Raw genomic sequence first — 55,558 nt, forward strand, 5'->3', positions numbered from 1 at the left:
AGGCCGGCGACGCCGCAACCCACCACCACCAGTGGCGGCGCGCCGCTCACGGGCGTTCGCCCCGGCCCACGGCAAGCATCCGCGCCAGCGCGGCGCGCGCGCCGGCGGCCACCTGTTCCGGCACTTCCACCACGTGGCGCAGGTCGCGCAGGCAGGCATGGATGTTCGGCAGGGTGATCCGCTTCATGTGCGGGCACAGGTTGCAGGGCTTGATGAACTCGACATCGGGAAAGCGATAGCGCAGGTTGTCGGCCATCGAGCATTCGGTGATCAGGGCGACGCGGCGCGGACGCTCGCGTTCCAGCCACGCGCCCATCGCGGTGGTCGAACCGACGAAATCGGCCTCGCGCTGCACTTCCGGCGGGCACTCCGGATGCGCGACCAGGCGCGCGTCGAAGGTCTCGCGGGTATGCCGCGCCTGTTGCGCGGTGAACTGCTCGTGCACTTCGCAGCGGCCGTCCCACAGCACCAGTTCAACGCCGGTCTGGGCGGCGACGTGATGGCCGAGGAAGGCGTCGGGCAGGAAGATGACCTTGTCCGCGCCCATCGCCTCGACCACCTGCACCGCATTGGCGGAGGTGCAGCAGGCATCGGACTCTGCCTTCACCGCCGCACTGGTATTGACGTAGCTGACCACCGGCGCACCGGGATGGCGCGCGCGCAGGGCGCGCACGTCGTCGGCGGTGATGGAAGAGGCCAGCGAACAGCCCGCCTCGGGATCCGGAATCAGCACGGTGCGCCGCGGCGCCAGGATCTTCGCGGTCTCGGCCATGAAATGGACGCCGCACAGCACGATGATCTCCGCGTCGCAGTCGGCGGCCGCCTGCGCCAGCGCCAGCGAGTCGCCGGTGACGTCTGCCACGCCATGGAAGATCTCCGGCGACTGGTAGCTGTGCGCCATGATCACCGCGCCGCGTTCACGCTTGAGTTCGCGGATGGCATCGATCCAGGGCAGGTGCAGCGGCCACTCCAGGCACGGCACGGTATCGCCCACGCGCGCGGTCAGATCCGCGTAGCGATCTTCCAGGTCCGGCGTCCAGCGCGGCGCATGCGTGGCGTTCATGCGGCCCGCCCGGCGTGTGCGCGATGGGCCTGCCGCGCGTCGCGCGCCAGACGCGCGCCGCGTTGCAGGAGGATGCGCGAGGCGAGCGGAAAGGCTTCCCAAGGCAACCGATCCAGCAGGTTGCGCAGGAACAGCCCGAGTTCGGTGTCGCCGGTCAGCATCAGGCGGCGCTGGAAAAACAGGGTATCGGCGTCCTCCAGCCGGCTCGCCAGCAGCAGCAGATCGGTGGCGCTGCCGCTCACCGTGGCTTCCGCGTCGCCCTGCGCCAGATGCAGGCCGTCGGCGCGCAATTCGAACACCCAGCGCTGATCGAGATCGGTGATTTCGATGCCGAGTCGGCGGCCGGCGATCGGCTCCAGGACACGCCGTACCTGCGGAGACGCCAATGCAGGCGCGAGCAGGCGCAACGCCGCGCGTTGGCGCAACGGTCCCGGTATCCGCGCGAGCCAGGGCCGCAGGCGGCGTGGCGGTGGCAGCCAGCGAAGCAGGGGGGAAGGTGCGGAAGCGGAACGGGTCGATGACGGACCGGAATGGGCCATGGAAAGGGTCGGTTCGGAAAGGGGGGAAGAAGCCCGCGACTGGCGGCGATGGGCTTCTGCGATCAGCAGCCGCATCAGTCGTTCGGCGCTGGACGGAGAAATGCCGGCGCGGCTTGCGAGCCGGCGCGCGCGTTCCCGGACCCGGTGCTCGCGTCGCGCGTCGGTCTGCGCCAGGCCCGCGTCGCGCTTGATCCGGCCGGCCAGTCCGGCCAGCCGCTGGCGTCCGCCCAGCAGGATCACCATCGCGTCGTCGACCCGGTCGATCGCCGCGCGGGTGCCGCCCAGGGCCAGGCGGCTCAGCACGGCCCCGCCTCCACGATGGATAAGGGCGCGGAGACGACAACAGGGCGATGGCCCGAGGGGGCCGGCGCGGTATGCGATTCGAACGGCGGCATGGCGATCACCGGTACGGTGGGCACATCCTAGGCAGCGCCGGGCGGGCTGCCATTGACCCAGATCAAGCGGGCCGGAAGCGCAGCGCTCCGCGCCAGCAGCGCAGGATCACCCCTCCGCTGGCGCCCCACGCGAGCACCAGCGCGGCGCCGGCCGGCCGCGCCAGCGCGGGATCCACGGTCGCCGCCAGCAGCAGCCCGCCCGCCGCCAGGTGCGCGTACAGCAGCCACTGCTTGTGGGTGTCTTCGAGCAGCCGGTCCACACCCGGCACGCGCACGCCGCGCGGGTGGCGCCGCCGCAGTTCGATCCAGGCCAGGAAACCGACGATTTCCAGCAGCATGCCCAGCACCAGCAGCGGAAGGCCGACGGCGACCACCAGCGCGCCGATCGCCAGCATGGCGCGCGGGGACAGCTCCGGCGCCAGGGTGGCGAGGCAAGCCGTCGCCAGCGCGGTACAGCCGGCCAGCCAGAACCGGCGCAGCACCGGATTGCGCGGATGCGGCGCACGCCATTGCAGGACCGGAACCGCCAGGCAGAACACCAGCGCGGGCAGGGCGAGGACGCGCGCCGGATGAATGGGCACATCGGCCAGCGCGCGCCAACCCGCCGCGCCGAGGCCGGCGACCAGCACGCCCAGCCAGATCAGCAGCCAGCCGGCGGGAATGCGCCGCGTTCCCTGCAGCATCGGCAGGGTGATGCTGGCGACCGCGCCGAGCAGCGCTAGCGTCCAACCCGCGAGTCCGAACGCGGCGTGCAGGTTGGCGATTCGATCCAGCGGAAGCGCGATCCTGCCCGACAGGATCGCCAGCCCCGCCAGCCCGAGCGAAGCGGTGGCCAGCAGCGACGCCAGCGCGACGCCGATGCCGAACCGCGCCGCGCGCGCGCCGGTTCCGCGCGCCACCGCGATCAGGCCGCCGAGTGCGAACAGCAGCAGCGATGGCGCCAGCAACAGCGAGGCCGCGCCGGTGAGCAGCGGGTGCGGAAACATCAGCGCCGGCACCAGCAGGAGCAGTCCGCCATTGAATGCCGCATGCAACCATGGCGCGAGTCCGGGGCGGGGCAATGGACTGCCGGCGGCGACCGGCAGGAACTGGATCAGGCTGCCGAGCATCGCGTTGCCGAGCACGCCCAGGGTAAACAGGTGCACCAGCACCAGCGTGTGCGGCGCCCAGCGCGTCAGCAGCGCGAATTCACCGCTCCACAGCAGCCATGCGCCGGCGGCGACGCCCCAGGCCAAAGACGACAGCAGGAAGCGCAGCGGTTGCCCGGGCGGCGGTGCCTGGGCGAACGCCAGTCCGCTCATGCGATTCGCGGCGGCTCCAGCGCGGCGCGATCGTCGGCATGGCAGATTGCGATGCAGGCGTCACCGGCGGGCAGATCCTGCACGCGGTACGCGTAGCCCCAGGCGTCGAGCAGCGACATCGGCGGCAGCGGCCGGAACGGCGTGAACGCCACCAGTCGCCCGCCGCGCGGCAACGCTTCCAGGCTGGCGAGGATCCGCTGCATCGGTTCCGGCGGCGCGAGTTCGCGCAGATCCAGTCGCATCAGGGACACGGTGTTTCCCCCTCCCTCGCGGCATCATCCGATTCGGGACAGGCCAGCGTCGCGCCGGCCGCATCAAAGGATTCGCGTATCCAGCCGGCACAGGGCGAGCAGGGATCCGGCGGCAACAGCGCTTCGTTCATGGCGTTACCCCAGCAGGGCCAGCAGGCCCATCGGATGGTGGGTGCGCGCGATGCCGTAAACCTGCAGGAAACACAGCAACGCGACCGCATACAGCACGGTGCGGGACAGTCTTCCCCGCGCCGGCTGGAAGGCGAGAACGCCCAGCACCACGTACGCAAGGATGAGAGCGACCTTCACGACCAGCCAGCCGTTGGCGAACAGCCCGGCGGGCAGGATCGTCAGCAGCATCATCGCCGCGGTCAGCAGCACGGTGTCGATCGTGTAGCCGAGATAGCGCAGCGGCGCCACGCGCGGCCAGCGCATGCCCAGCGACAGACCCAATCCACGCAATGCGAACAGCGTGCCGCTGGTGAGCGCGGCGGCGACATGGACCTGCTTGATGTCGGGATAGAAGGTGATCATGGCGTCAGCCCGGCCGGCCGTCGGCGCGCGGACTCAGGTAGATGCGGCCGATGCGGACCACCCACGGCAGCAGCGCGAGCAGCCAGCCGATCGCCGAGGCGACCTGCCAGAACAGCGCGTCGGGGGCGACTTCGGCGACCACCCGCATCACCGCCACGATTTGCAGTGCGGCAAACGCGAACCAGGCCAGCGCCGGCATCTTCAACGGCCGCCCGGAATGCCCCTGGGTGACCCGGGTGACCATCGCCACCAATACGCTGCCGAAGAAACCGATGAACATCGCGTGCATCGGCGCGCGCCCCAGCACGAATTCACCCGTGAGCAGGTAGATGACGCTCTGCGCGGTGTACAGCGCGAAGGTGATCGGCAACCACGCGGTACCGACGAACAGCACCGCCAGCAGGCCCGGCATCCGTCCGCGTGGCCACCAGTGCCACAGCGCCACGCCGCTGGCGATCAGCAGCGCCGCATCCGGCAGCCACAGCCACGCGTAGGCGTGCCGCAGCTCCAGCAGCAGGTGAAGCAGCAGGAAGCCCCACATCGCGCCCAGCCACGCCATGGGCCGCCAGGGCTTGTAGCCCGGCACCGTATTGGCGGCGAAGAACGGGAACATGCGGTGGGCGACGGTCAGGTAGATCGGCAGCAGCATCGCCACCCCGCCGAGCTTGATGCTGGCGAAGGCATACCACCCATCCCCGGTCAGCACGAACACCAGGAAGCACGCCAGTCCCGCGCAGCCGAGCAGCAGCGCGGCGAAGCAGGAACGCGCGTGCCAGGTGCGCGCGGTGTCGCGCAGCAGCAGCCGGCCGAGCGTGGCCACGCCGGCCAGCCAGCCGGCCAGCGCCATCCACAGGCCGACCGTGAAACCGGCGTCCCAGCCCAGCGTGGAAAGCAGGATCGCCAGTTGTCCGCCCATCAGTCCGGCGCCCACCGGCACGTAGCGCCAGCGCGGCAGATCCGGCAAGCCCATCCAGCGCGGGAATACCGTCAGCAGGAAACCGAAGATGAAACTCGGCAGCACCAGGTACTGCATCAGGAAGGCATGCAGCCAACCGGGCGGTACCGCGATGTCCGGCATGCGCCAGGCGCCGGTGTACTGCGCGGCCAGCCAGGCCGTCCACCACAGCATCGCCAGCAGCACGTTGCCGGCGCCGATGAAGAACATCAGCCGGTGCGGTGCCTGCAGCAACTGGCGCGCGGACATGCCACGCGGGGTCGGGGGGCGGGTGGAAACGGGAATCGGTCGCATGGGCAAAGTCTGCGCCGCTCCGCCGGGGCCTTCCTTGACCTGGATCAGGCGGGATACGGATCGGTGCCGGGAGGATTCCCGCCCGCGTCGCATCTGCCGATGCCCCACCTCGTCATCCCAGCGAACGCGGGGACCCGTTTTGACTTCCGGCCAGCGTTCCTCGGCATCCAGGATCCCAAGTGATTCCAGCTTGCGCTGGAATGACGGTCGAAAGGGCTGGGTGATGAAGGGAACCCGCATCGTCATCCCAGCGAACGCTGGGACCCATTTTTACTTTCGGCCAGCGTTCCTCGGCGTCCAAGGATCCCAATGGATTCCAGCTCGCGCTGGAATGAGGGGGGAACTAGCGGCGCTTGGGATGGAGCCGGGCGTGTGGGGAATACGGTCGCGACTTACGTCGCTCCCACAAGGACCCGCCGAATCTCTTCCCTTGTGGGAGCGACGTCAGTCGCGATATCCGGACGACCACTTGATGCGGGTCAATGCCGGCGCCACCGGAGCTGCTTACCTTGCCCGGCACCGGGGCGATGGCCCCGGCCCACACTCAGCAAGGAAACCCGATGTCCGCTCCCGAACTCACCGACGAACCGCTCCAGCAACGCACTCGCGCCATGACCCATGCCCTGCGCGAATGGGATCCCGACGCGGAGGTCCAGTTCGAATCCGCCAATGGCCGGCTGTCCATCCTGACCACGCTGGCGCCGGCGCGGGTGCGCGAAATCCTCGCCACCGTCGGAGAGCACGTCGAGGAAGCGCCGGAGGAACCGCAGCGTGGCGGCGGTTGCGGCTGCGGGGGCTGCGGCTGTTCCACCTGACCGGAACGCGCCGCGCCGGCAACACGCGCGAAACCGACAGGTAAAAAAAGAGCCGCTTGCGCGGCTCTTTTTCATTGCGGTTAGACCATCGGAAGGGTCGCGTATCAGCCCTCCGCCGGCACCACCGCCGGCAGTGCTTCCCGGCGCGGCGCCACCCACAGGCGGAACACGAACCAGGCCAGGGCGAACGCGCCGACGCTGAACAGCGTGTCCGAGGGAACCCGCATCCACACCAGCATGTCGACGATCGGCTGCTGCATGAACTCGGCCGAGCGGGCGTACCAGTAGCCGTGCTTCAGCGCGGCGTTGAGCTGGAGGATGCCCAGCGGCAGCAGGGTGAACAGGGCCATGCCGGCCAGGCCAATGTTGAGCGACCAGAACGCGGTCTTCAGCAGCCTTTCGTTCCACTGCACGTCCGGCTTCAGGCCACGCAGGCAGAACAGCATCAGGCCGATGCCGAGCATGCCGTACACGCCGAACAGCGCGGTGTGGCCGTGGGTCGGGGTCAGGTTCAGGCCCTGCATGTAATACAGCGGCAGCGGCGGGTTGATCAGGAAGCCGAACAGGCCGGCACCCACCAGGTTCCAGAACGCGACCGCGATGAAGAACAGGATCGGCCAGCGGTAGCGTTGCATCCACGGCGTCGCCTTGCCCATCTTGTAGCTGTGGTAGGCCTCGAAGCCGACGTACGCCAGCGGCACCACTTCCAGCGCCGAGAAGCTCGCGCCGATGGCGATGACCGCGGTCGGGGTGCCGGTGAAGTACAGGTGGTGCAGGGTGCCCAGCACGCCGCCGGCCATGAACACGATGGTCGCGAACAGCACCGCCACCGTGGCCGACTTGACCTGCAGCATGCCCAGGCGGGTGAACAGGAAGGCGATGACCGCCACCGCGAAGACCTCGAAGAAGCCTTCCACCCACAGGTGCACCACCCACCAGCGCCAGTACTCGACCATCGACAGGTGCGTGTGCTCGCCCCACATCAGGCCGGCCGCGTAGAACAGGCCGATGGCCACGGTGGACAGGAACAGCAGGGAGACGATGGAACGCGAGTCGCCGCCGTTGCGCATCGCCGGCCACAGGGCGCGGCCGACCAGCACCAGCCACAGGGTCAGGCCGATGAACAGGAACCACTGCCAGAAGCGGCCGAGGTCGACGTATTCCCAGCCCTGGTGGCCGAACCAGAAGTTGTGCTTCAGGCCGAGCTTCTGCATCACCGCGAACCACTGCCCGGCGAACGCGCCGACCACGATGATCAGCAGGCAGACCCACAGCAGGTTCACGCCCAGGCGCTGGAACTTCGGCTCGTGCCCGGATATCGCCGGGCCGATGTAAAGGCCCATGCCCAGCCAGGCCGTGGCGATCCACAGTACCGCCAGTTGCGTGTGCCAGGTTCTGGTCAGCGCGTACGGCAACACGTCGGCCAGGGCGAAGCCGTAGGCTTCCTGGCCCTCCACCTGGTAGTGCGCCGTGATCGCGCCGAGCAGGATCTGCACCAGGAACAGCGCGATCACCACCCAGAAATACTTGGCGGTGGCGCGCATCGACGGGGTGACCTTGATATCGGCCAGCGGATCCCGCTTGGGCAGCACCGGCGCCAGTTCGTCACCGTGGTTGACCGCGTAGTGCCAGCCCAGCAGGCCGATGCCGGCGATCAGGAACAGCACGCTGAACACCGTCCACAGGAACGCGCTGGGAGGCGGCGTGTTGCCGACCAGTTCGTCGGCGGGCCAGTTGGCGGTGTAGCTGATCTCGGCGCCCGGGCGCTGGGTCACCGACGACCACGCGGCCCACCAGTAGAAGCCGGTGAGCTGGCGCCGGTGCTCGGCGTCGGGCACGGTGTCGTTGCGCATCGCATAGGCTTCGCGCAGCTTCACCATCGCCGGATCCTTGCCGAACAACTGCTCGTAGTGCGCGGCGACCGTGCGGATGGCGGCGGCGCGGTCGACGTCCACGGTCACCGTGCCGGTGGCGGCGTCGTAGCTGTTGGGACGCATCAGCGCCTGCACGCGCTTGGCGTACGCGGCCTGGGTCGGGGCGTCCAGATCCTTGTAGCTGGCGGCGCCGGCCTCGCGCCTGGCCCAGATGTCGAGGATGGCTTCGGCCTCGCGGTGCAGCCAGTCCGCGCCCCAGTCGGGAGCGACGTAGCCGCCGTGGCCCCAGATGGAGCCCAGTTGCTGGCCACCGATCGACTGCCAGACCTGGCGGCCGGTCTCGATGTCCTTGCGGGTGTAAAGCACCTGGCCATTGGCGTCGACCACCTGTTCGGGCAGGGGTGGCGCCTGTCGGTGGACCTCGCTGCCGACCCAGAGCAGGACGGCGAACGAGGCGATGAGCAGGGCGGCCAACCCTACCCACAGCTTGCGTGTCGAATTCATGATGCGGGACTCCGTGGGAACCGCAGGCATGTTCCGCCCGCGTCCGGATCCCCTCCATGACCTACGTCAAGTCGATGGCATTCGCGTGCGTGCAGGCGGGTTACGCCTGGCAGGCGTCAGTCGCGCAACACCGTGGATGCCAGTTCGTGCAGGCGATCCATGTCCAGGATCTCCACGTCGCGCTGCTTGATGTGGACCAGCCCATCGCGTTCGAACCGGCGCAGCACCCGGCTGACCGTTTCCGGCGCCTGGCGCAGGTAGTTGGCAATGTCGGTGCGCGACATGGTCAGCTGGAACCGGCGCGAGGAATAGCCGCGCGCGGCCAGCCGCCGCGACAGTCCGATCAGGAACGCCGCCATCCGCTCGTCGGCGCTGTTGTCACGGGCGAACAGCGAGGCCACGCCGATATCGTGGCTCATCAGCCGGAACAGGTGCTGCTGCAGGTTCGGCAGGCGCGCGGCCAGCAGGGCGATCTTGGGGAACGAGAACCGGCACAGCATCACCGTGTCCAGCGCGATCGCGTTGCAGGGGTAGCGGTCGCCATGGATCGCGTTGAGGCCGATCACCTCGCCGGGCAGGTGGAAGCCCAGCACCTGCTCGTGGCCGTCGCGATCGACCTGGTAGGTCTTGACCGTGCCGGCGCGCACCGCGGCGATGGCGCTGAAGGAATCCCCCTCGCGGAACACGTGCTCGCCCGGCTGCAGCGGGCCGACGTGTTCGACCAGCACGTGCAGGTCCATCAACGCCCGCTTGTCCATGCCCTCGCTGAGGCAGGCCTGGGAGAACGCGCAGGTCGAGCAGAACGTCAGCGAATCGCCGTCGTCCGAGAGAATGGTGGCGTCGGTACGCGGGAAAACGACCGGCGAGCTCATGCGGACGTCCCGGATGAGGTCAGATGGTTCGCGAGAACCGCGTGGTCGCGGCCTCCGCGGCGGCGGGCAGATATCGGTCGAAGCACATGGCGATGATACGCAACAGCAGGCGTCCACGCGAGGTGGCGCACACTTCCCGCGCCCCCAGCTGGACCAGGCCGTCGGCCTGCAGCGGCTCCAGCCGTGCCAGCGCGTCGGCGAAGTAGTCGCGGAAGTCGATCACGTGGCGGCGCTCGATCGCATCGAAGTCGATGCGGCCGTGGCACATCAGCTGCTGGATGACATCGGCGCGCAGCAGGTCGTCCTCGTCCAGGCGCATGCCGCGCCACACCGGCAGGCGGCCGCTGTCGATCATCTGTTCCCAACTGCCGATGTCGCGCGGGTTCTGGCTGAAGCTGGCGCCGACATGGCTGATCGCGCTGACGCCCAGGCCGATTAAATCGCTTTCGGCGTGGGTGGAATAGCCCATGAAGTTGCGGTGCAGGTCGCCGCGCTGCTGCGCCCGCGCCAGATCGTCCTCGGGCAGGGCGAAGTGATCCATGCCGATGTAGACGTAGCCGGCTTCGCCCAGCTTGTCGATGGCGCAGCGCAGCAAGTCGAGCTTCTGTTCGGGGGAGGGCAGTTCCTCGGCGTGGATGCGTTGCTGCGGGCGGAACAGGGCCGGCAGGTGCGCGTAACTGTAGATCGCCAGCCGGTCCGGGCGCGCCTTCAGGGTGATGTCGAGCGTGCGCGAGAAACCTGCGAGGGTCTGCCGGGGCAGGCCGTAGATCAGATCGACATTCACCGAGCGCATGCCGTGGGCGCGGCAGGCATCGATGATCGCCAGGGTGTCGTCGACCCCCTGCACCCGGTTGACCGCCTGCTGCACATCGGGATCGAAGTCCTGCACGCCCAGGCTGGCGCGGTTGAAGCCGGCGCGGGCCAGCTGGCCCACCTCGTCCGGGCTGATGAAGCGCGGATCCAGTTCAATCGAGCAGTCGAAACCGGCACCGGAGGCGAACGAGAAGTGCCGGCGCAGCACATCGACGACCTCGGCGATCTGGTCCGGCGACAGGAAGTTGGGCGTGCCACCGCCGAAGTGCACCTGGTTGACGTCGCGGTCGCGGTCGAACAGCGGCGAGACCAGCGCGATCTCGCGGTACAGGCGGGTCAAGTAGGCGTCGCCGCGGGCCTTCTCCCGGGTGATGATGCGGTTGCAGCCGCAATAGAAGCAGGGGCTGGTGCAGAACGGGATATGCAGGTACAGCGACAGCGGGCGCGGGATCGGGTCGCCGTTGGTGATCGCGGCCATCTCGCGCAGTTCCGCCTCCTGGAACTGCGCCGAGAACTGCGGCGCGGTCGGGTAGGAGGTGTAGCGCGGCCCCGGCTTGTCGTAACGCCGGAGCAGTTCGGGGTCGAAGAGGGCGGAAAGGGCGGCCATGGACAAAGGCTAGGCAATGCCGGCCCCGGGCGCCTTGACCTGAATCAACCCCGCGCGGGTTGGCCGGAAACCTTCAGCTATGTGAGGATGCCGGCCACTCCGGGCCGTCGCCGGGGACTGCTACGCTCGGGACACGCGCGGGTTCGCGTGGCCGCGTGCGGGAACGTTTTGAAGGAGTACGCGTGATCGGATACGAGGAAGCCCTGGCCCTGCTGCTGCGCGATGTCGTGCCGCTGGACACCGAATCGGTGGCGGCCTTCGATGGCGCCGGCCGGGTGCTGGCGGCGGACGTCCGCAGTCCCGGATTCCTGCCCCGCTTCGACAACGCCGCGATGGACGGCTTCGCGCTGGCGCTGGGCGATGCGACGGGCGAAGCCGGGACGGAATGGCCGGTGCTCGGATCGACGGCCGCCGGCGATGCCGCAGGCCAGCCAGCGGGGCCGGCGCGGCAGGGCGCGTGGGAAATCATGACCGGCGCGGTGATGCCGGATGGCCTGGACTCGGTGGTACCGGTCGAACGCGTCGATGCGTCCGGTGGCACGGACGGCACGCCACCCACGCGCATCCGCCTGCGCGAACCGGTGCGGACGGGCGCCAACGTGCGCCGCCGCGGCGAGGACATCGCCGAGGGCGCGCGGGTGCTGACGAAGTGCGAACGTTTGGGCCCCGCGCAGATCATGCTGCTGGCCGCGCTCGGCATCGAACGCGTGCCGCTGGTACGGCGGCCGCGGGTGGCGCTGATCGCCACCGGTCGCGAGTTGGCCGAAGCCGGCGAGGCGGACGAGGGCGCGTGGATCCACGACAGCAACACGCCGTTCCTGCGCCTGCGCCTGCATGCGGCCGGCGCCGAAGTGGTGGCGCGGGAACGGGTCGGCGACGATCCCGTAGGCTTCACCGCCGTGCTGGATCGCGTGCTGGCCCAGCGGCCGGATCTGGTGATCAGCACCGGCGCGGTGTCCAAGGGGCGTTTCGATTTCGTACCCGGCAGCCTGCGCGCGCGCGGTGCGGACGTGCGCTTCCACGGCGTGGCGATTCGCCCGGGCAAGCCCCTGCTGTGCGCGCGCCTGCGCGAAGGGCCGCTGCACGTCGGCCTGCCCGGCAATCCGGCCTCCTGCGCGGTGGGCCTGCGCTTTTTCGTGGAACCGCTGCTGCGCGCGATGCTGGGGTTGCCGCGCGAACGGCCCGCGCGCCTGCCGCTGGCCGCACCGGTGCATGCGCGCGCCAACCTGCGCACGCACCTGCACGCCATGCTGGAGGGCGACGGAGAGGGCCGGTTGGCGGTGCATCCGTTGCCCCGGCAGGAGTCCTTCCGGCTCGCGCCGTTCCTGTCATCGCAGGCATGGTTGGTGCTGCCCGAAGCCGGCGATGGCGACACCGTGATCAAACCGGGCCAGGCCGTCGATGTGTATCCGCCCGGCCATCTGGAATCGTTGGCGTGGCAACGGGAATCAGCGTGATGGTGGGGTCATGAACACCATGCTTCCCGCCTGGCAGGGCATCGTGCTCGCCGGCGGACGTTCCTCGCGCATGGGCCGCGACAAGGCGCTGCTCGAATGGCGGGGCCGGCCGCTGCTGGAACACATGCGGGACTTGCTGTCCGACGCCGGTGCCGCGCGGGTGGTGATCAGCGGTACGCGTCCCGGTTACGGCGCAATTCCTGATGCGATCCCCGACGACATCGGCGACGGCGGTCCGGCCGTGGCGCTCGCGCAACTGGTGCAACGGCTGCCCGATGGCGTCTGGCTGGCGGTGCCGGTGGACATGCCGCTGCTGGCAGCACCGGCGTTGCACGCGCTGGTGGCCGCCTCCGCGGACTGCGCGATGTTCGAGCGCCATCCATTGCCGATGCGCATCACCCTCGATTCGCGCACCCGCGCGCTCCTGGCCGGCATCGTCGAGCTGCCGCCGAGCCAGCGTTCGCTGCGCGCGATCCATCACGCGCTCGCGGGCGTGGTGCTGGTGCCGGGTGCGTGGGACGCAAGCCTGATCGGTTGCAACACGCCGGAGGAATGGGCCGCGCTGCGCGAACGCGAGTAAATCGCGATCACGTCCGCGCGGTTGGCTTCGACCGGGGCCATCACTGGCCGACCCGCGACACGTTCATGCTGGAAAGTTTGTGCTAGGCTCGCTCCGCGGTTCGCCCAGCCATTCAAATGCCAGGTGAGCATCATGGAGCATCCACCCCGCCAGGACGTCGCGAGCAAGGCCCAGGAGCGCCTCGCATTCCTGTTGCTGACCGTCGTCGTCTTTCCTTTGAGCGCGGTGCTGATCGTCGCCGGCTATGGTTTCCTGGTCTGGATCTACCAGATGTTCGCCGGTCCGCCGACGGGTTGAGCGATGAGCCAGGCACGCCCGATCTCGCGACGCGCATTGCTTTTCGGCCGCAGCGACGGCGAATCGCCGGTGTCGCCACCGCGTACCGGACGGGCCGGCTCCTCACAGGCCCGTTCCGCACAGACCTTGCGTCCTCCCTGGGCATTGCGCGGCGCCGCGTTTGCGAATGCCTGCACCGGTTGCGTCGCCTGCGTGGACGCCTGTCCCGAACAAGTGCTGGTGCTGCGCAAGGGCAAGGCCGTGTTCGAACCGGAGCGCGGTGAATGCACGTTCTGCCATGCCTGCGTCGATGCCTGCGCGCCGGGCGCGCTGCGCGACGATGGCGTGCAGCCGCCCTGGAGCTATCGCGCGAACGTGGACGAAGCCTGCCTGGGTGCGCACGGCGTGGTCTGCGCCAGTTGCCGCGAGATCTGCCCGCAGTCGGCCATCCGGATTCCGCCCGCCGGGCGCGGCGCCGCGCATATCGACAGCGATGGCTGCAACGGTTGCGGCGCCTGCGTGTCGGTCTGCCCGGCCACCGCCATCCACCTGCACGCATCCGTGGAGACCGCCGCATGAGCCAGCCCGGCGACGACGAACTGCACATCGCCAGCTTCGTGATACAGCACCGGATCGACGCGGCGGAGGGCCTGGCCACGGCCATCGCCGCCTCGCCCGAACTGGAACTGGCGATCCCCGGGGAAACCCGCAGCGTGGTCCTGTGCGAATCCGCCGACCGCTACGCGGTGATGGACCGGATCGAACAACTGCGCGCCGTGCCCGGCGTGCTCAACGTATTGCTGGTCTACCACCATGCCGAGCCACGCGACGCGCTGGAGGCGGAAGTGGAGGCGCGTCCCGAAACAAACCTTGCCGGAGTCCATCCATGAGCACACGCCGGGAATTCATCCGCAACAGCGCCGTCGCCACCGCGGCGGCGGCGGCCGGCCTGCCGCTGGCCGGCGACGGCAGCAACCTGGTGACCGAGGGCGATCTGACCACGCTCAAGTGGGACAAGGCGCCGTGCCGCTACTGCGGCACCGGCTGCGGGGTCAACGTGGCGGTCAAGAACGGCCGCGTGGTCGCCACCCACGGCGACGTGCACGCGGAGGTCAACCGCGGCATCAACTGCGTCAAGGGCTATTTCCTGTCCAAGATCCTGTACGGCACGGATCGCCTGACCATGCCGCTGTTGCGCAAGAAGAACGGCGCCTACGCCAAGGACGGCGAGTTCGAGCAGGTCGGTTGGGACGAGGCCTTCGACGTGATGGCCGCGCAGTTCAAGCGGGTGCTGAAGGAGAAGGGCAGCGACGCCATCGGCATGTTCGGCTCCGGGCAGTGGACCATCTTCGAGGGTTACGCCGCCAACAAGCTGATGAAGGCCGGTTTCCGCAGCAACCACATCGATCCCAACGCCCGCCATTGCATGGCCTCGGCGGTGATGGGCTTCATGCGCACCTTCGGCATGGACGAGCCGATGGGCTGCTATGACGACATCGAGGCGGCCGACGCGTTCGTGCTGTGGGGCTCGAACATGGCCGAGATGCATCCGATCCTGTGGACCCGGGTGACCGATCGACGGCTCTCGCATCCGCACGTGAAGGTGGCGGTGATGTCGACCTTCGAGCACCGCAGCTTCGAACTGGCCGACATCCCGATCGTGTTCAAGCCGCAGACCGATCTGGTCATCCTGAACTACATCGCCAACCACATCATCCGCACCGGCAAGGTCAACCAGGACTTCGTCAACAAGCACACCACCTTCAAGCGCGGCAACGACGACATCGGCTACGGCCTGCGTCCGGACAATCCGCTGGAGCTGAAGGCGAAGAACGCCAAGGATCCCAACGGCGGCGAGCCCATCGATTTCGAGGCCTTCGCCCGTTTCGTCGCTCCGTACACGCTGGACAAGGCGGTGGAGATGACCGGGGTGGAGCGCGGCTGGCTGGAGAAACTGGCCGAGCTGTACGCGGATCCGAAGATCAAGGTCACCTCGTTCTGGACCATGGGCTTCAACCAGCACACCCGCGGCGTGTGGGCCAACAACATGGTCTACAACCTGCACCTGCTGACCGGCAAGATCGCCACCCCGGGCAACAGCCCGTTCTCGCTGACCGGCCAGCCCTCGGCCTGCGGCACCGCGCGCGAGGTCGGCACCTTCAGCCACCGCCTGCCGGCGGACATGGTGGTGACCAACCCCGAGCATCGCAAGCACGCCGAGGAAATCTGGAAGGTCCCGCACGGCACCATCAAGCCCAAACCGGGCTATCACGCGGTGGAGCAGAACCGCGCCCTGAAGGACGGCAAGCTCAACGCCTACTGGGTGATGGTCAACAACAACATGCAGGCGGCGGCCAACCTGCGCGAGGAAACCTGGCCCGGTTACCGCAACCCGGACAACTTCATCGTCGTGTCCGACGCCTATCCCACCGTCACCGCGCAGGCCGCGGACCTGATCCTGCCGGCGGCGATGTGGGTGGAGAAGGAGGGCGCGTACGGCAACGCCGAGCGGCGCACGCAGTTCTGGCACCAATTGGTCAAGGCACCGGGACAGGCGCGCTCGGACCTGTGGCAGTTGATGGAATTCTCCAAGCGCTTCACCACCGACGAATGCTGGTCGGCCGAGCTGCTGGCGGCCAATCCCCAGTTCAAGGGCAAGACCCTGTTCGATGTGCTGTATCGCAACGGCAACGTCGATCGGTTCCCGGTCGGCGATATCGAAGCGGGCTACGCCAACGACGAGTCGGCGGCGTTCGGTTTCTACGTGCAGAAGGGCCTGTTCGAGGAATACGCCGCGTTCGGTCGCGGCCACGGCCACGATCTGGCGCCGTTCGACGCCTACCACAAGGCGCGCGGACTGCGCTGGCCGGTGGTCGACGGCAAGGAAACCCGCTGGCGCTATCGCGAAAGCGCGGATCCCTACGTCAAGGCCGGCACCGGCTTCCAGTTCTACGGCAATCCCGACGGCAGGGCGGTGATCTGGGCCTTGCCCTACGAACCGCCGGCCGAGTCGCCGGACGAGGATTACAACCTTTGGCTGGTCACCGGGCGCGTGCTGGAGCACTGGCATTCCGGTTCGATGACCATGCGCGTGCCCGAGCTTTACCGCAGCTTCCCGGCCGCGGTGGTGTTCATGAATCCCGACGACGCGCGCGAGCGCGGGCTCAAGCGCGGCGACGAGGTGAAGGTGGTGTCGCGACGCGGCGAGATGCTGTCGCGGGTGGAAACGCGCGGCCGCAACCGGATGCCGCCCGGGGTCATCTTCGTGCCGTGGTTCGATGCCGGCCAGTTGATCAACAAGGTCACCCTGGACGCGACCGATCCGATTTCCAAGCAGACCGACTACAAGAAGTGCGCCGTCAAGGTGCTGGCCGTCTAGGAGCTTCGCCATGCGCAACAAGCCATTGCTGATCGCCGTGGGCCTGACGGTGGTGCTGGGGATACTGGTGTTCGTCGCCGGCTGGATGTTCGGCAGCCACCGCTCGCCGGAGACGGCGGCGCCGGCCGAAGCCGCCGGCGTCGCGCCTCCCGCGGTCGACGCGCCGCCGCCCGGTGCGCAGATCGACGCCATCCGCCGCGGCGTGCCGATCGATCAGGAGGGCGCGCCACCGCCGATGGCGCGGGTCGAGAACACCGACATCAAGCGGGTACGCGCCTATCCGATGCAGCCGCCGACCATTCCGCACGCCATCGACGGCTACCAGGTCGACAAGAACAGCAACCGCTGCATGCTGTGCCATGCGCGCGCCAACGCCGCCACTTTCCAGGCGCCGCCGGTCAGCGTGACCCACTACATGGACCGGGACGATCAGTTCCTGGCCACGATTTCGCCGCGCCGCTACTTCTGCAACCAGTGCCACGTGGTGCAGACCGATGCCAAGCCGCTGGTGGCGAACAACTTCCAGGACATCGACAGCGTCATCGCGACCACGCCGGCCGCGCCGACGACGCCGGCCAAGCAGGGGAGCGAGTGAGCCATGTGGGAACGGATCAAGCAACGCGTGCTGCCCATCTGGCGCACCCTGCGCTCACCCAGCCGGCACTACAGCCTGGGGTTCCTGACGGTGGCCGGTTTCGTGGTCGGGGTGGTGTTCTGGGGCGGCTTCAACACCGCGCTGGAAGCGACCAACACAGAGACCTTCTGCACCGGCTGCCATGAAATGCGCGACAACGTCTTCCAGGAACTGAAGACGACCATCCACTACACCAATCGTTCCGGCGTGCGCGCGACCTGCCCGGACTGCCACGTGCCGCACAACTGGACCAACAAGATCGCCCGCAAGATGCAGGCGTCCAAGGAAGTCTGGGGCAAGGTGTTCGGCACGATTGATACCCGCGAGAAGTTCCTCGATCACCGGCTGGAACTGGCGATGCACGAGTGGGAGCGCTTGAAGGCCAACGACTCGCTGGAGTGTCGCAACTGCCACGACTATTCGTCGATGGATCTGACCCGGCAGGGATCGCGCGCGGCCCAGACCCACAAGCTGTGGCTGGGCACCCAGAAGAAGACCTGCATCGATTGCCACAAAGGCGTGGCCCACCACCTGCCGGACATGACCGGAGTGCCGCAGGGCTGAACTCCCCAGCCGCTGCGGCTTCCCCAAAAACGAATCCGGCCACGCCCGGCAGATACGAAGGCCGGTGGCCGGCGCCATGCGTTCCGGCGGCTACTTGCCGCCGCGGCGACGCTCCTCCTCGCGCATCTTCTTGCGCAGGAACAGGCTGACCCAGATGCCGATGCCGAACATCACCAGGCTGCCGCCGATGGCGAGCCAGCCAACCGGCTCCAGCAGGATTTCGCGAAGGATTGGATGCATGTGCGGCGGTTCCCCGGATGGACTGCGGGCAGGTTAGCGCGCTGGCGGTTGGCGGCATTGACCTGAATCAATGGCGGTTCGCGGGGGCGGGGCGCGAAGAGCGCGTGCAGGGATTCAACGGGCCGATATGCGATAAGGGGGCCGGAGGGTCGCATCCATGAGCGGAATCTATTCTTTGCTGATTTCCCCCGAGCACGCCGAACTGGTGCAGGGCGATGTCGGTGCGGATCTGGGGCAGGGATTCCGCCTGGTCCACGAACAGTCGCAGAAGCGTACCGGGGCGCGTTGGTACTTCTACGCCGAGCGCTCGTTGAGCAAGCCCGAGGCGCTGCGCCGCGCCCAGCAGTGGTACGACTCCAGCGGCCACCCCGACTGGCCGGGATTGGCCGAACGCGCCTGAACCCATCGTCCAGCGTCCTCGACATGGCCTTCACCGGACTTGTCACAGCTTGACCGGGATCATCCAGGGACCGGTCCCATGCTGGAAGTTCAGAGTCCCGAAACGGCCAGCCAGTCCGTCCTGCTGGCGCTGGAGGATGGCATCCGGCGGATCCGCGATCCCCGTGAGGTGATGGCGTTCGCCGCCGCGCATCTGGCCCGCCACCTGCGCGTCGATCGCGTCTGCTATGCCGAGATGGACGAGGCCGGGGAGCGATTCGCCCTGCAGGTCGAATCAGGCAACGGGCGTTTGCCGCCGCTGGCGGGACAGCAGCGGCTGGACGATTTCGGCGACTTCGTGGGCGAATCGATGCGCCGCGGCGAGGTGCTTTGCTGCGACGACACCGCGGCGATCCGGGGCCTGTCGGCGCTGCAACGGCGCGCCTACCGCGACAGCGGCATCCGCGCGCACATCAGCGTGTCGCTGGTGCGCGACGGCGATTCCCGGGCAATCCTCGCGGTGCATCACGCCGATCCACGTGTCTGGACTTCCGCCGAACGGGCGCTGGTGCGGAACGTCGGCGAGCGCACCTCGGCATCGGTGCTGCGCACGCGGGTGGCGGCGGAACTGCGCCGCAGCGAGGCGCGGTTCCGCCAGTTGTTCGAGTCCATCGATCAGGGTTTCTGCATCATCGACGTGCTGTTCGACGCCGATGGCCATGCCTGCGACTACCGCTTCGTCGAGGTCAACGGCGCGTTCGCGCGCCACACCGGCCTGGGCGAGGTGGTCGGGCGCACCGCGCGCGAGGTCGTCGCCGATCTGGAAGCCTCCTGGTACGAACTGTACGGCGAGGTCGCGCTCACCGGGCAGCCGCGACGGTTCGAAAAACAGACGGTGGGCATGGGGGGACGCTGGTTCGAGGTCTACGCGTTTCCACTGGAGGGAGGCAGCCACCAGGTCGGCATCCTCTTCAGCGACATCAGTGATCGCCGCCGGATCACCGACGCCATGCGCGAAAGCCAGTCGCAGCTGGCCGCGGTCATCGAGCACGTGCCGGTGGGCATCGGCCTGTTCGACACCGAGGGCCGCTACCTGATGGCCAACCCCCACCTGCAGGAACTGGTCGGCAACGTGCTGCCGTCGCGCGAGCCGCGCTCCCGCTGGCGCGCCTACGACGCAGAAGGCAACCTGCTGGCGCCGAGCGAGTATCCGAGTGCGCGGGCGCTGCGCGGCGAAACCGTGCCGCCGACCGTGGATTTCCATATCTACCTGGATGGCGTGGAGCGCTGGATCGTGTTCGGCGCGGTGCCGTTGTGGCGCGACGGCAAGGTGGCCGGCGGCATCTCGGTGGCCCAGGACATCACCGAGCGCCGGCGGGTGGAAAGCGCGCTGCGCGAGAGCGAATGGCGGCTTTCCACCCTGATCGAGGGCATCCCGTTGCTGGTGTGGCGGTCCTCCGATCGCGGCCACTGGACCTGGGCCAGCCCGCAATGGGAGCAGTTCACCGGCCAGTCCCAGCAGGACGCGGTCGGGCTGGGCTGGCTGGCGTCGATCCATCCTGAGGACCGCGATGCGACCTTGCAAGCGTGGGCACGCGCGGGCGAACGCGAGGAGATGAGGGTCGAACACCGCGTGCGCCAGGCCGGCACCGGCAGCTACGTCTGGCATTCCACCCGTTCGCGCGCATTGAAGGATCCGCGCGGACGCATCGTCGAGTGGCTGGGCACGACCGCCGATATCCAGCAGTTCAAGAACCTGCACGCGCGCCAGCGCGAGCTGTTGGAACTTCAGGCCGATCAGAGCCGGCGCAAGGATGAGTTCCTGGCAATCCTCGCCCACGAGCTGCGCAATCCGCTGGCGCCGCTGCGGACCACCCTGGAGTTGCTGGTGGAGGCGGGCGATGCGCCGTTCGCGCCCGCGCTCGCGCGGATGCAGCGACAGGTCGACCACATGGTAAGGCTGGTGGAGGATCTGCTGGAGGTTTCGCGGATAACCCACGGCACCATCGAGCTCCGCCGCGAGCAGCTGGACGTCAACGAGGTGCTGCAGGTCGCCATCGATACCAGCCGGCCATGGATAGAGCAGGCCGGACACCAACTGGAGGTGGCGCTGTCGCCGCGCGCCTGCATCGTCGACGGCGATCCGGTTCGGCTGGCGCAGGTGTTCTCCAACCTGCTGAACAACGCCGCCAAGTTCACCCATGCGCCGGGCCGCATCGCCCTGGGTTCGCGCCGGGAAGATGGCTGGCTGCGGGTCAGCGTCGCCGACAACGGCGTGGGCATGCCGCCCGAGCGGATTGGCGAGATATTCAACCTGTTCACCCAGATCCGGCAGGAAAAGCAGCAGATGCTGAGCGGACTGGGCATCGGCCTGACCCTGGTTCGCAGCATCGTCGAACTGCATGGCGGGCACGTGCGCGCGCACAGCGACGGCATCGGCCAGGGCAGCCACTTCGAAGTCGAACTGCCGCTGGTCAACACATCGAATCCGGGAGAAGACGACATGGCCACCGACTACACCACGCCTGGAAACCGCCATCGGGTGATGGTGGTGGACGACAACCGCGATGCGGCCGACGCCATCGCCGAGTACCTGGAGTTCGCCGGCCACGACGTCGCGGTGGCCTACGATGGCGAAGCGGCACTGGCGCGTTTCGCCGGTTTCGCGCCGGAGATGGTGCTGATGGATCTGGGCATGCCCGGCATCAGCGGCTACGACACCGCCACCCGCATGCGTGCCCTGAACAGCGGCGCGGCGCTGACCCTGGTGGCGCTCAGCGGCTGGACCCACGAGGAGGACAAGCGACGCTCGCGCGAAGCCGGATTCGACGCGCACCTGGCCAAGCCGGTGGAAGTGGCGACCCTGCGCCGGCTGATCGAGGAACATCTCGGCCGTGGATGAGCGCGCCGCCCCGCCATCGCGGCGGCTTTCACTTGGCGTGATCATCGCGCCCTGACAATGGAATTCCCGATCAGGAATCCGGTCATGGAATCGCACGCCCATCACGCCGAACCGCCACAGGGAGCGGGCAGGCGGCGCGGACAGATCCTGCGCTTCCTGTTCCGCTACCGGAACTCGGGCCTGTTTTCCGGGCTGGATACCAGCCTGGAGGATGCCGCGCTGCAGGTACCGGAAGGCACGCCCCAGGAGCTGGCCCAGGACTTGGAGGCGCTCGGCCCGGCGTTCGTGAAGATCGGGCAGATGCTCTCGACCCGGCCGGACATCGTGCCGCCGGCCTTCGCCAGTTCCTTCGAACGCATGCAGGAACGGGTGGAACCGGTGTCGTTCGAGGCCGTCCGCGAAGTGGTGGAAACCGAACTCGGCGTGCGCGTGAGCCATGCCTTCTCCGGGTTCGAACCGGAACCGCTGGGCTCGGCGTCGCTGGCTCAGGTGCATCGCGCCTGGTTGCGCGACGGCACGGCGGTGGCGGTCAAGGTGCAGAAGCCCGGCATCGCCCAGCAACTGCTCGGGGATCTGGAACTGCTGCGCGGCTTCGCCCGCAATGCCGATCGCTTCACCGAAATGGGGCGGCGGGTGCGCTTCGCCGACTGGCTGGAGGAATTCAGCCGTACCCTGTTGGCCGAGCTGGACTACCAGGCCGAGGCCGAGAACCTGCTGCGGTTCCGCCTGCACCTGGCGCCGTTTCCGGAACTATGGGTACCGGCACCCGTCGCCGATCTCAGCCGGCGCCGGGTACTGACCATGGAGCTGGCCGAGGGCATCCGGGTGGATCAGATTCCGGGCGTGCGCCGGACCGAGCAGCCGATGGATCTGCTGGCATCGGCGCTGCTGCGCGGCTATCTGGACCAGATCTTCGTGCATGGCGAAATCCATGCCGATCCGCATCCGGGCAACCTGCGGGTGACCCGTGACGGCCGGCTCGCGGTGTTCGATCTGGGCATGGTGGTGAACGTGCCGCCCAAGCGACGCGACTGCCTGCTCAAACTGCTGTTCGCCGCGGTCGACGGACGCGGTGAACAGGCCGCCGACGAGGCCATCGCCATGGGCACCCGGCTGGAGGATTACGACGAGGAGCGTTTCGTGCGCGAGGTCGGGCACCTGGTCAGTCACTACAACGCGCATTCGGCCTCGGCCTCGGCCGGCAGGGTCGTGCTGGAACTGGTACGGGTCGCCACCACCAGCGGGTTGCGTACGCCGCCGGAACTGAGCCTGCTGGGCAAGGCGCTGTTGAACCTGGATGCGGTCTGCCGCCAGTTGGCACCGAAGATGGATCCGAAAGCGGTCGTCGAACGACACCTGCAGCATGTGATGCGCGCGCGCCTGCGGCAATCGTTCTCCTCGTCCAACGTCGCCAGCGAACTGATCGAGATCCAGACCCTGCTGCGGGAAGGTCCGCGCAAGCTGTCCGACGCGCTGTCGCTGGTGGCGGAAAACAAGCTGCAACTGCGGGTGGCCGGGCTGGAGGAATCGCGGCTGATGGAAAACCTGCAGAAGATCGCCAACCGGATTGCCGCCGGGCTGGTGACCGCCGCGCTGATCGTCGCGTCCTCGCTGATGATGCGGGTGGAAACCCGCAGCACCCTGTGGGGCTATCCAACCGTCGCGCTGCTGCTGTTCCTGCTGGGCGCCGGCCTGGGCGTGGGCATCGTGATCAGCGCCCTGCGGCGCGATCGGACCGCGCGCTCGCGCGAGGAGCGGGCACCGCGCTGAGCCAGGCCATGAGCGCGTTCCTCTACCTGTTTCCCTGCGCCGGCGAGGATCTGGCCAAGCTCGGCATCTCGCGGGATCCGCTGGGCCGCATCCGCGGCCTGGCGCCGCGCTGGTTCGAATTCTTCGACCTCGACCACGCCCTGCTGTTGCAGGCCGACGCATTGGCCGAGGCGCAGGCGTGGGAAACCGCGCTGAAACGCTCGCTGCGTGACTACAACGCGCCCGCGCCGCTGTTGTCGGTGGCTGCCGCGGGTGGTCATACCGAGTGGTTCCGGGGCGCCCAGCGGGACATCCGCACCCACATGGACGCGATGGCGGAGCAAGGTTTCCACCTGCATCCGGCGCGGCCATGGCTGCGCGACGCATTGCTTCGCGGCAGCGATGACCCCTATGGCCGGGCCGAGGCGATCTGGCAGGCGATGCTCGACGCGGGCGTCGAACCGGAATCCTCCGCGCGTCATCCGTTCGCGCAGGCGTTGCGGGACCTATGCGACGAACAGATCGCACTGGACCTGGCGCTCGACGCGCGCGTCCCGTCGGCGATCGCGGCGTGGCATCGCCGGCATCGCGCCTGAGCGGTCAATCCGGCGCCTTGGCGGGGACGAAGGGCGAAACCGGATCGCTGGCGGGGAAGGTTTCCTCCAGCGATTCGTCCTGGTTCTCGCTTTCACGCTGCTTGCGTTTCTGCCGTTCGTGCGGTGTCTCGGGCGCGTCCCGATGCTCGTCCGGTGCGGGCGGATCCTTGCGGTCGCGGTTCATGGCGTGCTCCATTGGAAGGAACGGCTCCAGTCTGGAAGCGCGCCGGTGGTACCGGCGTGAACGATCCGCCGAATCCGGATGGGAGCGTGCGGGAATTCAGCGGCGGTTGCGATCGCCGGTGCCGAGCGGATCCGGATAGTCGCGCTCCGGATTGCGCCGGCCGGTTCCGCGTGGCACATCCGGCTGGTCGTGTTCCTTCCAGCGTGCCTTGTCGTTGCGAAGGCGATCGGCGGTATGCGCCTTTTGCTCGTCGCTGTCCGGGTTGTTGCGGGATGGGGCCTCGGGTTTGCTCTTCATGGCATGCGCTCCTCGTTGTCGGGGCAGGGATGCAGGGGAGGGTAACTAGGGAGGGAACGTCGCGCCGGCCACGCGCGCGGCAACCTGGCGAAGATCACGGCGCAGTTCGCGCAACGCCTGGTCACGCGCTTGGCCCTGCATGCGCAGGATGGCGGACGGATGCCAACTGGCGATGGCCTCGGTGCGTTCATCCAATGCACGCCAGCGACCGCGCTCGCGGGTCAGCCGGAACGCATTGCCGAACAGTGTCTGCGCGGCCATCGCGCCCAGCGCCACCACCCAGCGCGGCCGCAGCCGCAGCAGTTCGGCGGCCAGCCACGGCCGGCACGCGGCCTGTTCGCCGGCACTTGCGCGCTGGTGCAGGCGCACCTTGCCGCGCTGGCGGAACTTGAAGTGCTTGACGGTGTTGGTCAGGTACACCTCCTCCACCGCAAGTCCGCTTTGTTCCAGCAGTTCGCGCAGCAGGCGCCCGGCCGGTCCCACGAACGGCTCGCCCTGGCGATCCTCCTGATCGCCAGGCTGTTCGCCGATGAACATCACCGCCGCGCGTGCCGGACCGCGGCCGAAGACGGTCTGGGTGGCCTCGCGCCAGAGCGGACATGCCCTGCAGTCCGCCGCGCGCAGCCGCAACTGCCGTAGCGAACCGGCGGGAACGGTCTCGACCGGTTTGGCCAGCGGTACCTGCGTGGGCGGTACGCGCGGCATCGCGCTCAGGCGTCGGGGCGCGCGCGCGAATCAGGCATCGGCCAGTTCCTGGATCGAGGGCCTGCGCGGCGCGACGGTCGTGCTCGCCGGGATCGGCAGGGGCATCGGCGCGACCGCGACGGCATGCCGGCGCTCGCCGGCCGCGAGCACACGCAGGCGTGCGATGCGGCTGCGGGCCCAGCGCGCGGCCCAGCGCATGCCCGCCGCCACCGAACGCACGGCGACATTGGCCTGCGGGTTGAGCGGGTCGTGCAGTTGCACGCTCACCAGCCAGCCGTCGCGGCAGGGATGGATTTCCAGCACCCTGCGACCCTCGAGCATGAGTCTTGCCCCGGCCCATGTGTCGTCGGCGGTCGCTTCCACCCAGGTGAAGTCGGCGGGAAGCTTCATCGGCACGGCTTTGGTCATGGGATGCATCCTGATCTGTGGGGGATGCGGTTACTTAGCAGATTGCATGCCACTCGAAAATGACTGGAAACGGCAACGCGAATGCACATGCGCATTCGCATGGAGGCACTGGTTTCCGGACGCGCGAAAAAATTTCACTTCAAGTGCAGAGCACGTGAAGAGGGTGCGTTTGCATTGCGCTCACAGCACCGGTTCTAGCGTACTTGTTCAGTTGCAAAGCCAAAATCGTTCCTGTTTTTCCGTAACCGGGAGTGAACATGAAACGCAGCGAAAAGAAGACGACTAAGAAGGCGGCGAAGAAGGCTTCGCCTGGCAGCGCCGCCAGGAAGACATCATCGGCCGCCAGCGCGGACACCGCGGCGAAGACGGCGCAGAGACAGCGGCGCCTGCAGGAAGAAGCCATGGACAGGAATGCGCGGGCACCTTCGACGAAAAAGCAGCCGGTGCAGGCCGGAAGTCGTAGGCAACCCGAACCGCCGTTAAGCCGGCAGCATCTGCGCAAGCCGGGCAATGAAGCCGAACTCGAGCTCCCGCCACGCTTCCTGGCCCCTGACTATCGCGGCAGCGGCAAGCTCCAGGGCCTGCGGGCGCTCATCACCGGCGGAGACTCGGGCATCGGACGCGCGGTCGCGGTGCTGTTCGCGCGCGAAGGAGCCGACGTGGCGATCGTGTACCTGGACGAGCACGAGGATGCACGCGAAACTGCGCGCCATGTGCAAGCCGAAGGACGCCAGTGCCTGCTGATCAGCGGGGATGTGCGCGATGGCCGGTTCTGCGAGCGCGCGGTGGCGGATGTGGTGGCGTCCTTCGGCGGGCTGGACGTCCTGGTCAACAACGCCGCGTTCCAGCAACACGCCAAACGGCTCGAGGACATCAGCGACGCACAGTTGGCCGAGACCCTGCAGACCAACATCGGCGGCTACTTCAACATGACCCGCGCGGCGCTGCCGCACCTGGGGGAGGGGGCGAGCATCATCAACAGCGGATCGGAAACAGGACTCTTCGGCAGCAAGGAACTGCTCGACTATGCGGCGACCAAGGGCGCCATCCACGCATTCACCAAATCGCTGGCGAGCAACCTGCTGCCACGCGGCATCCGGGTCAACGCGGTGGCGCCGGGACCGGTGTGGACGCCGCTGAACCCGGCGGACCGCGAGGCGGAGAAGGTGGCCACGTTCGGCAAGGACAGCGACATGGGCCGTCCCGCGCAACCGGAGGAGCTTTCGCCGGCCTACGTGTTCCTGGCCTCGCCGATCACCGCCTCCTATATCAGCGGCGCGGTGCTGCCGGTGATGGGCGGACCCTACGGCTAGCGGGACAGGCCTGGCGGGGCGCGACCGCCGTCAGGTGCGGTCGCGCAGCCCGGTTTCGCCGGACTGCTTGGCGCAGTGCGCGCAGCAGTAGATGGTGCCGTCACTCTCCACGCCATGGCCGATGATCGCGCAGCCGCAATGCGCGCAGCGCGGCGCGAAGGCGTGGATCGCGCACTCGAAGGCATCGAAGGTGCCGGTACGTCCCTGCTGGGTCAGGGTGAAGCTCTTGTCGTAATCGTTGCCGCACACATCGCATCGGGCCATGGGATGGTTCCTTTCGTGGAGTGATGGAGACGCGCGCCTGGCGGACGGACGCCACTAGTAGACGCCTTCGGGACTGGGCTGGGGCCGGCCGGGAACATCCGGCGCGATGCGTTCCAGGATTGGCGCGAGGACCTGTTCGGATTCCTCCAGCCACGCCAGCATGCGCAGCGCCCAGTCACGCAGGTCATCGCGGGTGCACCGCTGCGAGGCCTGGTCGAACAGCGGCCAGGCTTCATCCAGCATGGACTGCAGCGCAAGCGCGGCGTGATGTTCGTACTCCGCGGGCCGGAATCCGGGCAGGCGGGTCGCGCCGTCCTCGCCCGCGGTCGAGGTGTCGAAGCCCGCCCATACCCCGTCCTCGGCCTGGTGCTGGGCCAGGATCATGCGGGCGAGGGTGCGCAGCGATTCATCCTCGGCATGTTCCAGGATGCCGTTGGCCAGGCGGCGTTCGCGCAGTCCCAGCGCGAGTGCCGAGGTGACGAAGGCGTCGTCGTCGAAATCCGCGCCGGCGGTGCCCTCGCGCGGCCGCGCGGCCAGATGGCGGAACAGCACGACCGCGCCGGTGGCCAGGGCCAGCCACGCGATCAGGGATGTCCGATGCTTCATGCGGATTCGCCTCCTCACGGCCGCCCGTGCAGGCGGCCGTGGTCATGGTTGGCGTGGACACGCATCAGTGGGTGCTGCCCCCGGTGGGCGTGGTGCCGGTGGTGGTGGTGGCAGGACGGCTTGTCGCGCCGCGATTGCGACCGCCGGCTTCGGAGGTCGTCGGGGTTTCGAGCCCGGCGTCTCCGGTCCGTCCCATGCTCGGCGTCACCCGGATCTCGTTGTGGACCTCGCGCACGCCGCCGCATGCATCGGCGATGTCCTCGGCGCGGTGCTTCATCCAGCGTTGTTCCACCGTGCCGCTCAGGGTGGCGACGCCGCCACTCACGCTGATCTGCAGATCGTCCGCGTCCAGGTAAGGGTCGTCGGTAAAGCGTTCATTGAGATCCTCGGTGATGCGCTCGTCGGAACGGGTGTAGCCGCGCGGCCCGCGTCCGCGGAAATTCCGCTGGCCGGATTCCTGGCCATACCCGGAGGCCCCGGCGCGGGTGTCGTCGCGCCAGTCGGACGGGCTGCGACCCATCCCGCCGGAGGACTGGCCGTAACCGTAGCCGGAACTGCTGCCGTAGCCGACGCCGGGTTCGCGTGGATAGCGCCCGCTGCGTCCATAGCCGCTTCCGGCGAACACGTCGCCCTGCGCGTAGCGCTGGCTGAAATCCTCGGGCCCGTAGATCCGGCCCGGATCGCGCTCGCGTCCCCAGGCCTGGCTGTATTCGCCCGGCGGGTCGTAATAGCCGCTTTCGCGGTCGCCCGTGCGCCCGGCCGGACGATAACCGCCGGCGAAGTCGCTGTCGTCGAAGCCCCGTCCGTATTCGCGCTGGCCGGCGTCGCCGCGGCCGCTGAATCCGGAGCGTCCGCTTCCACCGCTATATTGCCCGCGCACATCCTCGTCGGACTCGCGGCCGCGTCCCCAGCGCTCGTACTCGTCCGCGCCAAACCGGCCTTCTTCCCGGGCCTGTGCGCGCGTTCGCGATGGCTGGATACCGGCGGTGCCATAGCCTTCGCCATAGCCACGCGAGGAACGCTCGTCGTCGGGATGCCTGTCTTCCGGACGCATGCCTTGGTGTTGCCTGCCGTATTGCCGGTTGTACTGGTTCATGTCCTGTCTCCGGTTCTGCCACCATTCGCGGCTGGCGTCTGCCAGCTGCGTTGCCAGTTGCCGCAGTTCGCCTATCGCGGCCTTCAGTTCGACGCCCACGTGCCTGCCGTCGTCGTGTCTGCTCTCGTCGTGTCTGTTCTCGTCCATTGCCTGCTCCTGGAAGAAAGGAGTGGAAAGGAGCGTGGTGCGCCACTCCGTCCGTGGACGGCACGCAAACGGCATGCCATCGCCACGGGCCGGCAGGCGCGGGCGCCGACGGCGCCGGTCGGCCTCGGCAGGCAGCTTTTGCGCCGAAAGGAAGTTTGTGCGCGGAGCGGATCGGCACGCGGTTTGCGTGGGTAAGCGGCAGACGAATGAAGCGCGACGGCGCGGAGGTGGAACATGAAACGCTGGATGATCGCCGGCCTTGTCTGGGCCATGGCCGTGGCCGTGATGCCGGCCTGCGACCGCCGGGACGATCCTTCGGTTCCCCCGGCCAGCACGGGCAGCAGCAGTCCGCCCGGTGAAAGGGTCGATGCGGGTGCCGACGACAAGGCCGCGGTGAAAGACGAGCCGGTCCACCTGACCCAGCCGCCGCCCACCGCGACCGAGTGCGACGGCAAGGTCGGCGACGAACTCGCGTCGTGCCTGCAGGGCCATGCGGCGCGCAAACGTGCGACGCCGCCTTCACCCTGACGCAGAAATTTCACGGGATGCAGCATGTGCCGCCCGCGCAGCCGCTTGGACGCGCCTGCGCGAGCTCCACCGTTGGCATGGACATTGCGGAGTACGCCACGGCGCCGGTTATCTCCAGTCGCCGCATTTCTCCCAACAGAAGGCGTTCCCATGTCCCGTACCCCACTGTCATTGAATCCTTCCTCGACGAACACCCACGGCACTGCGACCTCCGCCCCGCGCGGACAGGACCAGGGCAGGCGCCGGGAGCCACGCGGATTCGCCGCGATGGATCCGGAAAGGCAACGCGAAATCGCACGCAAGGGCGGGCGCGCCGCGCACCGCAGCGGCAACGCGCATCAGTTCGATTCCGAAGAAGCCCGCGAAGCGGGACGCAAGGGCGGCGAGGTGGTCAGCCAGGATCGCACGCACATGGCCCGGATCGGCGCGCGCGGTGGCGAAGCGCGTGGCGCGAATCGCCGGCAGCAGACGCGCGAGCGTGGCATCGAGGGCGGCGAGGGAAGTACGGAGCCGGAGGATGGCGGGAGCCTGCTATCCGGGAGCACGCCGTCCACGCGTCATCACTGAGGTGAGGAAAACGGCAAACCGCGAACTGCGGAATCAATCACCCGCGCGGGGCGGTGCCGGTCTCGCCCTGCCGCGGGGAACCGCCGATGGCCATGCGATCCAGCAACGCGCCGCACTGGACGACGGCCATGTCGATCCGGTCCAGGCCGGAGCGGACGTCATCGATCTGGCCCTGCGCGAGCGCTTCCCGCGCGATGGAATTGGCATACAGGATCAGGTTCAACTCGTTGCGCAGATCGTGCTGCCAATCAGACATCGTCGCGCTTCCTGGCCAGGTGGTTGTGCACGGTGCGCACGCTGATGCCCAGGGCCCGGGCGGTCGCGGTCTTGTCGCCGGCGTGGAAGGCCAGGGTCTTGCGCAGCATTTCCGCCTCCACCTGGGCGAAGGTCATGCCCACCTGGAAACGCACGCTCGCCGGGTCGTCGTCGCCCGGCAATCCGCGCCGGTCCAGTTGCAGCGGAACCGCGCGCACGCTGTCGTCCTGGCTGCGCAGGTAAGCCAGTTCGATCGCGCTGGACAGTTCGCGCACGTTGCCCGGCCAGGCGTGCGCCATCAGGCCCGGCAGGCAGCGTTCCTCCAGCCGCCGGGCGTGCCCGGTGCGCCGGTTGAGCCGATCGACGAAGGCGGTGGCCAGCAGCGGGATGTCCTGCTTGCGCGCACGCAGCGGCGGCACCTCGATGGGATAGCGGACCAGGCGGAAATACAGATCCTGGCGCAGATCGCCGCAGCCGTCCGCCGACAGGCGATGGGTGGCCGCGATGACGCGCACGTCGATCGGAACCTCGCCCTGGCCGCCGATTCGCTGGACCACGCCGGTTTCCAGTGCGCGCAGCAGGTAGACCTGCAGCGCCGGCGGCATGTCGCCTATCTCGTCCAGGAAGAGCGTGCCGCCCTGGGCCTGCTCGAAGAAACCCAGGTGGCGCGCGGCGGCGCCGGTGAAACTGCCACGCTCGTGGCCGAAAAGCTCGCTGGCGAGCAGTTCGCCCGGAAGCGCGCCGCAGTTGACCGCGACGAAACGGCCGCCACGACCGCTCTGCGCATGGATGGCACGCGCCGCCAGTTCCTTGCCGCTGCCGGTCTCGCCGAACAGCAGCACGCTCACGTCGTGGGGCGCCGCGCGGGCGATCTCCTGGCGCAATGCCTGCATCGGCGGGCTCTCGCCGAGCAGTCCATCGCCGTCGTCGCGCAGCGCGGCCTCGCGCGCATGGTGAGACTGGCGCACATCGTCGAGCAGGCCCATCAGACGGGTGGGCGGCAGCGGCTTGGGCAGGTAGGCCGACGCGGCGGAGGCCACCGCCCGCCGCGCATGCTCGATATCGCTGCTGCCGCTGACGAACACGATCTGTCCCTGGTGCTGCACCGGGATGCGCTCGAGCACGTCGAAGCCGGTGCCATCCGGCAGGTGCATGTCCAGCAGGGTCAGCTCGGGGTCGTGGCGCGCCAGCCAGGGCGCGGCATCGGCGACGCGATGGAAGGCATGTGCCGTGAAGCCGCGGCGCCGGGCCATGTCCAGGGTCATCGACGCGAACTCGGTGTCGTCGTCGACGATGGCAAAGCATGGATTCGGCATGTTCACTCTCGTGGATCACCAGCATGTGAGCATCACCCAACGGCTGTTAGGGCAACGCGAAGCGGACACGGCCACATCAGGATGCGATGTGCATGCCGTGTTGATGTTCATGAAGGTGATCGCGCGACCCATGCGCGAATCCTGTCCCGCGCGGGTGCGAGGCCGATTCAGCCCAGCCGCTGATCCATCCGGAAACGGTGCGCGGCCAGGTAGCTGATCCGCGTGAACAGCGGATGGCGCGGATTGAGCAGCAGGTTGTGCTCGCACGGACACAATGCGCTGGGCACCTGCGCCGCCAGGGTATTGCCGGTGGCGAGCCAGGCGTCGCCCAGCGCCTGCACTTCGGTCCGGTAGGGACGCTCCCGCCAGAGCAGATCCTCGGCGACCTCGATGACATGCAGCGAACCGGACGGAACGCGCGCCTCGATCAACTTCAGTTGATTGACCGGCGTGCTTTCCAGATGCGCACGATGTTCGAGCATCGCCGCGGCCGCGCTGCAGGCGGCGTAGATCACCGGCAACTGCCCGCTGGTCCAGCGGCCAGGGCGGTCGGAGACGGGGAATACGTGGGTGACGGCGGTGTCCTCGACCATCACGAAAGCGGGCATCGTTTCGTTCGGCATGGCGCTGCTCCCTCGAAGGGATGATCGATGATGGGTTCGGAGACGCGAAGACCGTGTGCAACCGTGGCCTTCACATGACGGGTCCGCGTGCTCGGGTAGGGTCGGATTCCTCCGTTTCCGCTTCGACATGCGCGCAATTTCCGGTTTTTTCCATCGCCAGCGACACCCCCGCGCCACGCGCTGGCCGGCGCGGGTGCTGGCGATGATCGCCGTAGCCTGCATGGCTGGGGCGTTCGCCACGGCTCCGGCCTCCGCACCGCCTTCCTCATCCTCCGTCGGCACGCCGTCGGAATCGGCGCAGACCACCGCGCGCGAAGTGCTGGAGGAAGTGGGCGAGCGCGACAACGCGCCGCCCTACAGCCGGCGGCTGTGGCAGGGCGCCGCGCTGGAATGGACACGTGCCATGCCCGCGATCGAGCGCGATCTCGCCGGCGCATGGCAGGAGCTGCGGCGGCAGGTGGCGGAACGGTTCTGGGGATTGGCGGCGCTGCTGTTGGCCTGGGCCGGGACGCTGTGGCTGGTTCCCTGGTCGATCTCGAAACTGGTTCCGCGCCTGCCCGAAGGGCGCATCCGGCGGTCGCTGCCCGCGTTGCTGCGGGTCGCCGGCACCACCCTGTGCAGCGCGGTCCTGCTGATCGCGATTGGCCAGGTGCTCGGATGGGGCGCGCCAGCCGGTTCGCCGCTGTCGGCATTGCTGGGGCCGCTGATCGGCGTTCTGGCCTTCGCGGTGTTCATGGCCAGCCTGGGCCGCAATGTGCTGTCCTGCGGCGATGCGGGCCTGCGCCTGCCCGACATTCCGGACGAGGTGGCCGCGCGGATGCGCCACGTTCCGTGGTTGCTGGCGGGGTCCGTCGCCGCCGCGACCTGGCTGGAGATCCTGCTGGTGCGCTGGTTGCCTGGACAGGGCTATGCGTCGCGCCTGGCGACCGCGGGACTGGCGGTGTTCCTGGCCGCGGTGCTGGCGAGCGTGTGGTCGCGGCTGGGGCTGGCCCTGCGCACGAACCCCGCCGACGCGCCGACGGGACGCCATCGCGTCCTGCTGCGTGGCGTGGTGGTGGTGGGTTGGGCGCTGATCCTGGGCAGCCTGTTCGCCACGCTGCTGGGTTACTACGCCGCCGGCGGCTTCCTGATCAAACAGACCTTGTGGGGCGGCGTGGTGCTGGTGTTCACCTATCTGCTGGCGGCGGCCAGCGGCGACACCATCGATGCCTACCTGGGCGGCGGTGGCCGCGCCGGGCGGGTGCTGGCGTGGCGACTGGGACTGGAGCCGCGCAAGGTCGATCAGGTCGGCGCGCTGGTCTATGGCGTAGTCCGCCTGCTTCTGTTGCTGTGCGCGCTGGTGCTGCTGGCCGCGCCCTACGGGCTGGGGCCTTCCGAACTGTTCGCGCGCCTGCATCCGCGCACGGCGGTGATCGCGATCGGCCAGCTCCGGCTGGGCGCGGGCGATCTGCTGCGGGCGCTGCTGGTGTTCGCGGCGGTGATGCTGGCCACCCGCTTGTTCGGACACTGGTTCAGCAGCCGCTATCTGCCGACCACGCGGCTGGATCCGGGCATGCGCAGTTCGCTGGTGTCGGTGGCGACCTATGCCGGCGTGGTCGTGGCGATATCGATGGCGCTGGCGGCGATGGGCGTGGGCCTGGACAAGATCACCTGGATTGCCAGCGCGCTGACCGTGGGCATCGGCTTTGGCCTGCAGGCGATCGTGCAGAACTTCATTTCCGGCCTGATCCTGCTGGCCGAGCGCCCGGTGCGGGTCGGCGACTGGGTGGTGGTGGGCGACGCCGAGGGCGACGTGCGCCGGATCAACGTGCGCGCCACCGAGATCACCATGGCCGATCGCACCACCGTGCTGGTGCCCAACTCCGAACTGATCACCAAGGTGGTGCGCAACCGCACGCTGACCCGCTCCGAGGGACTGGTGAAGATCCTGCTGCCGCTGCCGGCGGCGACGACCGACGTGGAGAAGGCGGTGACGGTGGCGCGCGAGGTGATCGCCGCCAACCCCGACGTGCTGCCGCGACCGGAACCGGTGGTGCTGGTCGAGGAGGTCAAGGACAACAAGATCTTCTTCAACCTGTCGGTGTATGTCGAAGGCGCGCGCCGGGTCGCGACGGTGCGCGGCGCGCTGCTGTACGAACTGCTGCGGCGCCTGCCGGAAGCCGGCGTGCCGCTGGCCTGAGCGTGATACCTGTGAGCGCGCCCTACTGGCGGATGCAGACCGCCAGCCCGGGCGCGCCTTCGCCCTCGGCGAACACGCTGATGCGTTCGCCGACCTTGCGGAAGGCCAGATCGAACCGGCGCGCGCCCAGCCGCAGGTCGCTGATGGTGACATCCTCGATGCCCGGTGGCAGTTCGGGCTGGTTGATCTCCACCATCTCGCCGCGGCCGTCGATGTCGATGCCCAGGCAAGCTTGCAGCAGCATCAGCGCCGATCCGGCCGCCCATGCCTGTGGCAGGCAGGCTACCGGATAGGCGACCGGCGGCGCGCCCTGGGTGCGCGAGAAACCGCAGAACAGCTCGGGCAGGCGCATGTCGAAGTGCACGGCCGCCTCGAACGCGCCGCGCAGCAGCCTTGGCGCGCCACCACGAAAACCGGTGCGCGCGATGCCGCTGGCGCACAACGCGTTGTCGTGCGGCCACACCGAACCGTTGTGGTAGGAAATCGGGTTGTAGCGCGCCTCGCCGCGCGCGACCGTGCGCACGCCCCAGCCGGTGAAGAACGGCGAGGACAGCAATTGCGCGGCGACCCCGGCGGCGCGCTCGGGCGCGGCCAGGCCGGTATAGAGCAGGTGGCCTGGATTGCTGGTACGCACCCGGCACAATTGGCCTTCGCCATCGATCGCCAGCCCGTAGAACTTCAGTTCCTCGTCCCAGAAATGCGTTTCCACCGCCTGGCGGAGCCGAGCGGCGCGCGCCTCCCAGGCGGCGGCGCGCCGGGTGGCGCTTTCCTCGTCCGGGGAAAGCGTCGCCAGCGCCGCCATGCCGCGCAACGCCGCGTAGACATACCCCTGCACCTCGACGAGCGCGATCGGGCCCGGCGCGAGCCGGCCATCGGCATGGAACACCGAATCGCCGCTGTCCTTCCAGCCCTGGTTGCTCAGGCCGCTCCGCTCGCCACGGGCGTAGTCGAGGAAGCCCAGCGGGTTCGCGTCGCAGACGCGCTCCACCCAGCCGATGGCCGCTTCCAGCGATGGCCAGAGTCCGCGGATGAATGCATCGTCGCCAGTGCGACGCCAGTACGCATGCGCGAGCATCACGAACAGTGGCGTGGTGTCGACGCCGCCGTAGTACAGGCCGAACGGCAGTTCGCGCAGGCTGGACATCTCGCCCTTGCGGGTCTCGTGCATGATCTTGCCCGGCGACGCGTCCAGGAACGGCGCGTCCTCCTTGGCCTGGTGTTCGGCGAGGAAGCGCAGCACGCCGCGCGCCAGCCCCGGATCGAGCCAGAGCGTCTGCAGCGCGGTGATCACGGCGTCGCGGCCGAACGGGGTCGAAAACCAGGGAATGCCGGCGTAGGGGTAGGGTCCGGTTTCCAGATCGCTGGTCAGCAGCGCCAGGTCCGAACGCGACTGGCGCATCCACTGATCGAACAGCGGACCGCTGCTGACGATGCGCGCGCCACGCCGCTGGCGCGAACGCATGCGCCGGCGCGCCAGTGCGGCCTGGTAGCGGTAGCGTTCACGCGAGGGCGGTTCGCCGGGGTCGGCGCCGGCCTCGATGTAGAACTCGCGGACCTCGTCCGGTTCCAGCACCAGCGGGAATTCCAGCTCGCCGGCGCCGGCGAACACCGGCGCCATCGAGAAGCGGATGTAGGAGGCGCGTTCGACGTTGTCCAGGCCGACATAGCGGAAGCCGTAGCCGATCTCGCCGGGCTCCGGTTCCATCAATCGTCCGCGCGCGGAACGGCGGCTGCCGCGCACCTCGAACATGTCCCAGAAGTCCGCCGCCAGGGTGAAGCGCAGCGGCAGGGTGACCCGCTGTTCGCCGTAGTTGACGCAACTGATGCGCTCGTACATCCGCTCCTGGCACAGGAAGCGGTTGCGGCTGATGTGGATCAGCCCCTGCGGCGTACCGGCTTCGTCCAGCGGCGAAAGCGCGCGGTTGGTGAGATGGGCGACGAACAGCACGTTGTCCTGGGTCACCGCGGCGCTGAGCAGGGTCGCCGCCTCGTCGCCCAGCCGCAGCCTGTAACCCGACAGCACGCGGGTGTCGCTGATGAAGAAACCCTCGGCGGGACCGGCGATGTCGCCGTAGCTGTTGGCGACCAGGAAACTGTCGCCGTCCTTCAACACATAGCGGGTGTACAGGGCGGCGTCGGCGGCTGATTCCATCGTTCAACCCTTGGCCATGCGCAGGTCCGGACGCGTCAGCAGGGTCTGGTAGAGCCCCACATATTCGCGCGCCATCGCGGTGACGGAGAAACGCTGCTCGAACACTTCGCGGATGCGGGCGCGGTCGAGCCGTTCCACCTGTTCGACCGCCGCGCTGGCCGCCGCGATCGAATCCACGATATGGCCGGTGACGCCTTCGTCCACCACTTCAGGCACCGAACCGCAGCGCCAGCCAATCACCGGGGTGCCGCAGGCCATCGCCTCGATCATCACCAGCCCGAACGGCTCGGGCCAGTCGATGGGAAACAGCAGGGCGCGGGCGTTGCCGAGGAAGGCCGGCTTCTCCTCGTCGTTGATCTCGCCGATGAACTCCACGCCGTCCTGCTCCAGCAGCGGGCGGATGGTTTCGCGGAAGTAGACGCGGTCGTGGGTGTCGACCTTGGCCGCGATGCGCAGCGGCAGGCCGACCCGGCGCGCGATCGCGATCGCCCGATCCAGTCGCTTGTCGCGCGATACCCGGCCCAGGAACGCCAGGTAGTCACCGGCCGGGTTTTCCGCCGGCTGGTAGAGATCCTCCGGCAGCCCGTGGTAGACCGTGCCCAGCCAGTTGGCCCAGGGAATCGGCCGGCGCTGGCTTTCGGAGATGGAGACCAGCGGGAATTCCGGCCAGCGCCGGTAGAAGGCCGGCAGATCCTTCTTGTCCTGGCGCCCGTGCAGGGTGCTGATCGTGTGCGCGGCGACCGGCTCGAACAGCGGGAACGGCAGCAGGTCGATGTGGAAGTGGATGATGTCGAATTCGTTGGCACGCCGGGCCACGTCCGACAGCATCGCCAGGTGCGCGGCCACCGGCGACTTCAGTGGCGACTCGTCCAGCCGGATCGCGCAGTCGCGGCCCGGCACCAGGGTGGCCGAGGTGCGCGAGTCGCCAGAGGCGAACAGGGTCACGTCGTGGCCGGCGGCGACCAGCGCCTCGGTAAGGTAGGAAACCACCCGTTCGGTGCCGCCGTACAGCCGGGGCGGCACCGCTTCCAGCAGCGGGGAGATCTGGGCAATCTTCATCGCGCGGGCACTCCCGCCAATACACCGGGCCGCGTGTCGGGCAGCGCCTTCACCGTGCCTTCGGAGCCACCGCCATCGCGCAGCGTCTCGAGGAATCCACGCGCCCAATGGCCGACGTCGTTGCCGCGCAGCTTCGCGATCAACGCGTGCCAGCGATCCTGGCGTTCGCGCAGGGGCATGCGCGCGGCGGCGTCGATGGCGTCGGCCACCGCATCGGCGTCATGCGGATTGACCAGCAATGCCTCGGTCAGCTCCTCGGCCGCGCCAGCGAAGCGCGACAGCACCAGCACCCCCGGATCCAGCGGCGACTGCGCGGCGAGGTATTCCTTGGCGACCAGGTTCATGCCGTCGCGCAGCGGCGTGATCAGGCCGATCGCGGCGGCACGATGGAAGCCGGCCAGCACGCTCTGCGGGAAACTGTCGTTGACATAGCGGATCGGCGTCCACTCGGGCTTGGCGTGGCGACCGTTGATGTGGCCGGCCAACCCTTCCAGTTCGCGCCGCACTTCCTGGTACTCGGGCACCTGGATGCGGCTGGGCGGGGCGATCTGCAGGTAGGTGAGCTGTCCGGCGGAGGGCGCGCCGCTTTCCAGATGCCGCTCGAACGCGCGGAAGCGTTCCGGCAGGCCCTTGGAGTAGTCGAGCCGATCCACGCCGATCGCCAGCCGCCGGCCCGACAGGCTGGCGCGCAGATCGCGTTCGGCGATGCGGGCTTCGTCGCTCTGCGCGCACGCCACGATCGCCTCGACATCGATGCCGATCGGGAACGCGCCGCTGCGGCCCTGCGTGCGGATGTCCTGCTGGCGCAACGCATGCCGGTAGTTGTCCAGATCCGTGCGGGTCTGGAAACCGGCCAGGTCGTAACAGGCCAGCGCGGCGAGCAGGCGACGGTGCACGGGCAGGGCGGACAGCACGTCCGGCGGCGGCATCGGGATGTGCAGGAAGAAACCGATACGGTTGTCGATGCCCAGTTCGCGCAGGCATTGGCCGAGTGGAATCAGGTGATAGTCGTGCACCCACACGGTGTCATCCGGGCGCAGTTGGCCGGCGAGGGCTTCGGCGAACCTGCGATTGACCCGCCACCAGGCCTCGTGATGCTCGCGGTGGTAGTCGACCAGATCGATGCGGTAGTGGAACAGCGGCCACAGCACGCGATTGGCGAAGCCGTGGTAGTAGGCGTCGAATTCGTCCGCGGGCAGATCCAGCAATGCATACTCCAGCCGGCCGGCGCGGGTGCGCGCCAGCGGCAGGCGCGCGTCGCTGGCCATGCGACCGCTCCAGCCCAGCCACAGGCCGGGGCCGTCTTCCATGGCCGCGGCAAGCGCCACCGCCAGGCCCCCGGTCTGGGTTTCGCCGGGCAGGGCAACCCGGTTGGAGACCAGCACCGTGCGTCCCGCGTCCCCCCCGCCGCGAGCCACCGGCCGGTGCCGTGATTCGATGTTCATGCCAATACCTCGTCGTGTAGGGAATCCAGCAGCCAGCGGCGCACCGCGCCGGGATTGGCCAGTCGATGGCGCGCCGCGCTGGTGCGCGCCGCGCCAATCAGCACACTGACGCCGTCCAGCGCATTGACCTGGGCGAAACCCGGCTCGTCGGCGGGATCGTCGCCAATGAAGGCCGGTCGCCGGCCCTGGAACGGCGGCGCCTGCATGAAGGCCGCGATCGCCGCGCCCTTGTCCATTCCGACCGGGCGGATCTCGATGCCGTGCGCGCCGGGATGCAGGCGATGGTGCGGCAGCCGCGTCCGCGCGGACTCGGCGAATGCGCCCAGTTCCGGCGCTGCATCAGGCGCGGCGCGCCAGTGCAGGAACAGGCAGCCACCGCGGCATTCGATCAACGCGCCGGGAAAACGCGCGGCGATCGCCTCGGCTTCCGCCGCCAGCGCGAGAAAACCGGCATCCATCGCCGGCGCCGGATTCCATCCGGCGTGCCAGCGTCGTTCCAGTCCGTGCAGGCCGGCGACCGCCGCGATATGCACGGGATCGAACAGGGCGTCCAGCGCTTCCACCGATCGACCGCTCACCAGCGCCAGCGCGCCGCCGCATTTGCGGGACAGCGCGGGCAGGGCCTGTTTGATCGCGGGATCAATCCGCACCGCATCCGGCGTGGGCGCATGTTCGGCGAGTGAACCGTCGACATCCAGGAACAGCGCCCAGTCATCCTCTATCAGCGGTGGTTCCGCTGCCAGGGTACTTTCGCTTTCCATGGTTTCATCCTAGGTAGCGCGGCGTGAGCGCGATGTGGATGGGTCTTCATCCCGCGCCAACATTTCGCGCACGGCGCGTTGACTGCCGCCGCGCGAGGCTGCGATCTCCCGGGCTGCGAGACGACGGCATGGTTTCCGGATTCGCGGATCAATGGAACGTGCTGCTGGAAGTGGTGTACGCGATGGCGCTGGCGGGCAGCATCGGCGTGGAGCGCGAAATCAAGAACCGGCCGGCGGGTTTCCGCACCCACATGCTGGTCGGTGGCGCGGCCGCCTTCCTGGTTGGCATCGGTGGCCTGGTGATGGCCGAGAGCATGCGCGAGCCAAGCCCCATCCTCACGGTGGACCCCTTCCGGCTGGTGGAGGCGGTGATCGCCGGCGTGTCCTTCATCGGCGCGGGCACCATCTTCGCCCAGCGCGGCGCCGGTACGGTGACGGGCATCACCACCGCGGCTTCGCTGCTGATGGTGGCGGTGATCGGCGTGGCGGTGGGATTCGACTACGACCTGCTGGCGTTCCTGATCACCGCGGCCACGCTGTCCGTGCTGGTCGTGCTGGCCTGGATCGAGCGCCTGATCGCCCGTCGCCGACCGCCGGGCGGCCCCCCAAGGCCACCGGCTTCCGCTTGAGCGCCTACAGGGGTATGGTGGCGCCCGGGGGACATCGACCATTCCGCTACCTGGCTGCTCAGCGTCGCCATGACGGATACGCACAAGGAATTGCCCATAGTTCGCTCCACCCGGACGGTCGCCTGGTCGGGCATCGCGCTGGCGCTCGTGCTCGCGTATCTGCTGGGCTATTTCGTCTACCGCGACCATCAACTGAGGCTGGACGCGGCGCGGCGCCAGAGCATGGCGCTGGCCGAAGGCACGGCCAGGCTGCTGCGGCTGGAACTGCGGAACCTGGAACGGGCCATGGCCGGTATCGCCGGCGATGCCCAGCAAGCGTTCCGCACCGTCCCCGAATCGGCGTCGGCGCTGCTCGGCGAAGCGGTGGCCGGCGTCGTGGGCCGCCACCAGGAACTGCACAGCATCGTCATCGTGGATGCGGCCGGGCGCGCGATCACCCCCGGCCATGGCCTGCGGATTCCGCCGCCGCCGCGCGGGTCGCCGACGCATGCCCTGCGCTTCGGCGCGCTCCAGCAACTGGATGGCGAATGGCTGTTGCCGCTGCTGACGTCGATGGACGACGGCCGCTGGATCGTGGCGCGCCTGCGGGTGGCGGAAATCCAGCGCCTGGTCGCCGGCCTGGACACCGGGCGGGACGGCGTGGTGACGGTGATGGATCACGGTGGCACGGTGCTGGCGCGCAGCCGCGACGCGGCGCACTACGTGGGACGCCGTTACCCCGAGATCCTGCCGTCCGGACCGCCATACGCGAGCAGCGCGATGATTCGCCGCAGCGGCGTGGACGGGGTGGTGCGGATCACCTCGCGCCTGCACCTGGACGACTATGGCGTGTTCGTCAGCGCGGGGCTGGGACGCAAGGAAATCCTGCACCCCTGGTATCTCCTGCTGTTCGGATCCCTGGCCGTCTACGTGCTGTACTGGGCCAGCCTGCTGTATCTCATGCGCCACACCCGCCAGGCGGCGCGCGCGCAGAAGCGCCTGATCTCGGAAGTGCGCCGCGCCGGCGAAGGCCTGCGGCTGGCGCAGCGCATCGGCAAGACCGGCAGTTGGGTCGTGCGCCAGTCGCCGCCGCGGGTGGAATGGTCCGAACAGGTATCGGAGATCTTCGGATTCGGACCCGAACGCAACAGCGCCGACCGGGAGGAGTTCTACGCGCTCGTGCATCCCGATGATCGCGATGCGCTGCGCGCGCGTTTCGCCCAGGCCTGGCAGAGCCGCGAACCCTTCACCGCCGAGTACCGGATCGTGCGCCCGGACGGGCAGGTACGCTGGCTGCTGACCCGCGGCGGCGCGGTCGAGGGTCAGGAAGGCGGCGCCGCGATGACCGGCACCCTGGTGGACATCACCAACGAACGCAGCGCACAGGCGCGCCTGCTGGAGACCGAACGCCAGTACCGCCTGCTGTTCGAGCGCAATCCGATGCCGTTCTGGGTCTTCGACCTGGAAACCCTGCGCTTCCTGGAGGTCAATGCGGCGGCCGAGCGCCACTACGGCTACAGCCGCGAGGAATTCCTCTCGATGTCCATCATGGACATCCGCCCGCCGCGCAGTTCGGTGGACATGCTGCAGTCGCTGACCGAGCCGGCGCCCTCGCACGAAGGCGAGGTCTGGAAGCACCTGAAGCGTGACGGCAGCGTGATCGACGTGCACGTGCGCACCGACACCATCAGCTACGACGGCCGGCCCGCGCGGCTGGTGCTGGCCGAGGACATCAGCGAAACGCTCGCCTACGAGCGCGAACTGAACTATCGCGCCAGCCATGACACCGCCACCGGCCTGCTCAACCTTCCCGGCCTGAAGGCGGCGCTGGCGGCCGAGGGCAAGGGCAGCTATGCGCTGGCGTACGTGCAACTGCGCGGGCTCGAGTTGGTGATCGACAGCCTGGGCCAGGCGGTCGCGACGCGGCTGCTGGATACCCTGACCAGCCGCCTGGAGACGCTGGCCGATTCTTGGGGGGAGACCGCGTTCGTGCCATCCGAGGCATTCGTGGTCGCGCTGCGCCCCGGCGTGGATGTCGACGAAGCGGTTGGCGCGCTGCATCGCGCGATGACCTTGCCGGTGGAGCAGGGCGGCTCGCGGCGCAGCCTGGAGGCGTGGGTGGGCGTGGCCCGGTTCGACGGCGAATCGTTCGAGAACGCGGTCAGCCATGCCGCGCTGGCCGCGCACGTGGCGCGTACGCAGGACGTGCCCATCCGCATCTTCGACGCGCCGATGGCGCAGGCCGCCAGCGAACGGCTGCGCATGATCGGGCGCATCCACGTGGCGCTGGAACAGCGCGATTTCATGCTCCATTTCCAGCCCATCTACCGGCTCGAGGATCGCCGGCCGGTCTGCCTGGAAGCATTGCTGCGCTGGCCGCAGGCCGATGGCGGATTCGTGCCGCCGTCGCAATTCGTGCCGCTGTCCGAGGATGCCGGGCTGATCACGACGCTGGGCGACTGGGTGATCGAGGAGGCGGCGCTATGCCATCGCAAGCTGGTCGCGGCCGGCTGGTCGGATCTGCCGATCGCGGTGAACGTGTCGCCGGCGCAGCTGCGCCGCCCCGATTTCGCCGAACGCCTGATCCGCCTGCACGAGCGCCAGGGACTGCCGCGCGGCGCGCTGCACATCGAGGTCACCGAAAGCATGCTGCTGGACAGCCCGGAAGGCACCATGCGAACCCTGCGCACGTTGCAGAAACACGGCATCTGCACTTCGCTGGATGATTTCGGCACCGGCTTCTCCAGCATGTCCTACCTGCACCAGTTGCCGCTGGACGCGCTGAAGATCGACCAGACCTTCGTCCGCAACGTCGCCGATGACGACCGCAGCGCGGCGATCTGCCACGCCATGATCACGCTGGGGCACAGCCTGGGCCTGACCCTGGTCGCCGAAGGCGTGGAAACCCGCGCGCAGCTGGACTGGCTGCATCGTCACCATTGCGATCAGGTGCAGGGATATCTGCTGGCCCGGCCGATGGATCTGGCCGGGACCCTGGAACACCTAGGCCCGGCGCCGCCGCCAGAACTTCCGGCCAGGCCGTGAGCGATCCGGCCATGCGACGGATCATGGTCGACGGACACCTCGCCAGCCGGATCAATGCAGGGTCCAGATATCCGGGATCAGCGCCTCGGCCGATTCGCGGAAGCCATCCTCGAACTGGGGCGGCAGGCCGAGCGGGAAATTCTCGGCCGCGACCTGCAGGCAGGCGATCAGCCGTGTCTGCACGGGTTCGTCCACGGACTGCATGACGGTGGACGCCACGTAGCCCATGACCGCGAGCTGGCCCTGGAGCCTGCCGAAGTGCTCCAGTACGCTTTCGACCACTTGTTCCTGATGTTGCATGCGCCGCTCCACCGCCGGCTCCAGGCGGCGGCAGAGGGCTTCCAGTTCGGCGAGGCGGGTTTCGATCGACGTCTTGCCCATGCGCATCTCCTGCTTGGCTTGCAGGACTGCACCTTTCCCGCGACCGCATCAAGAGAACGTGTGCGGGAAGCGGAGAACCGGTTGGCGATCCAGACGAGGTTGACCCGCCGTTCCCGGCGACCGTGGTGGCCTCGGGCCGGTTCTCCTGTGGGGCTGCGGGTCAAGGCGAGGCTCCGCGAGGGAGTGCGTCCACTGAATATGCAGCCGGCCGGGATGTTCTCCGGCATCCACGCCCGCGAGTTTCCGCCACGCGGGGGAAATCGCGGGTGCAGGGCGGATCCACGCTTCGTTAAGAAGCGGGCGCCGCAAAGCGCGGGTTCATCCGCCGCGGGCCGGCGACGCCTAGTGGGGCGGGGCGGTGCGCAGCAACGGCGGCTCATGTCCCAGCGGATGGGTCGGCAATCCCCCGCAGGCGACGCAGGCATCGTCGAGGGGCGCATGCGGTTGGCGCCAACCCAGCACGTACCATCCTTCCTCATCGTCCGATGCCAGTTCCGCGTGCCATGCGCGGCCATCGTAGCGGCCGCTGAACCAGCCGGTCACGTCGTCGATCGAGCACGCATAGATCGCCAGCGGCACGTTGACCGGGGGCGCGCGTTCGGGCAGGTAGCAGCAGGCGGAATCGGCTGGCGGACTCATCTGGAATTCCGCGTGCCGCGCACGCCGGAAGGAGGACGATCCGGTTGTACTCCCGAGTCCGGCAAGAGCGTGTGTGCATCGCCGCGTTAAAGGCGGATGCACGCGAAGGCGTCGCGCTGTCACGGCGCGTTTGCACGGCCGAGGCTAGAACATCGGCAAGTTGGCGAGTCGCCACGAATCTTTTGTTTCTCCCACCCGACGGCAAGGAGTATCCCGATGGCACGCTCATCCATGACCGACCAGACCCAAGTGAACGAACTGCTGCTGCAGGCGCTGGAAACCGAGCGCGGCGGCATCCAGGTCTACACCGCCGCCCTGGAGGCGGTGCAGAACGAGGACCTGAAGGAAGAGTGGCAAAAGTATCTGGAGGAAACCCGCCAGCACGAACAGATCCTGCTGGACGTGTTCGAACAGCTCGGCAAGGATCCCGAGGCGGCCAGTCCCGGCCGTGAGGTGGTCGCCCATCAGGGTCGTTCGCTGGTGAAGGCCATCCGGATGGCGATGGCCGAAGCGGGGGCCGCCGCCGCCGAACTGGTCGCCGCCGAATGCGTGGTCCTGGCCGAAACCAAGGATCACCAGAACTGGGAGCTGATCGGCCGGGTCGCGGAAAAGGCGGGCAAGCAGGAAGGCAAGATCCTCAAGGCCGCGCACGACCAGGTGGAGAAACAGGAAGATCACCACCTCTACCACACGCGTGGCTGGGCCCGCGAATTGTGGATCCAGTCGCTGGGCCTGCCGGCCGTGTTGCCGCCGCCGGAAGAGGAACGCAATGTCGAAACCGCCATCGGTGCCGCGCGCGCCGAGCAGGCGCGCGACAAGATGATGTAGGCACGCCGCGGCAGCAGGCGCCGTCTCAGATGCAGTGGAAACCTGCCGCGCCCAAGGGCGCGGCAGGCCCGTTCAGAACTCGTCGACGAATTCCACCGCCATTCCCAGGCTTTCAGCGCTGCGGATGATCAGTACGCGCACCTCGTCGCCGGTATGCGGTCCCGGCACTTCGATCTCGATGGCATGCACGTCACCGGCGCCCTGATCGTCGACCAGCCCGGCCGAGCTGGAATCCTCGTCGTCCATGTGCGGCATCAAATCCGCCACTTCCTCGACCCGTTCGACACCGTCCACGCCATGCACCACGCTCATCACGGTGGCGACATCGGCCTCGCTTCCGGTCAGTCGGATTTTCAGCAGGGGCATGGGTGGGCTCTCTGTGATGGGCAGGGATGGAGATTCGTCGCCCCGGCGGATGCCGGGGCCCATTTGGATTTCCATTCTTGGCGAGATGCCCCGCACGGACCGCAATGGATTCCAACTGGACCGATGTATGGAAAACCCGGCATGCCGTTCATCTGCCCGCATCCTGCATAGAACGAAAACGCTGACGAGCATGTGAAGAGCGTGCGCATACACGCTCGACACGGCCGCGCTGGCAGGCTGCACCGCATGAACATGATGGCGTCGCGATGTACCAGGTATTGATCGTATGTGTCGGCAACATCTGCCGCAGCCCGATGGCCGAGGCGGTGCTGCGTTCGCACGGGCACGCGGCCGGCCTGCGGGTGCGTTCGGCCGGGCTGGCGGCGCGGGTGGGTGATGGCCTGCATCCGATCGCGGCCGAATTGCTTGCCGAAAATGGTCTTCGATTGGATCACCATGTCGCCCGCCAGATCGATCTGCGCATGCTGGTCGAGGCGGATCTGGTGCTGGCGATGGAGCAGAGGCAATTGCGTGCGCTCGAGGCGATCGCGCCACCGCTGCGCAATCGCATGCACCTGCTGGGCAGATGGAAAGGTCGGCAGGAAATACGCGATCCCTGCGGAAAACCGCGCGACGCCTTCGTTCGCACCTTCGATCTGATCGGAGAGTCGGCGCGCGCCTGGTGCGAGCGGATGCCGATCGGCTCCGATTCACGATTGTTCGCGCTGCCTGCACACAGCTGAGCCGATGCCCTTACGCAGTTCACGCTTTCATGCGCTCATCAAGATGCTGTCCGTAGATTGGAAACGGAACGATCCACTAACGCACACATCACGCGGGACAGTGGTTTTGCCAGGGATGACCGGTTGGACAGGATGGCCATCACGGACTAGTGAGTAGCGAGGATTTCTGGATGGAGCATCCGAGGATCATCGCCGCCAGCGCGATTGCGTTGGCGGTGACATTGTTCGCCATCTTCTCGATGCGCCCGTGGGCGCGCCGGGTCGGTCTGGTGGACAGGCCCGACACCCGCAAGCAGCACAACGGGCGGGTGCCGCTGATCGGCGGCATCTGCTTCTTCATCGGGCTGCTGGTGGGACTGGCCTACCTGGGCTTCATCGACCGCTTCGTCATGAGCGTGATGATGGGCGCCGCCCTGATCGTGGCGATGGGCGTGGCCGACGACGTGGTCCATCTGACTGTGCAATCCCGCCTGCTGATCGAATCGGCGATCGTCGCCCTGGTGATCCTCAGTACCGGTTACTACGTCGATCACATGGGAGGGCTGTTGCCGGGCGACATCCGGCTGGGCATCTGGGGCATCCCGCTGACCATTTTCGCGGTCATCGGGCTGATCAACGCATTCAACATGCTGGACGGCATCGACGGCCTGGCCGCCTCGATCGCGCTGGTCTGCATCGGCTCGGTGCTGCTGTACGACCGCGCGGGCTGGACCGCGGTGGGTGCCATGCTGATGCTGCAGGTGCTTTTCGCGGCGTTGATTCCCTACATCTTCGCCAACCTGGGCTGGCCGGATGGACGCAAGATCTTCATGGGCGACGCCGGCAGCACCGCGATCGGATTCCTGCTTGGTTGGAGCCTGATCTACCTGAGCCACTCGCGGGTCGGCCGGCTGGCGCCGGTGGACGTGCTGTGGTGCGTCGCCTTGCCGGTGATGGACACGCTGGCGGTGATGTACCGGCGCATCCGCGCGGGACGTTCGCCGTTCGGCGCCGACCGCCAGCATCTGCACCATCTGTTGATGGACAGCGGCTTCTCGCCGCGCGTGACCCTGGCGCTGATGGTGTCGATCGGCATCGTCCTGGCCCTGCTGGGTTACGTCCTGCGGGCGGTACCGGACATCGTCAACCTGTTGTCGTTCATCGCCGCCACCGTGATCTACCTGCTCGGGCTGCCGCGCCTGCTCGAACTGCGCACGCGCGGTTTCAGCTGGCCGTCGCGCGGGCTGGCCCGGTTCGTGCCGACCCCGCACGCCGGGCGACGCTTCGTGCCGCCTGGCGCCGTCAGCAGCGAGGACCACGAACCCTATCCGGTCGTCCGCGGCGCCGATGGCGATGGCCCGGTGCGCGCCCTGTGCGTGGTCGCGGCCACGCCGGACGCGATGGGCGTGGCGCCGATCGCGCAGCGGCTCGCCGATGACGCCCGTTTCCAGACCAGCGTGTGCCTGTCCGAAGTGCCTGGCACCGACGGCGAGGCGGCGCTGCGCCTGTTCGGCCTGAAGGCCCAGGATCGCCTGTCCGGCGACGACGGCGCCGACGCGCTGGTCACCGGCGCGCGCGAGCTGCTCGACCAGATACGCCCCGACGTGGTCCTGGTGCCCGGCAACGCACCGGCCACGTTCGCGCTCAGCCTGGCCGCGCATGCCGATGACGTCCCGGTGGTGTGCGTGGACGGCGACGCGAGCGCGGCGACCCCTTCGCATTGGCCCAACGAAGCGAGCCGGCGCATCGTCCAGTCGCTGGCGGCGCTGCACGTGGCCGCCAGCGAGGACGCGGGCCGGCGCCTGCGCCTGGAGGGCGTGCCGGAGGAGCGGTTGCTGGTGCAGGAGGGCATCGTCGCCGAGACCCTGCGCACGGGACTGGATGTGCTGCGCGCCGAACCCAGGCTGGCCAGTGCGATCGCATGGCGTTTCCCGTTCCTGCGCGATGAGAACCCGTTGCTGATGGTCGCCTGCGCGCCGGACCAGGACGCCGCCGTGCAACTGGCCGAGGCGCTGGAAATGATCGCGCGCCGGCGCCCGGACGTGGACATCGTGTGGCCGCAGGAATCCTCCGGCAATGGCGCCACTGGCGATGTTTCCGCCGCGCTGCATGCCTTCGCCAACGTGCACATCCTGGAATTGACCGATTACCTGGCCTGGCTGCACCTGCTCGAACGTGCGCAATTGGTACTTGCCGGGCAGGGCGGCGGTTTCCCCGGCCAGTTGCAGGGCAAGCCGGTGCTGCGCGTCTGCGACACGCCCGATGGCGAGGGCAACGGCATCGCCATCGGCACCACCGCGCTGGCCATCGCCGGCCGCGTGCTGACCCTGCTCAGCGAACCCGCCGTATACCAGTCGCTGGCCACGGCGACCACGGGCGACGCCCGTGCGGGGCTCCCCGGCGACGAGGTGCCCGACGCGCTGCTGCGCCTTCACACCGGCGGACATCCGCCCCATCCCCCCGAAGCCCAGGACATCCGCTACGCCTATGGCGTGCGCGAAGCGTCCTGACCGGCTTGCGTGAATCCCATCTGGCAACGAGGTGACTCCCCCATGGCCACTCAACTCATCACGCGGACGTTTCCGCCCGGTCCGGATCTGACCCCGGGCCCCGCGCCCCGCGAGGGCGATGTCGATCTGCCGACCCTGGTGGCGACGCTCAACCAGAACAAGCGCATGATCCTGCTGGGCACGGCGGCGTTCTTCCTCGCCAGCCTGCTGTACGTGCTGGTGGTGACGCCGACGTACGAGGCCAACGCGGTGGTGCAGGTGGAAAACCGGCCGGCGATCCCGCCGGGCGTCAGCACCAACGCCGCCATGCAGGGCCCGCCGCCGATTTCCACCTCGCCGGGCGCGACCGAAGTGCAGTTGCTGACCTCGCGCCGGGTGATCGGCGAGGCGATGACGCGACTGGATCTGGACGTGGACGTGCAGCCCGCGCGTCTGCCACTGCTGGGTGAATTCATCGCCCGCCGTTACCAGAAGTCCCACCCCGGGGCGCTGTCGTCGCCATGGCTGGGCCTGAGCGGCTATGGCTGGGGCGGCGATGTGCTGGAAGTGGCACACCTTGAAGTCCCGCGCGAACTGACCGGCGCGCAGTTGCGGATTACCGCCGGCGAAGGCGGGCAGTACGTGCTGTCCACCCCGGATGGCCGCGTGCTGTTGCGCGGCAAGGCCGGCGTGCCCGCCCGCGCGGGCGGCACCGAACTGCTGGTGCGCCGTCTGGTCGCCAACCCGGGCATGCGCTTCGACGTGACCCGGCGGGATCCGACCACGGTGATGGCGGCGCTCAAGCAGGACATCACCGCGACCGAGCAGGGCCGCAATTCCGGCGTCATCGCGTTGACCTACGCCAACGCCGATCCCGAGCGCGCCCGTCGCGTGCTGGACGAGGTGACCCGCGAGTACGTGCACCAGAACGTGGCCCGCACGTCCGCCGAAGCGGCCAGCCGGCTGAAGTTCGTGACCGAGCAGTTGCCCAACGTGCGCGAGGAACTGGCCAAGGCGCAGGCGGCGCTCAACCAGTTCCAGACTCGCACCCAGACCCTGGACGTGGCGGTGCAGAACCGGGCGTTGCTGGATCGGACCATCGCCCTGGATGCCGGCATCCAGCAATTGCGCATCCAGATGACCGAGGTGGCCAACCGCTTCACCCCCTCGCATCCGACCTACCAGACCCTGCAGCGGCAGATCGAACAGTTCCAGGGCGAACGCGCCGCCCTGCAGGGCCAGATCCGCGACCTGCCGGATACGCAGCAGGGCCTGTTCCGCCTCAACCGCGACGTCGAGGTGACCAACCAGACCTACGCCAACCTGCTGGACCAGGCGCAGCAGCTGAACATCGCCCGCGCCAGCGCGGTCGGCAACGCCCGCGTGATCGATCCGGCCGCGGTCAACCTCAATAGCCCGGCCTGGCCCAAGCCGCTGCCGGTGCTGGCCGCCGGCACCGCGCTCGGCGCCGTGCTGATGATCGCCTTCGTGCTGATGCGCCAGCTGTTCCGCCGCGGGGTGGAGGATCCGGTCGACATCGAGCTGCTGGGCCTGCCGGTATACGCCTCGATTCCCTTCAGCGAGAAGGGCCGCGAGCTCACCCAGCGCACCGGCGGCCGCCGCCGCGAGCGGCGCCAGCGCCTGCTGGCGCTGAGCGCGCCGTCGGACCTGGCGATGGAGGCGCTGCGCACGCTGCGCACCAGCCTGCACTTCGCGCGGATGAAGACCCGCAACAACCTGCTGATGATCTCCGCGCCGAGCCCCGGCGTGGGCAAGACCTTCGTCTGCGCCAACCTGGCGGTGACCATCGCCCAGACCGGCCAGCGGGTCCTGCTGATCGACGCCGACATGCGCCGCGGCACCCTGCACGACGCCGTCGGCGTGCGCTGGGAAGGCGGACTGTCGGATCTGATCCTCGGCCGGATCGAACTGGAGGATGCCATCCGCCGGGTCGCCGGGGCCGACAACCTGTCGTTCATTTCGCGCGGCGCGGTGCCGTCCAATCCGTCCGAACTGCTGATGCACGAGAACTTCACCGCGCTGCTCAAGAACGTGGCGCATGACTACGACATCGTGCTGATCGACACCCCGCCGGTACTGGCGGTGACCGATGCGGCCGTGATCGGGCAGCACGCCGGCACCTGCCTGCTGGTGGTGCGCTGGGGTCTCAACCAGCAGCGCGAGATCGCCCTGGCCAAGCAGCGCCTGGAGCAGAACGGCGTGGAGGTGAAGGGTGCCATCTTCAACGGCGTGGAGAAGCGCGGGGCAGGGCAGTACGCCTACACGTACTACGAGTACCTGCCGGCGCCGCGCACCGCCGGGTCGCGCTGAGCACGCGGATCGCAACGACAAGGAGGAACCATGCAGATCACCATGTCCCCGTACTACGGGAAGCCCGACTTTTCCCCGTTGTCGGAGCCCAATGCGCAGCGCATCGACCCGGTGTCGGTGGCGGACCTGCTGCGCAATGCCTTCGTGTATCCGCCGCATTCCATCTACGAGGGCATCAAGCTGGTCACGTTCGGCTTCTCGCCGGACCAGGACATGCACACCGCGCCACGGTTCCGTTTCAAGTTCCGCAATGCCGGCGAAGTGCCGGAGGTGGCGCGCCATCCGCAGGACTGGATCGCGGTCTATCACCGCAAGCTGTGCGAGGCGATCGAGCGGTCCTGCGCCGGAATGTCCTCTCCGTGGCTGTTGCAGAGCGGCGGCAAGGATTCGACCACGCTGGCGATCGCGCTGGCGGACGCGCGTCCCGACGCGACCTGCATCACCTACCTGGGCGGACGCGAAGAGAACGAGGTCGAATCGGCGCAGCAGGTCGCGCGGCGACTCGGCCTGCGCCACGAATCGCTGGTCTGCGATCCGGGCCGCGCCTATGACCGCTATCTGGCACTGGTCGGGCGGATGCCGCTACTGACCGCCGACTTCGCGCTGCTGTCCTATGCGGACCTGGGCACGGAAGTGCGTGCGCGTGGCGGTGACGGCGTGATCGACGGCCTGGGCGCGGACAGCTATTTCGGCACCCCGGTCGATCGCCAGCACCACTTGCTGGGCAAGCTGGCGCGCGGCATGCGCCTGCCGGTGGACGTCACCGCCTTGCCCGGCGTGGATCGCAGCTTCGAGGCGTGCTTCCTGCTGGGCACCCTGCAGATGACCCCGATCGAGCGGGTGTTCCCGGGTTCGCGCTTCAGCGACGCCGAGGTGGACGCGCTGTTCGGGCACCCCATATCGCGGCGCTCGCGGGCGCGGGTGACCCTGTTCCAGGAGGAAATCGCCACCGCCACCAGCGCCTGGGAATGGCGCGACATGTCGATGTCGATCGCCGGTTCAGCCGGCGCCTTCGCCAAGGGCCTGTATACGGCGCATGCGCTGGGACTGGATGCGGCCTATCCGTTCTGCGATCACGACCTGCGCGAATGGATCCACCTGGAGGTGCCGCGCCGGCAGAAGGTCGATCCGGAAACCGGCGTCAACAAGATGCTGATCCGGCGCCATATCGCAACCCGTTTCGCCGAACTGCCGTACGTGCAGCGCAAGGGCAGTTTCCGATTCGATCTGTGCGGGCTGGCCGCGCAGCGTTTCGACCAGGTGCACGGCTTCGCCCGCGACCTGTCGGAGCTGCTGCCGGGCGCGGTGCCCTGGCTGGAGCGCAACCGGCGCCGGCTCGACAACAAGTACCACGCGTCCAAGTTCTACCTGCTGGCCATCGTGCTGCCCTGGCTGGCCGCGCGCGGGGTGGCGACGGCCGCGCGGGAGAAAGCCGCCTGACGATGGACCGCCAGCGACGCCGCTGCCTGCATGGTCTGGTCGCGGGCGCGGCGCTTGCGGCCTTGCCCGCCGCCGGCACCCTGGCGTCGGCGCGTGGAAGCGTACGCCTGGACGTGCGTGAATTCGGCGCGCGCGGCGATGGACAGGGCGACGATACCCGTGCGTTCCAGGCCGCCATCGACGCGCTGCCGGAAGCCGGTGGCACCGTGGTCGTTCCCGCCGGCAACTACCCGATCGACCCGTTGCGGAGCCTGCGCCTGCGCAGCCGCATGCACTTCTCGATGGCGGCCGACACCCGCCTGGTCGCGATGAGCAATGCCGCGCAGCGCGCCTACGTACTGCTGCTGCAACAACTCGACGACGTGGAGGTGTCGGGCGGACGCATCATCGGCGATCGCGAGCGCCATCTGGGCACCACCGGTGAATGGGGACACGGGATCATGGTGCGCGGGTCCAGCCGGATCCGCCTGCATGACCTGTACATCACCCGGTGCTGGGGCGATGGCATTTCGGTGGGCGGCCTGTCCGGTGTTCGCGGCCAGCCGCCGCTGCCCAGCCGCGACGTGCTGATCCAGGACGTGGTCTGCCAGGGCAACCGCCGGCAGGGACTTACCATCGGCCGCTCCCGCCATGTACGGGTGTTGCGTTCTTCTTTCCTCGACACCGGCGGGGTGCTGCCGGGCTGCGGCATCGACATCGAACCCGACCCGGGAGGCGACGCACGCGACGTGCTGATCGAGGACTGCCTGGTGCAGGGCAACCAGGGCGCGGGCATCCAGCTGTACGAGCGTGTCCACGACGTCACCGTCCGCCGCTGCCGGATCCTGTCCAACCGTGGCGACGGCCTGCACCTGCGCGCCGCCACGGGCGGCCTGATCGAGGGCAACGAAATCCGGGGCAACGGCCTGCGCGGCATCACCGTCCGCGCGCGCAGCAGCGGCTTCCGCCTGCGCGACAACCAACTGCGTGGCAACGCCGCCCAGGTGGCGAAACGCTCCGGCAAGGAAGCCGGCTGGATGAACCTCGACGTCGCCCGCGGCGCCTCGTCCATCCAGATAGACCCCAGCAGCCGCCCAGGCCGCTGAGTCCCAGCCCTTATCCTGTGGGAGCGACGTAAGTCGCGATGTGGATGCCACCACGCTTCGCGACTTACGTTGCTCCCACAAGGTAGTGGTTTATTTCATTCGTCCTGCGAGCAATCGAAACCGCGCGACAAGCGGACTCGACCATGGATTCCGGTAGAGAAAACACCGCGTTTTGCCGCAGAAAATGAATCCTTCCGCAAGCAGTAGTTGAGCCGTTTCACAGATACGAGATCTTCTCGCGCGCGGCGAGGAAAACTTCCCTATATTCCCCATCGGCCACGGTTCTCATCCGGGCCAATTCCTTTGTTTTCCTTTTACCGGGCCATTTGGCCCGCAGGGGTCATGGCTGTGAAAAACAATGCACTCGTGCACGACGTGCGCGAGGCAGGGACGCCTCGGCGCGAATTTTTGCGCAAATCCTTGTTGCTGGCACTGCCGGTAGCGCTCTACACGACGGGGATTCCCAAGGTTCTGGCCGCTGTCTACGCCCCTCCGGTCCGGGCCCGCGGCAGCACCACGCTCAATGTGAAGGACTGGGGCGCCCGCGGCGACGGCGCCACCGACGACACCACCGCGTTCCAGTACGCGATCGACGCGCTTCCCTCGACCGGTGGCACCGTGGTGGTGCCGGCGGGCGACTACGTCATCGACCCGACCCGCAATGTCCGCCTGCGCAGCAACATGCACCTGCTGTTGCAGGATGGCGCCCGCCTGCGCGCCAAGCGCAACGACAAGGAACGCGCGTACGTGCTGATGGCCTACAAGGTCAGCAACGTGGAGATTTCCGGCGGCCAGATCATCGGCGACCGCGAAACCCATCTGGGTACGACCGGGGAATGGGGCCACGGCATCATGATCCGTGGTTCGTCCAAGGTCACCGTGCGCGACATCCATGTCTCCAAGTGCTGGGGCGACGGCATCTCGATCGGCGGTGCGATGGTCACCAACGCACCGACCATCCCCTGCAGCGACGTGGTCATCGCCAACGTGGTCTGCACCGGCAACCGCCGCCAGGGCCTGACCATCGGCCACGCGCTGGGGGTCAAGGTGTACGACAGTGAATTCAGCGATTGCAACGGCATCGCGCCGGCCTGCGGCATCGACATCGAGCCGGATGTCGGCGACCTGCGCACCACCTCCACCGTGCACATCGAGAATTGCCATATCCACGGCAACGCCGGCAATGGCATCCTGGTGTACAAGCGGGTGAAGGGCGTCACCATCAAGCGCTGCACCATCGAGTACAACGGCGGGCACGGCATCCTGACCATCGGTCCGGACAGCGGCTACATCGCCCAGAACACCATCCGCCACAACTACCTGGTCGGCATGATGTTCGGCAGCGGGACGCGCAGCTACCAGTACAGCGGCAACATCTCGCGCAACAACAACACCCGCCTGCACGGCGTCCAGAAGACCGTCTATCCGCTGACCTACATGACCGGATTCGTCGACGGCAACAAGGGCAACGGCGCGCACGTGGCGCGGGTCAGCGACGTCTACGACATCCGGGTGACCAGCAACGGCTACGCCAAGTAATCGAACGGGCAAGTGAACTGGCGCTCAGCAGAATGACGAGCGCGTGCAGAGGCGGCCTCCGGGCCGCCTTTTTTCTGCCCGTTTGTTGGGCAACGTGCCGATTTGGTGGTGAGCGCGTGAACGGTTTTGCGGGCTCGACTTTCTAGAATTGCGGCGACGCTTCCCCCCACGGCGCCTGCATGAAGTTCATCCTGTTCGCGAATACAGACTGGTACCTCTACAACTTCCGACTCTCCACCGCTTTGCAACTGCGCTCCATGGGCATGGAGGTGGTGATGGTGTCGCCACCGGGCGAGTTTGGCCATCGCTTCGAGCAGCACGGCATCCGCTGGCGGCCATTGCCGATGCAGCGCTCCAGCCTCAACCCCTGGCGCGAGGCCGGCACCCTGGCCCGGCTGATCGGCGTGCTGCGCGAGGAACGGCCGGACCTGCTGCACAGCTTCACCCTCAAGTGCGCCGTTTATGGCGCGCTGGCGGCGCGCGCGGCCGGCGTGCCGGCGGTGGTGAACGCGGTCACCGGCCTGGGTTATGTCTTTTCCAGCGACCGGGCCAAGGCGCGCGTGCTGCGGCCGCTGGTGTCGCTGCTGATGCGCGGTGCGCTGGGGGGC

At 68.3% G+C, this 55,558-nt stretch carries 53 protein-coding genes and 1 pseudogene (1 of these 54 cut by a window edge); 27 read left to right on the top strand and 27 right to left on the bottom strand.

What is annotated here, in order from left to right:
- Positions 1-46 precede the first annotated feature (46 nt).
- The 6 genes from nadA to IQ458_RS14450 form a co-directional block, all read right to left on the bottom strand.
- Positions 47-1,063 (bottom strand): quinolinate synthase NadA, encoded by a 1,017-nt coding sequence (gene nadA, locus IQ458_RS14425; protein ID WP_203323249.1) that lies wholly within the window; start codon positions 1,061-1,063, stop codon positions 47-49.
- The gene (gene ubiT, locus IQ458_RS14430) at positions 1,060-1,905 is read right to left on the bottom strand and encodes a ubiquinone anaerobic biosynthesis accessory factor UbiT (RefSeq protein ID WP_328805189.1); all 846 of its coding nucleotides are present in this window, start codon (positions 1,903-1,905) and stop codon (positions 1,060-1,062) included. The genes nadA and ubiT overlap by 4 nt, the downstream gene beginning before the upstream one ends.
- 154 nt (positions 1,906-2,059) lie before the next feature.
- Positions 2,060-3,298, bottom strand: a complete 1,239-nt coding sequence (locus IQ458_RS14435; protein WP_203323250.1) for a hypothetical protein — start codon at positions 3,296-3,298, stop codon at positions 2,060-2,062.
- A complete protein-coding gene (locus IQ458_RS14440) occupies positions 3,295-3,540 on the bottom strand; it encodes a DUF2249 domain-containing protein (RefSeq protein ID WP_235996872.1) in 246 nt (81 codons plus the stop codon). Before IQ458_RS14440 ends, IQ458_RS14435 begins: the two co-directional genes overlap by 4 nt.
- Positions 3,541-3,684: 144 nt before the next feature.
- Entirely contained in the window at positions 3,685-4,083 is a 399-nt protein-coding gene (locus tag IQ458_RS14445; protein ID WP_192198623.1) for a SirB2 family protein, read from the bottom strand.
- A gap of 4 nt (positions 4,084-4,087) precedes the next feature.
- Positions 4,088-5,332, bottom strand: a complete 1,245-nt coding sequence (locus IQ458_RS14450) for an NnrS family protein (RefSeq protein WP_203323252.1) — start codon at positions 5,330-5,332, stop codon at positions 4,088-4,090.
- A gap of 560 nt (positions 5,333-5,892) precedes the next feature.
- On the opposite strand from IQ458_RS14450, the gene IQ458_RS14455 reads away from it, so the two are divergent.
- Positions 5,893-6,147, top strand: coding sequence for a hypothetical protein (locus IQ458_RS14455; protein ID WP_203323253.1), 255 nt, complete (start codon positions 5,893-5,895; stop codon positions 6,145-6,147).
- A 104-nt stretch (positions 6,148-6,251) separates the two neighbouring features.
- On the opposite strand, the gene IQ458_RS14460 is transcribed toward IQ458_RS14455, so the two are convergent.
- The 3 genes from IQ458_RS14460 to hemN form a co-directional block, all read right to left on the bottom strand.
- A complete protein-coding gene (locus IQ458_RS14460) occupies positions 6,252-8,525 on the bottom strand; it encodes a nitric-oxide reductase large subunit (RefSeq protein WP_203323254.1) in 2,274 nt (757 codons plus the stop codon).
- Positions 8,526-8,641: 116 nt separating this feature from the next.
- Complete coding sequence (locus IQ458_RS14465) at positions 8,642-9,397, bottom strand: helix-turn-helix domain-containing protein (RefSeq protein ID WP_183636466.1); 756 nt, start codon at positions 9,395-9,397, stop codon at positions 8,642-8,644.
- Positions 9,398-9,416: 19 nt separating this feature from the next.
- Positions 9,417-10,817, bottom strand: coding sequence for an oxygen-independent coproporphyrinogen III oxidase (gene hemN, locus IQ458_RS14470; RefSeq protein ID WP_203323255.1), 1,401 nt, complete (start codon positions 10,815-10,817; stop codon positions 9,417-9,419).
- Positions 10,818-10,999: 182 nt separating this feature from the next.
- On the opposite strand from hemN, the gene IQ458_RS14475 reads away from it, so the two are divergent.
- From IQ458_RS14475 to IQ458_RS14510, 8 genes are all read left to right on the top strand, one after another.
- Positions 11,000-12,274 (top strand): molybdopterin-binding protein, encoded by a 1,275-nt coding sequence (locus IQ458_RS14475; RefSeq protein WP_203323256.1) that lies wholly within the window; start codon positions 11,000-11,002, stop codon positions 12,272-12,274.
- A 10-nt stretch (positions 12,275-12,284) separates the two neighbouring features.
- Positions 12,285-12,854: a molybdenum cofactor guanylyltransferase gene (gene mobA / locus IQ458_RS14480; protein WP_203323257.1), complete on the top strand. Its 570-nt coding sequence runs from the start codon at positions 12,285-12,287 to the stop codon at positions 12,852-12,854.
- A gap of 132 nt (positions 12,855-12,986) precedes the next feature.
- Complete coding sequence (locus tag IQ458_RS14485) at positions 12,987-13,151, top strand: periplasmic nitrate reductase, NapE protein (protein ID WP_183636459.1); 165 nt, start codon at positions 12,987-12,989, stop codon at positions 13,149-13,151.
- A 3-nt stretch (positions 13,152-13,154) separates the two neighbouring features.
- On the top strand, positions 13,155-13,709 hold the full coding sequence (locus IQ458_RS14490) for a ferredoxin-type protein NapF (protein WP_203323258.1): 555 nt from the start codon (positions 13,155-13,157) through the stop codon (positions 13,707-13,709).
- Complete coding sequence (locus IQ458_RS14495) at positions 13,706-14,020, top strand: chaperone NapD (RefSeq protein ID WP_183636455.1); 315 nt, start codon at positions 13,706-13,708, stop codon at positions 14,018-14,020. The genes IQ458_RS14490 and IQ458_RS14495 overlap by 4 nt, the downstream gene beginning before the upstream one ends.
- A complete protein-coding gene (napA, locus tag IQ458_RS14500) occupies positions 14,017-16,509 on the top strand; it encodes a periplasmic nitrate reductase subunit alpha (protein ID WP_203323259.1) in 2,493 nt (830 codons plus the stop codon). The genes IQ458_RS14495 and napA overlap by 4 nt, the downstream gene beginning before the upstream one ends.
- Before the next feature lie 10 nt (positions 16,510-16,519).
- Entirely contained in the window at positions 16,520-17,104 is a 585-nt protein-coding gene (locus IQ458_RS14505; RefSeq protein WP_183636450.1) for a nitrate reductase cytochrome c-type subunit, read from the top strand.
- A gap of 3 nt (positions 17,105-17,107) precedes the next feature.
- A complete protein-coding gene (locus tag IQ458_RS14510; protein WP_183636448.1) occupies positions 17,108-17,707 on the top strand; it encodes a NapC/NirT family cytochrome c in 600 nt (199 codons plus the stop codon).
- A 90-nt stretch (positions 17,708-17,797) separates the two neighbouring features.
- On the opposite strand, the gene IQ458_RS14515 is transcribed toward IQ458_RS14510, so the two are convergent.
- Complete coding sequence (locus IQ458_RS14515; protein WP_141452787.1) at positions 17,798-17,947, bottom strand: DUF3149 domain-containing protein; 150 nt, start codon at positions 17,945-17,947, stop codon at positions 17,798-17,800.
- Positions 17,948-18,104: 157 nt separating this feature from the next.
- Here IQ458_RS14515 and IQ458_RS14520 point away from each other — a divergent pair, with 157 nt between their 5' ends.
- The 4 genes from IQ458_RS14520 to IQ458_RS14535 all read left to right on the top strand — a co-directional run bounded on the left by IQ458_RS14520 (position 18,105) and on the right by IQ458_RS14535 (position 23,572).
- Positions 18,105-18,347: a hypothetical protein gene (locus tag IQ458_RS14520; RefSeq protein WP_183636446.1), complete on the top strand. Its 243-nt coding sequence runs from the start codon at positions 18,105-18,107 to the stop codon at positions 18,345-18,347.
- A gap of 78 nt (positions 18,348-18,425) precedes the next feature.
- Positions 18,426-21,227 (top strand): PAS domain S-box protein, encoded by a 2,802-nt coding sequence (locus IQ458_RS14525; RefSeq protein ID WP_203323260.1) that lies wholly within the window; start codon positions 18,426-18,428, stop codon positions 21,225-21,227.
- A gap of 57 nt (positions 21,228-21,284) precedes the next feature.
- Positions 21,285-22,997 (top strand): ABC1 kinase family protein, encoded by a 1,713-nt coding sequence (locus IQ458_RS14530; protein WP_183636441.1) that lies wholly within the window; start codon positions 21,285-21,287, stop codon positions 22,995-22,997.
- Positions 22,998-23,005: 8 nt separating this feature from the next.
- Positions 23,006-23,572 (top strand): GIY-YIG nuclease family protein, encoded by a 567-nt coding sequence (locus IQ458_RS14535; RefSeq protein ID WP_203323261.1) that lies wholly within the window; start codon positions 23,006-23,008, stop codon positions 23,570-23,572.
- Positions 23,573-23,576: 4 nt separating this feature from the next.
- Here the strand turns inward: IQ458_RS14535 and IQ458_RS14540 are convergent, their stop codons facing one another.
- The 4 genes from IQ458_RS14540 to IQ458_RS14555 form a co-directional block, all read right to left on the bottom strand.
- Positions 23,577-23,756: a hypothetical protein gene (locus IQ458_RS14540; protein ID WP_141452792.1), complete on the bottom strand. Its 180-nt coding sequence runs from the start codon at positions 23,754-23,756 to the stop codon at positions 23,577-23,579.
- A 96-nt stretch (positions 23,757-23,852) separates the two neighbouring features.
- Complete coding sequence (locus IQ458_RS14545) at positions 23,853-24,053, bottom strand: hypothetical protein (RefSeq protein WP_183641423.1); 201 nt, start codon at positions 24,051-24,053, stop codon at positions 23,853-23,855.
- Positions 24,054-24,098: 45 nt separating this feature from the next.
- The gene (locus IQ458_RS14550; protein WP_203323262.1) at positions 24,099-24,758 is read right to left on the bottom strand and encodes a UdgX family uracil-DNA binding protein; all 660 of its coding nucleotides are present in this window, start codon (positions 24,756-24,758) and stop codon (positions 24,099-24,101) included.
- 30 nt (positions 24,759-24,788) lie between these two features.
- Complete coding sequence (locus IQ458_RS14555; RefSeq protein WP_183636432.1) at positions 24,789-25,166, bottom strand: hypothetical protein; 378 nt, start codon at positions 25,164-25,166, stop codon at positions 24,789-24,791.
- A 257-nt stretch (positions 25,167-25,423) separates the two neighbouring features.
- Between IQ458_RS14555 and IQ458_RS14560 the strand changes: the two genes are divergently transcribed.
- Positions 25,424-26,479, top strand: a complete 1,056-nt coding sequence (locus IQ458_RS14560) for an SDR family oxidoreductase (protein ID WP_203323263.1) — start codon at positions 25,424-25,426, stop codon at positions 26,477-26,479.
- Between the two features lie 30 nt (positions 26,480-26,509).
- Here the strand turns inward: IQ458_RS14560 and IQ458_RS14565 are convergent, their stop codons facing one another.
- From IQ458_RS14565 to IQ458_RS14575, 3 genes are all read right to left on the bottom strand, one after another.
- Positions 26,510-26,743, bottom strand: a complete 234-nt coding sequence (locus IQ458_RS14565) for a hypothetical protein (protein WP_203323264.1) — start codon at positions 26,741-26,743, stop codon at positions 26,510-26,512.
- A 54-nt stretch (positions 26,744-26,797) separates the two neighbouring features.
- Positions 26,798-27,349, bottom strand: a complete 552-nt coding sequence (locus tag IQ458_RS14570) for a hypothetical protein (RefSeq protein ID WP_203323265.1) — start codon at positions 27,347-27,349, stop codon at positions 26,798-26,800.
- Positions 27,350-27,413: 64 nt separating this feature from the next.
- Positions 27,414-28,592 carry a BON domain-containing protein gene (locus tag IQ458_RS14575; RefSeq protein WP_203323266.1) on the bottom strand — a complete coding sequence of 393 codons (1,179 nt, stop codon included), beginning with the start codon at positions 28,590-28,592 and terminating at the stop codon, positions 27,414-27,416.
- A gap of 234 nt (positions 28,593-28,826) precedes the next feature.
- Here IQ458_RS14575 and IQ458_RS14580 point away from each other — a divergent pair, with 234 nt between their 5' ends.
- Positions 28,827-29,120, top strand: coding sequence for a hypothetical protein (locus tag IQ458_RS14580; RefSeq protein ID WP_203323267.1), 294 nt, complete (start codon positions 28,827-28,829; stop codon positions 29,118-29,120).
- 267 nt (positions 29,121-29,387) lie between these two features.
- The gene (locus IQ458_RS14585) at positions 29,388-29,687 is read left to right on the top strand and encodes a KGG domain-containing protein (RefSeq protein ID WP_235996873.1); all 300 of its coding nucleotides are present in this window, start codon (positions 29,388-29,390) and stop codon (positions 29,685-29,687) included.
- A 37-nt stretch (positions 29,688-29,724) separates the two neighbouring features.
- Here IQ458_RS14585 and IQ458_RS14590 read toward each other — a convergent pair whose 3' ends face one another.
- From IQ458_RS14590 to IQ458_RS14600, 3 genes are all read right to left on the bottom strand, one after another.
- Complete coding sequence (locus tag IQ458_RS14590; RefSeq protein WP_183636412.1) at positions 29,725-29,943, bottom strand: hypothetical protein; 219 nt, start codon at positions 29,941-29,943, stop codon at positions 29,725-29,727.
- Positions 29,936-31,258, bottom strand: a complete 1,323-nt coding sequence (locus IQ458_RS14595; RefSeq protein ID WP_192198581.1) for a sigma-54-dependent transcriptional regulator — start codon at positions 31,256-31,258, stop codon at positions 29,936-29,938. The genes IQ458_RS14590 and IQ458_RS14595 overlap by 8 nt, the downstream gene beginning before the upstream one ends.
- 167 nt (positions 31,259-31,425) lie before the next feature.
- Positions 31,426-31,881: an RES family NAD+ phosphorylase gene (locus IQ458_RS14600; protein WP_192198579.1), complete on the bottom strand. Its 456-nt coding sequence runs from the start codon at positions 31,879-31,881 to the stop codon at positions 31,426-31,428.
- A gap of 127 nt (positions 31,882-32,008) precedes the next feature.
- Between IQ458_RS14600 and IQ458_RS14605 the strand changes: the two genes are divergently transcribed.
- Positions 32,009-34,060 carry a mechanosensitive ion channel family protein gene (locus tag IQ458_RS14605; RefSeq protein WP_203323269.1) on the top strand — a complete coding sequence of 684 codons (2,052 nt, stop codon included), beginning with the start codon at positions 32,009-32,011 and terminating at the stop codon, positions 34,058-34,060.
- Positions 34,061-34,082: 22 nt separating this feature from the next.
- Here the strand turns inward: IQ458_RS14605 and IQ458_RS14610 are convergent, their stop codons facing one another.
- From IQ458_RS14610 to otsB, 4 genes and pseudogenes are all read right to left on the bottom strand, one after another.
- Entirely contained in the window at positions 34,083-36,212 is a 2,130-nt protein-coding gene (locus IQ458_RS14610; RefSeq protein WP_183636404.1) for an amylo-alpha-1,6-glucosidase, read from the bottom strand.
- Between the two features lie 3 nt (positions 36,213-36,215).
- Positions 36,216-37,271 carry a glycosyltransferase family 4 protein gene (locus IQ458_RS14615; RefSeq protein WP_183636401.1) on the bottom strand — a complete coding sequence of 352 codons (1,056 nt, stop codon included), beginning with the start codon at positions 37,269-37,271 and terminating at the stop codon, positions 36,216-36,218.
- A 74-nt stretch (positions 37,272-37,345) separates the two neighbouring features.
- Positions 37,346-38,716 (bottom strand): annotated as a pseudogene (locus IQ458_RS14620) (alpha,alpha-trehalose-phosphate synthase (UDP-forming)); the annotation flags it as partial.
- Positions 38,713-39,477 carry a trehalose-phosphatase gene (gene otsB / locus IQ458_RS14625; RefSeq protein WP_203323271.1) on the bottom strand — a complete coding sequence of 255 codons (765 nt, stop codon included), beginning with the start codon at positions 39,475-39,477 and terminating at the stop codon, positions 38,713-38,715. The gene otsB and the pseudogene IQ458_RS14620, both read right to left, overlap by 4 nt.
- A 128-nt stretch (positions 39,478-39,605) precedes the next feature.
- On the opposite strand from otsB, the gene IQ458_RS14630 reads away from it, so the two are divergent.
- Both IQ458_RS14630 and IQ458_RS14635 read left to right on the top strand, forming a co-directional pair.
- Positions 39,606-40,106: an MgtC/SapB family protein gene (locus IQ458_RS14630; RefSeq protein ID WP_183636391.1), complete on the top strand. Its 501-nt coding sequence runs from the start codon at positions 39,606-39,608 to the stop codon at positions 40,104-40,106.
- 69 nt (positions 40,107-40,175) lie between these two features.
- The gene (locus IQ458_RS14635; protein WP_203323272.1) at positions 40,176-43,130 is read left to right on the top strand and encodes a bifunctional diguanylate cyclase/phosphodiesterase; all 2,955 of its coding nucleotides are present in this window, start codon (positions 40,176-40,178) and stop codon (positions 43,128-43,130) included.
- Between the two features lie 51 nt (positions 43,131-43,181).
- On the opposite strand, the gene IQ458_RS14640 is transcribed toward IQ458_RS14635, so the two are convergent.
- Positions 43,182-43,511: a hypothetical protein gene (locus tag IQ458_RS14640; protein WP_203323273.1), complete on the bottom strand. Its 330-nt coding sequence runs from the start codon at positions 43,509-43,511 to the stop codon at positions 43,182-43,184.
- 342 nt (positions 43,512-43,853) lie between these two features.
- Positions 43,854-44,150, bottom strand: a complete 297-nt coding sequence (locus tag IQ458_RS14645; RefSeq protein ID WP_183636382.1) for a hypothetical protein — start codon at positions 44,148-44,150, stop codon at positions 43,854-43,856.
- 216 nt (positions 44,151-44,366) lie between these two features.
- Here IQ458_RS14645 and IQ458_RS14650 point away from each other — a divergent pair, with 216 nt between their 5' ends.
- A complete protein-coding gene (locus tag IQ458_RS14650; protein WP_183636379.1) occupies positions 44,367-44,978 on the top strand; it encodes a ferritin family protein in 612 nt (203 codons plus the stop codon).
- Between the two features lie 72 nt (positions 44,979-45,050).
- On the opposite strand, the gene IQ458_RS14655 is transcribed toward IQ458_RS14650, so the two are convergent.
- A complete protein-coding gene (locus IQ458_RS14655; protein WP_203323274.1) occupies positions 45,051-45,344 on the bottom strand; it encodes a hypothetical protein in 294 nt (97 codons plus the stop codon).
- A gap of 266 nt (positions 45,345-45,610) precedes the next feature.
- On the opposite strand from IQ458_RS14655, the gene IQ458_RS14660 reads away from it, so the two are divergent.
- The 7 genes from IQ458_RS14660 to IQ458_RS14690 all read left to right on the top strand — a co-directional run.
- A complete protein-coding gene (locus IQ458_RS14660; RefSeq protein ID WP_183636373.1) occupies positions 45,611-46,087 on the top strand; it encodes a low molecular weight protein-tyrosine-phosphatase in 477 nt (158 codons plus the stop codon).
- A 170-nt stretch (positions 46,088-46,257) separates the two neighbouring features.
- The gene (locus IQ458_RS14665) at positions 46,258-48,576 is read left to right on the top strand and encodes a UDP-N-acetylglucosamine 2-epimerase (protein ID WP_203323275.1); all 2,319 of its coding nucleotides are present in this window, start codon (positions 46,258-46,260) and stop codon (positions 48,574-48,576) included.
- A gap of 42 nt (positions 48,577-48,618) precedes the next feature.
- Positions 48,619-50,886 carry a polysaccharide biosynthesis tyrosine autokinase gene (locus IQ458_RS14670; protein WP_183636369.1) on the top strand — a complete coding sequence of 756 codons (2,268 nt, stop codon included), beginning with the start codon at positions 48,619-48,621 and terminating at the stop codon, positions 50,884-50,886.
- Between the two features lie 30 nt (positions 50,887-50,916).
- Positions 50,917-52,326, top strand: a complete 1,410-nt coding sequence (locus IQ458_RS14675; RefSeq protein WP_183636367.1) for an asparagine synthase-related protein — start codon at positions 50,917-50,919, stop codon at positions 52,324-52,326.
- A gap of 2 nt (positions 52,327-52,328) precedes the next feature.
- Positions 52,329-53,411, top strand: coding sequence for a right-handed parallel beta-helix repeat-containing protein (locus IQ458_RS14680; RefSeq protein WP_203323276.1), 1,083 nt, complete (start codon positions 52,329-52,331; stop codon positions 53,409-53,411).
- A gap of 408 nt (positions 53,412-53,819) precedes the next feature.
- Complete coding sequence (locus IQ458_RS14685; RefSeq protein ID WP_192198564.1) at positions 53,820-54,950, top strand: right-handed parallel beta-helix repeat-containing protein; 1,131 nt, start codon at positions 53,820-53,822, stop codon at positions 54,948-54,950.
- Between the two features lie 179 nt (positions 54,951-55,129).
- A protein-coding gene (locus tag IQ458_RS14690; RefSeq protein ID WP_183636361.1) for a glycosyltransferase family 4 protein crosses the window boundary here: on the top strand, positions 55,130-55,558 show its beginning. Its footprint extends 732 nt past the window's final position; the window shows 429 of its 1,161 coding nt (coding positions 1-429); it begins with the start codon at positions 55,130-55,132; its stop codon lies beyond the right edge, outside the window.

Origin of the sequence: Pseudoxanthomonas beigongshangi, from assembly GCF_016820515.1 — a bacterium.
Taxonomy (GTDB): domain Bacteria; phylum Pseudomonadota; class Gammaproteobacteria; order Xanthomonadales; family Xanthomonadaceae; genus Pseudoxanthomonas_A; species Pseudoxanthomonas_A beigongshangi.

What these genes read in the sequence shown, in the direction of transcription:
- nadA (WP_203323249.1), bottom strand. Translation starts at nt 1,063, where the DNA reads ATGAACGCCACGCATGCGCCGCGCTGGACGCCGGACCTGGAAGATCGC.
- IQ458_RS14435 (WP_203323250.1), bottom strand. Translation starts at nt 3,298, where the DNA reads ATGAGCGGACTGGCGTTCGCCCAGGCACCGCCGCCCGGGCAACCGCTG.
- IQ458_RS14440 (WP_235996872.1), bottom strand. Translation starts at nt 3,540, where the DNA reads ATGCGACTGGATCTGCGCGAACTCGCGCCGCCGGAACCGATGCAGCGG.
- IQ458_RS14445 (WP_192198623.1), bottom strand. Translation starts at nt 4,083, where the DNA reads ATGATCACCTTCTATCCCGACATCAAGCAGGTCCATGTCGCCGCCGCG.
- IQ458_RS14450 (WP_203323252.1), bottom strand. Translation starts at nt 5,332, where the DNA reads ATGCGACCGATTCCCGTTTCCACCCGCCCCCCGACCCCGCGTGGCATG.
- IQ458_RS14455 (WP_203323253.1), top strand. Translation starts at nt 5,893, where the DNA reads ATGTCCGCTCCCGAACTCACCGACGAACCGCTCCAGCAACGCACTCGC.
- IQ458_RS14460 (WP_203323254.1), bottom strand. Translation starts at nt 8,525, where the DNA reads ATGAATTCGACACGCAAGCTGTGGGTAGGGTTGGCCGCCCTGCTCATC.
- IQ458_RS14465 (WP_183636466.1), bottom strand. Translation starts at nt 9,397, where the DNA reads ATGAGCTCGCCGGTCGTTTTCCCGCGTACCGACGCCACCATTCTCTCG.
- hemN (WP_203323255.1), bottom strand. Translation starts at nt 10,817, where the DNA reads ATGGCCGCCCTTTCCGCCCTCTTCGACCCCGAACTGCTCCGGCGTTAC.
- mobA (WP_203323257.1), top strand. Translation starts at nt 12,285, where the DNA reads ATGAACACCATGCTTCCCGCCTGGCAGGGCATCGTGCTCGCCGGCGGA.
- IQ458_RS14485 (WP_183636459.1), top strand. Translation starts at nt 12,987, where the DNA reads ATGGAGCATCCACCCCGCCAGGACGTCGCGAGCAAGGCCCAGGAGCGC.
- IQ458_RS14490 (WP_203323258.1), top strand. Translation starts at nt 13,155, where the DNA reads ATGAGCCAGGCACGCCCGATCTCGCGACGCGCATTGCTTTTCGGCCGC.
- IQ458_RS14495 (WP_183636455.1), top strand. Translation starts at nt 13,706, where the DNA reads ATGAGCCAGCCCGGCGACGACGAACTGCACATCGCCAGCTTCGTGATA.
- napA (WP_203323259.1), top strand. Translation starts at nt 14,017, where the DNA reads ATGAGCACACGCCGGGAATTCATCCGCAACAGCGCCGTCGCCACCGCG.
- IQ458_RS14505 (WP_183636450.1), top strand. Translation starts at nt 16,520, where the DNA reads ATGCGCAACAAGCCATTGCTGATCGCCGTGGGCCTGACGGTGGTGCTG.
- IQ458_RS14510 (WP_183636448.1), top strand. Translation starts at nt 17,108, where the DNA reads ATGTGGGAACGGATCAAGCAACGCGTGCTGCCCATCTGGCGCACCCTG.
- IQ458_RS14515 (WP_141452787.1), bottom strand. Translation starts at nt 17,947, where the DNA reads ATGCATCCAATCCTTCGCGAAATCCTGCTGGAGCCGGTTGGCTGGCTC.
- IQ458_RS14520 (WP_183636446.1), top strand. Translation starts at nt 18,105, where the DNA reads ATGAGCGGAATCTATTCTTTGCTGATTTCCCCCGAGCACGCCGAACTG.
- IQ458_RS14525 (WP_203323260.1), top strand. Translation starts at nt 18,426, where the DNA reads ATGCTGGAAGTTCAGAGTCCCGAAACGGCCAGCCAGTCCGTCCTGCTG.
- IQ458_RS14530 (WP_183636441.1), top strand. Translation starts at nt 21,285, where the DNA reads ATGGAATTCCCGATCAGGAATCCGGTCATGGAATCGCACGCCCATCAC.
- IQ458_RS14535 (WP_203323261.1), top strand. Translation starts at nt 23,006, where the DNA reads ATGAGCGCGTTCCTCTACCTGTTTCCCTGCGCCGGCGAGGATCTGGCC.
- IQ458_RS14540 (WP_141452792.1), bottom strand. Translation starts at nt 23,756, where the DNA reads ATGAACCGCGACCGCAAGGATCCGCCCGCACCGGACGAGCATCGGGAC.
- IQ458_RS14545 (WP_183641423.1), bottom strand. Translation starts at nt 24,053, where the DNA reads ATGAAGAGCAAACCCGAGGCCCCATCCCGCAACAACCCGGACAGCGAC.
- IQ458_RS14550 (WP_203323262.1), bottom strand. Translation starts at nt 24,758, where the DNA reads ATGCCGCGCGTACCGCCCACGCAGGTACCGCTGGCCAAACCGGTCGAG.
- IQ458_RS14555 (WP_183636432.1), bottom strand. Translation starts at nt 25,166, where the DNA reads ATGACCAAAGCCGTGCCGATGAAGCTTCCCGCCGACTTCACCTGGGTG.
- IQ458_RS14560 (WP_203323263.1), top strand. Translation starts at nt 25,424, where the DNA reads ATGAAACGCAGCGAAAAGAAGACGACTAAGAAGGCGGCGAAGAAGGCT.
- IQ458_RS14565 (WP_203323264.1), bottom strand. Translation starts at nt 26,743, where the DNA reads ATGGCCCGATGCGATGTGTGCGGCAACGATTACGACAAGAGCTTCACC.
- IQ458_RS14570 (WP_203323265.1), bottom strand. Translation starts at nt 27,349, where the DNA reads ATGAAGCATCGGACATCCCTGATCGCGTGGCTGGCCCTGGCCACCGGC.
- IQ458_RS14575 (WP_203323266.1), bottom strand. Translation starts at nt 28,592, where the DNA reads ATGGACGAGAACAGACACGACGAGAGCAGACACGACGACGGCAGGCAC.
- IQ458_RS14580 (WP_203323267.1), top strand. Translation starts at nt 28,827, where the DNA reads ATGAAACGCTGGATGATCGCCGGCCTTGTCTGGGCCATGGCCGTGGCC.
- IQ458_RS14585 (WP_235996873.1), top strand. Translation starts at nt 29,388, where the DNA reads ATGGATCCGGAAAGGCAACGCGAAATCGCACGCAAGGGCGGGCGCGCC.
- IQ458_RS14590 (WP_183636412.1), bottom strand. Translation starts at nt 29,943, where the DNA reads ATGTCTGATTGGCAGCACGATCTGCGCAACGAGTTGAACCTGATCCTG.
- IQ458_RS14595 (WP_192198581.1), bottom strand. Translation starts at nt 31,258, where the DNA reads ATGCCGAATCCATGCTTTGCCATCGTCGACGACGACACCGAGTTCGCG.
- IQ458_RS14600 (WP_192198579.1), bottom strand. Translation starts at nt 31,881, where the DNA reads ATGCCGAACGAAACGATGCCCGCTTTCGTGATGGTCGAGGACACCGCC.
- IQ458_RS14605 (WP_203323269.1), top strand. Translation starts at nt 32,009, where the DNA reads ATGCGCGCAATTTCCGGTTTTTTCCATCGCCAGCGACACCCCCGCGCC.
- IQ458_RS14610 (WP_183636404.1), bottom strand. Translation starts at nt 36,212, where the DNA reads ATGGAATCAGCCGCCGACGCCGCCCTGTACACCCGCTATGTGTTGAAG.
- IQ458_RS14615 (WP_183636401.1), bottom strand. Translation starts at nt 37,271, where the DNA reads ATGAAGATTGCCCAGATCTCCCCGCTGCTGGAAGCGGTGCCGCCCCGG.
- otsB (WP_203323271.1), bottom strand. Translation starts at nt 39,477, where the DNA reads ATGGAAAGCGAAAGTACCCTGGCAGCGGAACCACCGCTGATAGAGGAT.
- IQ458_RS14630 (WP_183636391.1), top strand. Translation starts at nt 39,606, where the DNA reads ATGGTTTCCGGATTCGCGGATCAATGGAACGTGCTGCTGGAAGTGGTG.
- IQ458_RS14635 (WP_203323272.1), top strand. Translation starts at nt 40,176, where the DNA reads ATGACGGATACGCACAAGGAATTGCCCATAGTTCGCTCCACCCGGACG.
- IQ458_RS14640 (WP_203323273.1), bottom strand. Translation starts at nt 43,511, where the DNA reads ATGGGCAAGACGTCGATCGAAACCCGCCTCGCCGAACTGGAAGCCCTC.
- IQ458_RS14645 (WP_183636382.1), bottom strand. Translation starts at nt 44,150, where the DNA reads ATGAGTCCGCCAGCCGATTCCGCCTGCTGCTACCTGCCCGAACGCGCG.
- IQ458_RS14650 (WP_183636379.1), top strand. Translation starts at nt 44,367, where the DNA reads ATGGCACGCTCATCCATGACCGACCAGACCCAAGTGAACGAACTGCTG.
- IQ458_RS14655 (WP_203323274.1), bottom strand. Translation starts at nt 45,344, where the DNA reads ATGCCCCTGCTGAAAATCCGACTGACCGGAAGCGAGGCCGATGTCGCC.
- IQ458_RS14660 (WP_183636373.1), top strand. Translation starts at nt 45,611, where the DNA reads ATGTACCAGGTATTGATCGTATGTGTCGGCAACATCTGCCGCAGCCCG.
- IQ458_RS14665 (WP_203323275.1), top strand. Translation starts at nt 46,258, where the DNA reads ATGGAGCATCCGAGGATCATCGCCGCCAGCGCGATTGCGTTGGCGGTG.
- IQ458_RS14670 (WP_183636369.1), top strand. Translation starts at nt 48,619, where the DNA reads ATGGCCACTCAACTCATCACGCGGACGTTTCCGCCCGGTCCGGATCTG.
- IQ458_RS14675 (WP_183636367.1), top strand. Translation starts at nt 50,917, where the DNA reads ATGCAGATCACCATGTCCCCGTACTACGGGAAGCCCGACTTTTCCCCG.
- IQ458_RS14680 (WP_203323276.1), top strand. Translation starts at nt 52,329, where the DNA reads ATGGACCGCCAGCGACGCCGCTGCCTGCATGGTCTGGTCGCGGGCGCG.